Genomic DNA, 57,368 nt, shown 5'->3' with positions numbered 1-57,368 from the left:
ATCAAGCTCCTCAGGAATCGAAATGCCGTTCTTTGCCATGGAAAAATGTTCTATGTCCACAGAACTGGGAAAGCAATGGATATTACTGTGCAATGAAAATTTTGATTCAAAAAGTGATTTTCCTCCAGTAAATACAATCTTGGCTTCATTCAGCAAAATCCGCTCTTGGCTTATTAAATCGCTGGAAGCCCCTTTAAAAAGTGACAATTCATCCATACAGTCGTAAACAATGGTTGAAAAAGATATTTTTTCCAACACCCCATGGAATGAAGGAGAATAGAACCAACCAATAGGATTGGCATTGATATTTATGAAACCGAAGAGAACCTGAGGTAGGTCTTGGATGTCAGCAATATTCGGCTGCAATACATGGAGGTTGCTGCTAATAATTCGTATTGAACTATCCGGTTCTGATCTAGGCAGTGGTTCTTCGACAAATAAAATTTTTAAATAACCGGCAAATCTGCTGATGAGGTGCTGTGGTCGCTGGTATACAAAATCCCACCGCAAATGACAAAAAACTATCATATCATAGTCATGCCTGATGTCATCTGACGTTGTTTGGGAATCCAAAGTCCCAACTTTTGAATTGACAATGATATCCAAATTATTTAATGGTTTTGTTTCTGTCGGTTGCATCTTGATTTTTAAGGGTTGTCAGTTGTAAGTGCTGTTGTTTTAAATGAATAAACCCTAAAGGAATACCTGCCACCTGATGCAAATTAAATGATGGGAATTCAAATAAAGTTATATAAAGTAATGTTAATTTTATACAAATCAATTACTTTTTTTCACTAATAGGTATGATAATATTTACAAATAAAATAATTACCTGATCAAATTTTCATTTATTGAGTTTGATATAATATCAACATGAGACAAATTGTTACCATTGGGCGCATGATAATCTTTCCAAAAGGATTTTAGCCAGCGGATAAGCCATTGAGCCTAATTATGGCAATCACTTTGTCCCTTTTGACGAATCTCTTTCATCACTGGGCTGGTTTTTGGCTTTTTTACTGATGCCCATTTTATCCATATTATCGATTCCTGTGTCCTTATCAGGTACTGAATTGGGATCTGGGGAAATAAATTCTTCGCTGGGTTTATCGTTGCTTTTCTGTCTCTCCTTTTTTTTGCGATCACCCTTAAGGCTCTTTGAATCCTGGGAATTGTATTTTGATTTCATGATTTTCTGAATTGATTAGACTTCATTTTAAACTACCCGCTTATGGATCTTAACTGTGACGTAACATCAGTTAAAAGCTCACTCCTTTTTGTAGGGAAAAATGGAAAATCTATTTAAGGGATTTTTTAAAAAATAGGATGGACCTTGACTACCTGAAAATACATACAGCCAAGGGTATGACTCTGCTCATTCATTTACTAAATGTCGCTCGGATCAGGTACCTCGGCTGTACAATTAAGGAATAGATATAATCAAAGATTATTCCGAGCCTTGTGTTTTTACAATCTTGTTGTAAACTCCCATCAACAGAAAGGGTGCTGCCCACTGACCTACAAACAAGGCAGTGCTGTTACTCTTAAACAATTTTAATGTCAAGGATACCCCCATGGAGGCAATTGCCGTCCATAAATAAACGTCTGAGGGTATTGCTGCAGTTTGACTCTCAATGGTCTTTGCTACTTTGCCTTCTTTTTTGTGGTCATTCATAATAATGTTGGTTTAAAATATTAAATAGTTAATTTTCATCAGGTACCTAAATTTGTTAAATTAGGTTTAAACAAATATCCTTAATAACTTTGACAATAACTATTATTAGCATAATTATTATACAGTATTTTATCTTCTAATTGACTAATATTAATTTTGAATGTTGTTATACTAATGAAAATTGGGTTTATGAAACCAAGCCAATGTCAAGGTATAAAGTGCTATATCCATCACAATACTCTCGAAACTACCACATTAGCGCCTATAATTACCCCGATTTTAATTTGGATACCAAATACTTTCCTTGACCAAAAAAATAACTACCCCCGATTAAAAAATCTACCCTAGTGGGATTGAGCCATTTTCAGATATGGAGACATGGATCGAGAATAATTTTTTAGAATGATAAGTTACAAAATGGAGATCCTGTAAAGTCAAAATCCGGTTTTAAACTGATCACCAACGATTTGTAAAAATTGGGTGTATGCTAAGCCTTTTTTATGTCCTCCCATTGCCATAAGTCTTTTTTGATAAACCCAAAAAGCAAACACCTTCTTTCCTTCAAATCCTCCAGTTTTTCATTAATCGTTTTGTCAGAAAAATCCGATTGATCCCAATATTCCCTTATTTTTTCATATTCAAAAGGTGGTGGATCATTTGACGGAACGATATAACCCCTTTCCAGTTTTAGCAAATAATTGTCCATTGCCTTTCTCAATCCCTGCCAATAGAAACTATCATCGTTTGGCTCAATTTCATAAATCTCCCATATAGTCAATGCCTCATCCAACTTGGCTATATTCAATGGAGTTGAATATTCCCGCTTTACCGCATGAAAATATTGGAGTATAGGGTAAGCCAAAAGTAGTTCACTTGATTTCAAAATCATTGTCTCTAAAGTACTGAACCTCTGATGTAAGGAGTTGAAATTTTTACCATTCCAACCATTCAGAATTATTTCTTCCGGTGTGTTTCCTAATTGATAGATGTAAGTCGAAAGTGTCCTTTCAGAAACAGCTGCCTGTAAAACAGGTAAAAGATAGGATATAGCAAGTCCAACAAAAAACATACTCCCCATTCCCATGATGTTGGTTACAATTTTCCAAGCATCTGTGGCGGCTTTCAAATCCCCGTTCCCAAGAGAAGTCAGGGTATATCCCACGAAATAAATTTTTCCAACCTCATTAGAACTCACTTCCGTTATGGTATCAATCACGGAGTCTGGATCACCTAGAAAAACAAGACTAAACCCCAGCCAAATAATGAACAGCCAAAAGAAGAAAAGCATCACCAATATGACGCCTCCTGCATACCTAAGTAGAGGGGATGTAGGATTGTGACCTGAAAACAAACTAAAAATCCACCAGATGAAGTGGGTAAATGGCTTGGATATGATACCTCCTCCACCGATATGGATGACAGTCAAAAAAACATCAATGGCTAAAATCAACAAAATTAAAGTTCCGGCCAAGATCAAGATCAATCCAATAGTTTCCATTTTGGGTCCTAGTTTAAGTGAAAGCAAGCAGAAAGTAAAGATCATTCATCACTTGGAAAACATAGAAGGCAATCCAAATTATTGTTTCAAATCTGCCTCATCTTTTATATCAATCACCCCTATCCTTTTATTCCCTCAGTTTGATTGGTCTTGCCTTTTAAGCATCTATAAAGTTCGTCCATTTTGCTTTCAGATGCTAAAGACTTTTACTGAATGCATCACTTAGTTCGGTAAACTATATTTCTAACCAAACATAAACCAGATCCAACCCTCCTATTTATCTTATACCTTTGCTATTTACATGGGAATAATATCAGAGTTGGCTTGCTTTTTTTCAAAAACTTCTCACTCTGTTTATTTCAAATCGATTACTCCAAAAGTCTTTTTCAAATTTGGACTTTGCTCCATCAGACCATTAATTTTGATAAAAAGTATACTGACTTATGCTAGCAGATAACCCCATCTACCAACAAAGCCTTATTAAATCCATTAACTATATTGAAAGCAACCTGGATAAAAAAATTCTACTTAAGGAAATCGCCAAGGAGGCCCATATATCCGAATTTCATTTTCACCGTATTTTTAAAGCGCTGACAGGTGAAACGGTCAAGGAACATGTCTCAAGGCTCAAACTGGAAAGAGCTGCTCTACATCTCAAGCACAACAAGGAGGACATCGGGCAGATCGCCTTTCAGCATGGGTATGAAAACCATGAAAGCTTTACCAGGGCATTTAAAAAACATTTCCGTTTGACACCGCAGGAATACAAATCCTCTATCCATCAAATCACCCTGAAAAAACAAACTATTCACCAAAACGCTAAAAACAGCTTATCCAAACTTCATCTGGAAGAACCAAAAATTAAGCTGATTCCTGATTTGCACCTAGCATATTTAAGACATACTGGAAGTTATGAAAAGGTGGGCAAAACTTTCCAGCGTCTGATGCTTTGGGCTGCCACTCATCTGGTTTTAAAATTCAAACCCAGTACCTTAGGCATTGTACATGACAATCCAGATTTGACAGAGGAGGATAAAATCCGTTTTGATGCCTGTGTGCAACTGACCAAAGCGATTAAACCCAAAGGAGAAATAAGCTTCAAGACAATAAAGGGCGGTAAATATGCGGTTTTCCGCTATCAGGGACCCTATGACAACTTTTATAAGGTCTACGATTACATCTACAATGTTTGTCTTTTTGAAAAAAAATGGGAACTGAGCGATCAGCCGGCTTTGGAATGGTATGTGAAATCCCCTCCTTTTTATAAGCCCGATCAATATGTGACGGATTTTTGTGTGCCGATCAAATAGCAAGAAAGGTCAAACAAGATTCAGAAATGGTTTGGATCTTTGCTTCAACATAAGAATTGAATAAAATGAAGCAAAAAATGATCATCCCCTTAGTAGGTATTTTAGCCGGTGCAACCCTTGTTTTTATCATCGGTTTGTTCCTTCCAAAAGAAATGGTCTTTGAAAAAGAAGCCGTATTGCATCAGCCCATTGAAAAAGTCTTTCAGGTGGTAACGGATTACGAGGATCAGACTATTTGGCGAACTGATGTAAAAGCAATCAAAATAATTGATGGAAAGACTTGGACTGAAATACCTCAAAAAGGAAGGCCTATTACCTTTAGGACCAAACGGAAAATTGAAAACAAGTTATTTGAAATTGAGATCATCGATCCCAAGTCTTTCAATGGGTATTGGATCGGAACCTTTGACCCACGGCCTGATCAAAGTACGCTAGTTAACTTTAAAGAGGTCATTCGCATCGACAATCCTTTTTTTAGGACACTAAGCTTTATCTTTGTAGACCTGGATAAAACCATGGAAACTTACCTGACCAACCTAAAAACCCACTTGGGCGAATGATATGGCAAAAAAGAAAAACTGGATAGAAAAACTGGAGGAGGACAAAGCCCCACAGGTAAAACGACTGGACAAAGATTTTGCAGATATGCCAGCAGGATGCATGATGTTGATCGCCACTCCCCAAATTATAGATGACTACGTCAAAACCATTGGTTTTGGAAAGAGAATTCCTCTCAAAACCATGAGAGAGGACTTGGCTTTGGAGCATAGGGCAGAATTTACCTGCCCTGTGACCACCGGGATTTTTTTGCGGATCGTGGCTGAGGCCAGTTACGAAAAATGGCAACAAGGCAGCCCACTTGAATCCATCACACCCTTTTGGCGGGTGATCGATCCGAATAGCTCCCTGGCTGAAAAGCTGAGTTTTGGAAAGGAATTTCTACAGGAGCAACTTCAAAAAGAGATGACCTGAGATCGTTATTTTTTGGAACCAAATAAGACATTTAAGGGCATAAAAGGCAACATATTTGCTTATATCCCTTATATGGTTCAACCTATTTTTCCTTTTTTCTTTAAACCATATAAGAAATTTAAGGCCATCAAAGTCAAACTTATATGTTCTTATATTCCTTATATGGTTCAACCCATTTTTCGTTTTATTTTAAAACCATATAAGATATTTAAGGCCATAGAAATCAACCTTATATTTGCTTATATCCCTTGAATGGTTCAACCCATTTTTCTTTTTTTTTAAAACCACATAAGACAATTAAGGGCATAGAACTCAACCTTATATTTGCTTGTATCCCTTATATGGTTCAATTATAAACTTTTTCATTTTCCCCAAAAATTATACTACCTACCCGATTTTGTATACTTCTTTGATTTTTGAAATGGAGACTTTTGTAGAGTTCAAAATCAGAAAATATGAAAACAGTATTGATCACCGGTGCTTCATCGGGAATCGGAAAAGAGACGGCCAAATTGATGATTGAAAAAGGATTTACCGTGTATGGTGCATCGAGAAGGTTGGAAAAAATGCAAGATTTAAAAGTCCTAGGGGTGAAATTATTACAGATGGATGTCACAGATGAGCAATCAATGGTATCTGGTATCAATGAAATTTTACAAAATGAGGGGAGAATCGATGTTTTGGTAAACAATGCCGGTTATGGATCCTATGGCGCATTGGAAGATGTGCCCATGGAAGAAGCAAAATATCAATTTGAAGTAAATATTTTTGGCCTGGCCAGGTTGACACAATTGGTACTGCCACATATGCGAAAACAAAAGAGCGGTCGGATTATCAATATTTCCTCCATTGGAGGCAGCATAGGCGAACCACATGGTGCCTGGTATCATGCCACAAAATATGCGCTGGAAGGATTAAGCGATAGCTTGAGGTTGGAATTGAAACAGTTTGACATTGATGTGGTCCTCATCAAACCTGGCGCCATTTTAACCGAGTGGAATAGCATAGCACGAGAGAAATTACTGAAAGTCTCAGGAAATACCGCCTACAAAGCATTAGCCCACAAACATTTTAACATGCTGGAAAGAGCAGATGCACAAGGTTCACAACCAATTGTAGTGGCCAAAACAATTTTGGAGGCGACTTTAGCCACCAAACCAAAAACCAGATATGCGACTGGAAAAGGAGCAAAAATGATATTGCTTTTACGTAGATTACTTTCAGATCGTATGTTTGATAAGTTAACTTTAAATTTGATAAATTAGATGGACCTTACAGAAACATTGATCTGGTACTACAAAGGCGAGCGCAATGAAGCATTGTGGCTGGCAGGTTTTGGAATGTTTTTAATGATAATGAACGCATTGGTATGGAAAAACATGCACGCGAATGATTTGTTACGTGGAATGTTATATCCACTACTATTTTTAGGTTTGCTTGGAATCTTTGCCGGAGGGTTCAATGCATGGAACAACCAAAAAAGACTGGCGGAATTGCCTAGGATATATGCCCAAGACACTCAATCATTTAAATTAATGGAAACGGAGTGCTTTGAGGGAGCTGGAGGAGTCAACAGTTGGTGGTTGCCCCTGAAAATCACCTGGTCAGTCTTGTTGCTAATCGGAATAGGCTTTGGTTTTTTGAGTAAAAGTGATTGGTGGCACGGCTTTGCAATCGGGCTGCTCTTGTGGGGCACTTTTGGCTGGGTAGTGGACGGTTTTGCCCATCAACGTGCCAAAATATACACAACTGAATTATTGCAACCATGAATCAGATCGTCAATATCCATTCCGTGAGCCAATTGCATCAGATGTTGGGTTTTGAGAAACCCGCACATCCGTTGATCACAGTTATCGATTATTCAAAGTGTACGATAAAGCCGGAATATTATAACGTCCGCTTGGTTAATGATTTCTATCTGGTGAGTCTGAAAACCCCTGCTCCTCCATCTTTGCAATATGGGAGGCAGTATTATGATTTTGAAGAAGGAACTTTGATGTTCATGGCTCCTGGGCAGGCTTTTTCAATAGGTGAGCCAGATGAAAAAACGAATTTTCAGGGATGGGTCTTGTTTTTCCATCCCGATTTGATTCTCCCATTTGGCTTAAGCAAGAAAATCAAAAACTTTGGGTTTTTTAGCTACAGTGTGAGCGAGGCACTGCATGTTTCGGATGAAGAAAAGAAAATGCTGGATACCCTGATCCAAAGCATCCAAATGGAATACCAAAGCAAACTCGACCAACACAGCCATGCAGTAATCTGCACAGCCATTGAGCAGCTGTTGAATTATTCTAAGCGCTTTTATAGCAGGCAGTTTATCACACGCCAAAAACAACACTTGGATTTGATTGCCCACTTTGAAAAGCTGATACAAGATTACCTCGATTCTGATTTGTTGGCTGAAAGGGGTATGCCACAGGTGGACTATTTTTCCGGCCAACTCCATTTGTCTTCCGGCTATTTGAGTGATTTGCTTAAAAAGGAAACGGGCAAGACCGTGAAGGAATATTTGCACCTGGAAATCATCGAAAGGGCCAAATACCGACTCCTGAATAGCAATGCTTCAGTCAATGAAATTGCCTATGGACTGGGTTTTGAGTATCCCCAGTATTTCAATCGCCTATTCAAATCCAAGGTGGGGATGACGCCTTTGGCTTTTAGAAATTTAAATTAACTGCTCTGAGGGCTGTTTGAAGCTTTTTTACAAAAACTGGAATTTAGCCTTACCTTTACCATTGTTTATAGCAGAAATTAACCTTTATGAAAAGAACCTCGGAAAGAAAAGAAAGAGAAAAGGAAAATAGGAAGAATGATATTCTGAAGGCTGCTGAAAATATCATGAAAAAAAATGGTCTGCACGGATTAAATGTGGATCAAATTGCTGAGGACACTTCCTTGGCAAAAGGCACCATCTATCTCTACTTTAAAAGCAAAGAGGAAATTTTAGGGAACCTTACCGTAAAAGCCAGAAAATTATTGCTTAAAGAGTTTGTCAAAATTGATAAAATGGACTTAAATCCGATAGATAAACTCAGGGAAATCATCATAGCCAACTATAAATTTTATCGCAAAAATACCCTTTATTATGATTTAGTTTCCCTCTATGAAGCCAATCACACTTTGGAAGAAACGGACGAAATGTATGCCTCCAGCAATGCCATTACTGAACTTGTTTCCAAGATCGCCTTTGAAGCCAAAGAAAAAGGTGAATTAAATGAAAATCTTGATCCCTTACATTTCACCATGATACTTTGGGGCACAACAGTAGGGATTTTACAGATGCTAAAAGTTCGCGGGGCACTCATTGAAAGCAAATTAAATATCACTGAAAATCAGATACTTGATTCATTTTTGGAATTATTTTTTCAAGGAGTCAAAAATAAATAGCAAAAACCCAAACTTTTTAATTCTACATTTGTTCTGATTGAACTATTATTCATAATATGACTAAAAGTCATTATTTTACGACTTTTAACCAACCAAAAACTGAGAGTAAGATAAAATTACTGAGAAAATACCTTGGCTATCTTTCTCTTTTTTTTTGAATCAAATATGACTAATAGTCATTTTATGACCTTAATTTATAAAAACAAATGAAAGCTAAAAGTAACATTTCGTTCAACATTGATCGATTGACAATTGGGTTTGGAAAAATACTTGTCCAGAGGAAATGGTGGTTTATTCTAATCTCCTTTACGATAGTCGGGATAGCAGCCACTGGATTTGGGAAATTACGGTTTAACGCAGATTCAAAGGTATTTTTTAGTGAAGACAACCCCCAACTTGTCGCTTATGAAAAAATAGAACAAATCTATTCGGATGATGACAATATTTTAATAGCCATTAGAGAAAAGAACAATGAATTGTTTACAACAAAATCCCTTGAGGCAATCAAGCAATTGGTAGAAAATGCCTGGCAAACTCCATTTTCATTCCGGGTAGATGCCATTACCAATTTTCAATACACAAGGGCTGATGGCGATGACCTTTTGGTTACAGATCTTGTTGAAGAAACAAGGATTTTGTCCAAAGATGACTTGATACAACTGAAGGAAGTGGCCCTAAAGGAACCATTGCTTTTGAATCGTCTGATTAACGAAGACGGTTCCGTTACAGGTATCAATATTTCATGTAAACTGCCAAATGACAGTGATGCAACGCCTGAAGTAGTAGATTTTGTAAGAAATATGACTTCCGTTTGGTTAGCACAATACCCAAACATGGAGGTGTATTTGTCAGGAAATATCATGTTGGAAAATGCTTTTTCAGAAACCGCCCAAAAGGATGGTCAACTGCTGGTTCCTTTGGTTTTTGTGATTTTTCTAATCATGATCTTTATTTCTACAAGGTCAATAGGAAGCACGATCAGCTCTTTTGTTGTCATCATTTTTTCCATCGCATCAGCCTTGGGGACTGCGGCGCTGTTAGGCATTGACCTTACTTCGGCATCTTCCAATGCCCCTATCGTCATCAGTACCTTAGCCATTGCCGATTGTATCCACATCACGATTTCATTTCTCAAATTACTGAAGGAAGGTTGGGAAAAAGAAGATGCGATTGTAGAGAGTCTTAGAATCAATTTTGTTCCGGTAAGTATCACTACCCTGACCACAATCATTGGTTTTCTTTCTTTGAACACAGGAGATGTCCCTCCCTATGCGGACTTTGGAAACATTTCAGCGATAGGTATGGCTTTCGCGTACTTTTTTTCACTCATCACCCTTCCCGCTCTACTGGCTGTATTTCCCATAAAAGTCCAATCAAAATCTACCAAGGATTCCAAACTGGGCTTTGCTTCTTCGCGGTATGTTGATTTTTTATTTAAATACAAAAATCCAGTTCTGTACAGTTCAATAATTTTGACCCTTTTGGGTGGGTATTTCACTACAAAAAATCAGCTCAATGATGAGTTCATAAAATACTTTAATGAAACAATTGATTTTAGGAAAGACACGGATTACATCAATGCCCATCTCACCGGGATTTACAATTTGGAATTTTCAATCCCTTCCGAGAGAGATGGAGGCATCAATGATCCATCCTACCTGCAAAAATTAGAGGAATTTACAAATTATGTGGCTTCCCAACCTGAGGTAATCCATGTGAATTCTTTTACCGATGTAGCAAAGCGGGTCAATAAAGCCATGCATGATGATGATCCTGATTACTACCGCATTCCGGAAAGTCAGGAAGAAGCTGCCCAATATTTATTGCTCTACGAACTTTCTCTTCCTTATGGCTTGGACTTGAACAATCAGGTGAATAATGCCAAATCTGAAACAAGATTTACAGTCACTTTAAAGGAAATTCCTTCCCGGCAAATGATTGATTTTTCGGATCGGCTGAAGGGTTGGCTTGAAAAAAATGGACCTGAGCACATGGTTGCTGATGGAGCATCGCTGACCTTGATGTTCGCTCACATAGGCGAACGCCAAGTAAATGGCTTGATCAAAGGAGCCATTATCTCTGCACTTTTGATCACACTGATTCTGATCATCACCTTTAAAAGCTTTACATACGGCACATTGAGCATAGTATCAAATGTCGTTCCAGCGCTTTTGGGTTTTGGAATCTGGTATTTTGTATTGGGATATGTGAATTTGGGAATGACCGCAGTATTTGGGATGACCCTCGGCATTATTGTGGACAATACCATTCATTTCATTTCAAAATATTTAAGGGCTCGTCAAGAAAAGTTGCTATCAGGAAAAGAAGCCATCAATTTCGCTTTTGAAAAAGTCGGTTCAGCCATTATTGCTACCACAGTCATTCTTTGTGTTGGCTTTTTTGTCCTTACCCAATCAGCCTTTTTAATCAATTCTTCACTCGCATTAATCACAATATTCATTCTCATCGCATCAGTAGTGGTTTGTTTGACCCTACTCCCAATCCTTCTGATAGGCATTGAAAACATAAACTTTAAAAAGAACAAAAGAACAATTATGAAAACACAAACCGTCATTAAAACCTTGGTCCTGTTCCCAATCTTGTTTGGTTCATTGAGCGCAAATGCACAAAACAAAGGCTTAGAAATAGCACAGAAAGCCAAAAATGCCGATATGGGATTTACAAGTTATGAAGTGGAAACCAAAATGGAACTGACCAACAGAAACGGTCAAACCACCACCAATTTGCTCACCAACAAAACCTTGGAAGTAGAAGGGGATGGTGAAAAATCATTGATCAGTTTCAATAGCCCAAAAGACGTAAACGGAACAAAAACATTGACCTATACCCACAGAACCACGGATGATGATCAGTGGATTTATTTGCCTGCGGTAGCCCGTGTCAAAAGACTGGCATCTTCCAACAAATCAGGGCCATTTATGGGAAGTGAGTTTGCTTTTGAGGACCTCACTTCTTTTGAAGTAGAGAAATTCGATTTCAAATTTATTAAAGAAGACATGCTCAATGGAAGTAAGGTCGCATTGGTCGAGCTGAATCCAAAGGATCTAAAAAGTGGGTACTCCAAGAAAATAGCTTACTATAATCTTGAGAAGAATTACCGCATTGAAAAGGTAGAATACTTTGATAGGAAAGGCGCACCCTTGAAGACGTTGGTTTTTGAAGGCTACAGGCTTTATCTTGACAAATATTGGAAAGCGGACAAGTTGAGTATGGTCAACATCCAAAATGGCAAAAAAACTGACTTGATTTTCAGCAATTATCGGTTTAAAACCGGTTTGAGTGCCTCGGATCTTACCGAAGAAAGTCTCAAAAATTAAACATGAGATCAATTGTTCTTTGTATAGGTCTGCTGTGGTCAACTTCGGCCTTTTCTCAAAATGATTCGGTCAAATGGGAATCGGAATTTCTTTTGGAAATTGAAGTTGAACACCAATACTTCCCAAATGAAGGGGCTTTTCCGCACCAATTGAACAACTTCACTTCCGGAGCTATCAAGCCAAAGTTCAGCACCATCAGTAAAACCAAAAAACATCAATTCGTTTTTGAAGCATTTCTGAGAGGCAGTTTGAATGATACCAAAAGATCCCATTTTGATATCAGAGAGGCTTATTATCGATACAACCGGGATAAATGGGCCGTTTCTATTGGTGCCAAGAAAATTTTTTGGGGAGTAACGGAATCTGTACACTTAGTGGATATAATTAATCAAGCCGATCAATTAGAAGCCTTTGACGGTTCAGAGAAATTGGGACAACCTATGGTACAGTTCACCCTAAGTTCCCTTATCGGATCCTTTGAATTTTATTATCTGCCCATCGCAAGGAGAAGACAATTTCCGGGGCAAAATGGGCGATATAGGTTTCCGGAAGTACTCCAAAGAGAAGATATTCCATTCACGACTTCTTTGGAAGAATGGCATCCTTCATTAGCGAGCAGATGGTATGATACCTTCAATAAGTTGGATTTAGGGCTTTCTTATTTCTATGGGGTAGCGAGAGAACCGATGTACCTCGGTTTTGATCTATCGTTAGGTTTGGATTTATCTTATCCTATTGTTCATCAAATAGGTCTTGATGCCCAATATACTGTCGGGGCATTGATGCTTAAATTAGAAGCCATAAACAGAAAAACTGAAAGACAAGAATTCTTTGCACTCGCTACTGGCTTTGAATATACTTTGGGTAATGTTGCCAATTCAGGTGTGGATATCGGTATTGTCAGTGAGTATCTATACGATAGTCGAGGAGTGCTTACTTTTTCAGGCCTTGACAATGATCTTTTTATTGGCAGTAGAATAAGCCTGAATGATATCAGAGGTACTACATTTCTTTTCGGTTCAATTGTCGACCTAAATAGAACCACAACGCTTTTCAGGTTTGAAGGGTCAAGGAGATTTAAAGGTAACTGGAAAGCGGACCTACTGATCTCAGCACTGAATAATGTATCCAATGAGGAAATCCTGTACAATTTCCGGCAAGATGACTTGCTTCAAATGCGTATTTCAAAATTTCTTTAACGATAAAACTAAATTAAAATTCAAAAATTTAATAAATCAATCCTTCAATTTCTTTGAACAACAATGACAAAAAAATGAACGACAAAACAATCATTTACGGCATGCCAAGTTGCGATACTACTGCAAAAGGCATAAAATTCCTGGAAGATAACGGCATTGAGTTTGAATTTCACAACTATAAAAAAAAGGGTATAACAAGAGAAATTATAGAGACTTTCTTTTCTATTTTAGATAAGAAAGAGGTTGTAACACCTCAAGGACTTATCTTTAAAAAATTAGATAAAGATGTTCAAGAAAAAATTATGAGCGACAATGATTTTGCTATTGAAAAACTCTTAGAAAACCCATTTATGATAAAAAGACCAATCGTTGTTAAAGGGGCAATTGCTATATCAGGGTTTAAAGAGGAAAATTGGAATTTGTTATTGTAAATGAGCAGTTACCAAAGCAAAATGGTTATCATACAATTGGAAAAAGAAAATGATGATTTTTCACATTACAATTTCGGCAGATATTGTAATGTGAAAATATACGTCTTACTCGTTTTCTAAGCAACGATGACGTTGGCCAGATAAAGATTTTTAGATTTAAAGGCATAAAACTGTTGTATATTGAAAATCCTCCAAAAAACTCGTCAACCCTTTTTAAATTTCTTTCTACTTGAAATAATGGCTGGTAGCTGAGTATTAGCCCAGTCAGCCAATTGCAGAGCTTGTTGCATTAAGCCTTGTCCCATGTCAGTTAATTGATACTCTACCCTTGGTGGAACCTCTGCATAAATTTTTCTACTAACAAAACCATCCTCCTCCAAATTCCTGAGAGTAACAGTAAGCATGCGTTGAGATACATCACCTATTTCTTTCTTTAGCGCATTAAATCGCAAAGTGCCATGTGTCCCTAAAGCAAGTATGGAAAGTAGGCTCCACTTATCACTGATTCTATGGATGACATCCCGGACAGGGCAGAGTTTACTTTGGTCTTTCGCCCTATCTAAAATTAATTTAAGGTTTTTTTCTTCCTCAACAGATTCATTCTCAGCAATAGTTACAACGGTGTTACTTGGTTTACTCATTGTACCCTCTTTTTATCTAAATAGTTACTTAATAGATTTAGGTTACTAAAAGTAACTATAAATCTTAACTACTTAAAAAAATGAAAGAAAAAATTTTGATTACTGGAGCCACAGGTACCATTGGAAAATCCTTGGTAAAGCAATTACAAGCCTTAAATGCAAATTTTGTCGCAGGCAGCAGAGACATTAATAAGGCGAAATCGATCTTAAACATCTCAAAAGATGCGTGGGTGAAATTTGATTTTACGGATAAACACACGTTCGAAAGAGCCACTGAAAATGTAGATAGGGTTTTTGTATTAGGCCCTCCTTTAACGCTGAATTTGGAGCAAGTTTTAATACCATTTATTGATTTTTTAAAGCATAAAGGCATAAACAGAATTGTTTATCTTTCTGCTTTTGGAAATGAAAATTTGGGTGGTAATATGGCTTTTCACAATATTGTGGAAAGCTACCTAAAAGAAAGTCAGTTGGATTTCACCATTTTGCAACCATCTTTTTTTGCACAGAATTTCAAAAATTATGAATATGAAAATCTGATGGAAAGAGGTATAACTTTTAATGTAGCGGGAAATGGAAAAGTAGGGTTTGTGGATTCAGAAGATATAGCCAAGGTGGCAGCTAAGGTATTGACTGAAGAAGGGCATTCTGGTAAAACTTACCAGCTTACCGGGCCGGAATTGTTAAGCTACCATGATGCTGCCAACCTACTTTCGGAAGTCCTGAATAAGGAAATTGTATATCCTAATCCTACAGAAGAAGCGTATAGAGGTGCCTTAAGAGCTGGTGGGGCACCGGATTTTATCGCTGATTATATGATCCCGGTTTACGGAATGATAAAAAATGGAACTGTGGGTCGCTTAACCAATCATGTTGAGGAAGTGTTAGGCGAAAAGCCAACAGATTTAAAAACTGTTTTAAACAGAGATTTTGTATAACCGATCTTGAATTAAGGCTTTATTTGGTAAATAAAAAGCCTTTATCAAAATACTTTTGACTACTCATTTAAAGAAAAAAATAGATCAAAATCTGTAAATAAAAATTTCATTTTACATTCAAACACCACTCCCCTTTAAAGTGTTTATGGATCATGTGAAGTGTGAAAATAGAAACCTTTTCTCAGATGATCAAAACAGAGAAATTTGAAAAAGTAAAAGTAAAATCCAGTCAGGAATTAAAGGCCTGGCTGGATCAACACCATGCCCAAAAAGAAAGCGTATGGCTGGTCACCTTCAAGAAAACGGTTCCGGATAAATACCTTTCCACTTCTGAGGTTCTCGACGAGCTGTTATGTTTTGGATGGATAGATGGGATCAGGAGAAAACTGGATGAACATAGAACCATGCAATTGATATCCCCAAGGAAAGTCGAATATTGGGCAAAGACCTATAAAGACCGGGCAGCCAAATTGATTGAAGAAGGCAAAATGCAAGAAGCCGGCTACCAATCCATTGCGCTTTCCAAGCAGAATGGCTTATGGGATTTTATGGACGATGTAGACAATCTGGTTGTACCCGAAGACCTGCGAACAGCACTGAAGAAATATGATGGCGCCACTGAATTTTTCTATGCCATCAATGACTCCAGCAAAAGGTTTGTATTGCGGTATATCAAACTCGCCAAGACAGATAAAACCAGGATCAAAAGGGTAGAACAAATTGCAGCACTATCTTCAAAAAGGGAGAAATTGAAGGGGAGTTGAGTGATTCTTTTACCATGCACAAAAACTATGGACACAAAAATCCAAATCTCGAATTTAGTCATCTACAAATCTGGCAGTGGTATGCACAGGGTAGATTTGGATGTCCCGCAAACTGCTGAATTATTGGCTTGGGATACAAAAAGGTTCTTGGCTTCCATAGGTGATAGGCTGGAATTCCATTGTGGGCTTATGGTGAAAAAGGATGGTTCTTCATTCATAAACTTGGGAAGCAGTATTTTAAAGAAGTTAAAATTAAAGGAAGGAGACAACATTACGTTGTCTTTTCAGCCTGATCATTCAGATTATCAATTTGAAATGCCTGAGGAATTTGCAGCGGTTTTGCAAAGCGACCCGGAAGCCTCTCTATGCTTTCATGAATTGAGTCCAGGAAACCAAAGGGGGATTTTGTATTTGATCAACAAACTTAAATCGGAGGACAAAAGAATAGCGCTTTCTTTAAGGATTGCAACCAAAATTAAATCGGGAATTACCAAACCTTCACTATTGATCAAAAAATGAACCTTGACATTCCAAAATTAAAAAGTATCGGAAAAAGGGTTTCCTACCCAAAAAACTTTCAATTGGTTCAAAAAGGGGAGCGGTGTCAAAAATGCTGGATCATTGAAAAAGGTATAGCAAGGTATATGTATCTGCAAGAAGAACAAGAACTCACCGGCTGGTTTGATCTGGAAGGAGATATCGTAGGCTCAGTATATAGCCTGCTGGGTTTAGGTGGTGCACGAGAGAAAATACAATTGGTTGAAGACGCTGAATTAATCGAGATTCAACTTGTGGATATCCAAAAGGATGATGCCTATTTCCAAAACTTTAAAATGAATGTCATGTCCCATTATTTTATCGAAATGGAAAATAGACTAAAGCTTTTTCAGTCACTTGATGGAAAAGGGCGCTATTTGTATTTATTGGAAAACAAGCCGCAACTCCTTCAAAGAGTGCCCTTGCATATGATTGCCAGTTTTCTTGGGTTAACCCCCGAGTCGCTAAGCAGGATTCGAAGTGCGATTTCTTAACAAATATCAAGTGCCTTCTTACCAAATGATAAGGGAAGCATTCAGTATTTCAATGGAATTTTGTTCCAAACAAATTTCCATCTTATGTACTCAACATTTAGCATATTTCGGTTGATGTGTTTTTTCTTCCTCCTATTGACATTTCCATCATCACTTTTTGCGCAGGAAAAAGGAAAAACCATTGTCTTGATCCACGGATTGTTTCAAAACAGCCACAGTTGGCAAAATTGGAAGCTTTTTTTTGAAGCAAAAGGCTATACCGTTTATGCACCGTCCTTTCCTTACCATCAGGGCGAACCTCAGGTTTTGCAAAAGGAAATTGATCCGGAATTGGTGAACCTTGACTTCCCACAGGTTTTGGACTATATGCTTGCCTATGTGGACAGTCTTCCCGAGAAGCCCATTGTCATCGGGCATTCCATTGGAGGCTTACTCACGCAAAAATTGGTCGAAATGGAAAAGGCGAGCATGGGCATCACCTTGGCCAGTGCCAATCCAAGAGGTATCTCTGTGTTGAATTGGAAATACATTCGCTCCAATTTTCGGATGGTAAACCCTCTTCGCTCCAGGAATAAGGTTTGCCAACCTCCAATGCGATGGTTTAAATATACCTTTTTCAATACGCTAAGTGACTCGGCTGCAATTTCAGCCCATCAAACTTATTTTATACCCGAAAGCAGAATCATCGCCAAAACCAGTACACAGAAAGGCATGGAAATCGATTTTGAAAAAGCACATGTGCCTATGCTTTTCATTGCGGGGGAAAAGGACAATGACCTGCCCCCACCATTGATTCGCAAAAATTTCGAAGCCTATCAACATGAAGGATCGAACAGAGAATATTACACATTTCCAAAAAGATCGCACTATATCGCCAGTGAACCCGGGTGGGAGGAAGTAGCTATTTTTGTGGAAGAATGGATCAAAGAAAGAATTAATTAAGGGAAAATCTATGCTAGAAAACCTGATGACCTCCTAATTAAGACCAAAATCATGGGAAAAAGACGGTGTGGTAATGCTTTTTTCATTGCGATGAATAAATAGATTTTCAAGATTTACCCTTAATAGCCTAAAAATGGGAAAGACAATTTGTTTAATTCTGTGTGTTTTGGATTATAAAACTTTTTAAATCAGCAGGTGACCAAATGTATGATTTGTCTTTATTCTGGAATTTCCTGTCCAAGGTGATGATTTTATCTACTTTTTGGCTTTTTGCCGAGGCCATTTGCATGGCGTCTTCAAAGTCAGACCAATTGAGTGCCAATGCCTCCCTTACTTCATTTTGGCCTTGAGGACTAATTTCCACGAAGGAATAAATCTGTCGAACTCTCTTATTGGCTTCTTGCCACCCTTTCTCTGCATGAATAAGGTAATAAACATCCATCAAGGTTTTAGGTGAGGTATAACCTACGATTTTTCTTCTTTTCATTTGCTCAAAAATAAAAACAACTTAAGAAGCAGCAATTCCATCAAAAAACAATTCATCAAAAATATTGGTATCTATAAAAATACGTTCAACGATCATAATCTCGGATCTTTGCTATAGCCCTTTGTTTCACACGTTCTTTACTGTTAAGTCCATCTCCTTTCAATAAACCCTTTAATTCCAAAATATCCTCTGAAATTTCATGTTCATCTTGATTCATAATTACCTCGCGCTCAATAAGATCCCTTACATACTGCGAAAGGTTCTTTTTTGCCTTTCTGGCCATTTTTTCCAATTGGACTCTATCCAATGATAAGGTAACTTTTTTTATTGAAGTGGACATAAAGTAATAAAAGTGGTATATTATATTTTAAATATACCACTTATTGCTACAATAGACAAATTTTAATCTTGCCATGAGTCATCAAATTCAGGATTTATTTGTTAATTAAATGATGATCAATTGACAAAGATGTTTTTAACCCATAACAGTTTCCATGGAACAATTGAAAAACTATTTCAATAAGCTCGTTAAGTTAACGGATCAGGAATGGGCTGATTTTCAAGCATGCTTAATTAAAGAAACGCATGCCAAAAAAGCCTATCTTTTGGAAGAAGGTCAGAAATGTGATTTTATAGCCTTTATCGAAGCGGGTACTTTTAGGTTTTACCACATTTTGGATGGGGAAGAAATAGTCACTGCCTTCTTTTTTCCAGGTGATTTTGTGACCAATTACCGGAGTTTTTTAACTGATAATCCATCTGATCATCATATTCAGGCGCTTCAGGATGCCATCATTTACAAAATCCATAAAAAAGACCTTCATGCCCTCTATGATAGATATCAATCCATAGAGCGACTGGGCAGGTTGATTGCGGAGAACCTTTATTTAACAATAACCAAGCGGCTGGATTCATTTCAACATACCAGTCCTGAGGAACGCTACCAAGAGCTAATCAATCGGAATTCAAAACTGCTCCAGGAAGTTCCCCAATACATGGTAGCCTCTTACATCGGTGTGAAACCGGAAACACTCAGCCGCATCAGAGCAAGGAAATGATTTATTGACTTTGGTCAATGAAAAAGAGTCGGGCTCAGAACCAACTTTGTATCAATCTTTAAATCTTAAATGTTGAACGTATGAAAAAGCTGGTTCTTTCTTTTATTCTTCTCGCAATAGTTGTGACAGGATATGCTCAAAATGAAATTCCTCAACCTAAAAAATGGGGTGCTGAAGTCAATATTTTATGGCCCATATTTCCGGGAAATATCTACAAAGGTCAAGTCACCTATGAAACCTGGCGAAACAATGAACTGGCTGGTGATGTGTTTCTGGGTTATCATCTTCGGCCTTTTGAATTTCGCGAGGAAGAAGGCGATTTTTCTAATTTGGCATTGACCTTTGGATATCGACAGTATTTTTGGAAAGGACTGCATTTGGAGCTCTACAATGCTATTGGTCCCGGATTCAATAGAAACAATGCCGTCGATGGGCTGGATAACGACAGTTGGGATTATGAAATCGGGCTCTTGGTCGGATATCGTTGGGAATTGTTGAAACAGGAAAAACGCGATAAAATGAAGATCAGTCCTTACCTTAGTGTACAGCATGGCTTTTACTACGTGGCTGCTCAAAGCAATCCACATCCTATTCTGAATTCCGAAGGCGAACGGGCCGTTTATGTGGGGACTTTGAATTTGGGGATTCGGTTTTGACAAAAAGTATGAAACTCCTATTTCAATTTGATTTTCAGCTTCTTTTCTAGAAAATATTACAATGCCCTATAACTGATAATCTTTATTTGCCATCGGTTTTTCTTAAAAAAATGTATAGGGTGATCAGGGCTAAAAGGCTTCCCTGTTCACCCTATACTTTCTGAAACATTTTCGGCTGGGCACCGGACCTTTCTGGGGTGTGCAGACATGTGTCTATAGGTCAGCTAACCTAGATATTACCAAAGTTTTGCTATTTTAATTCCCCAATAAAAATTCCAAAGCGTCTTGGTCTGTCAGAATATCAGGTGGAATACCCAAATCTGCATTCTTTTCATTTATTCCCGCATATTCATAGTAAACAGTGCTCGTTCCACACACCAGTTTTGAATGGGGCAATTGAAAGGTCATCATATCAATAAAACCCGAATAAGGCTGCCCGATGGGCTGACCTACTATTTTCCCCAAGCCATTGTATTTGACGGCTGCAACTATGGTAGCAGCAGAGGAATAGGTGTAGGCACTCGTCAGAAAAAACAGATCTCCTGAAAACCTGTTTTTCTGAGACTTTGGTCTGATTGGATTGACCATTTTTGGGTTTACCTTCTTCCCCAACATGTCATATTGGTATTTTTGGTGGATGGTATAAGGCATGTCGGTCAGATAATCAAGCAGCATTTCCCCAAACATAAAATTCCCTCCCCCATTATCCCTCAAGTCAATGATCAAGGTTTTTATTTTTTTGTCTGCAAGCGTTTTAAAAGTGTCCTTGAGGAACTTAGCAAATTGACTTTTGTTGATGTCATTCATATCTGAAAATATGATCAAGCCTTTTTCTGCATCTATCAACTGAAACGCATATTTGGGCTTGGCATCCAATTCATCAAAGCTTAGCCATTGCGCTCTTGTGATAGAAGTCGGGGAAAAAGTCCGGCTTTCATTTTCGTCAATCACCTCAATCACGCTGATCTCCCCCTCCAATCTATAGAGGTAATCGGCAAAACTCCCTTCAATTCTTTCCATACGATGCGCTTTTGTTTCACCCCCCGCCATTTCTAACGATTTGGTCAAGATTGCTGAAAAATCAACCTGATTGAGCCTTTTGATTTCTGCCCCTATCAAATTGGGATTTGTATCAGGAAGCAAGGATTTTGAAAGGAATCCCTTTGATTCCTTGATTTTTATTTGGTAAGGAAAAACCTTAGCATCGGAAGGGATTTCGCTGTTTTGGATGAATGTATGGCCGTCCCCAAACTCATTGGCATACTTGGCCATCATCTGGGCAAATTCATTCATCGGGACCTTATCCTCTAAAACCCCAATCAGGGAATCACTGTATGCCTCATAGTTTGGGAAATGACGCTCAGGATCAGGATACTTGGATTGTATGGTTTGGTTAAAAAAGCGGATGTCTTCGGATGCCTGAGCTTTGGATATGCTTTGAGCCATACAAATACCTTGAAAAATTAAAGTAAGCGTGAGGATGGTACAGACTACTTTCATTTTGTAAAACATGTGCTTCTCTTCTTAATATCTTATTGGAACTTGGTATTTGTAACCTAACACATAATAGAAATCTTTCTGGTAAAGATTGGGATTTAGTAGAGGTGAAAACCCAATATCTACTTCAAATCAATCGATAAAAACTCAATGCAGAATCAATTGATATTGTGCCTAAAATTCCATAGCATCAGACAATGAAAGGCTTTAATCCGATTCCAATACCTCCACGGGATTGACCATAGAAGCCTGATAGGAGCGCCAACTGACCGTAAGGGCCATGATCAATCCAGAAATCAGAAAGGTCAATAAAAACAAGGAAGGTCCAATGGCTATCTTCTCAGGGAATTGCTTGAGCCACCAAGTCACCAGGTAATATCCCAAAGGCATGGAAATCGCGGCTCCCAACCAGACAGGTTTGAGAAACTCGTTGAAGAGCATTTTTTGAACCGAAAGGATCCCCGCACCCAAAACTTTTCTTATCCCGATTTCCTTGCGCTTGGAATCTGCGACAAAAAGAGCCAGTCCATAAATCCCTAAACCGGAGACGATCATCGAAATCAAAGAAAAAAGCCCGATAAGAAAAGAAGCTTTTTCCTGTTCACTGTACTGAGTTTTGATCCTGTCCTGTAAAACAGAATACTCAAAAGGCCTGAAGGGCTCGATTGCCTTCCAGGTCGCTTCCAAGCTGCTGATAAATTCGGGGGAGTCTATATTTTCAGTACGGACAAGCACATATTCAGGTGTAAAATTATTGATGGGAAGGAAGACTGTTGGAGTAATGGGGTACCTTAGATCCTGGGTATGGTAATCTTTGACCACACCAATGATTTTTCCTTTGTAATTACTGAATAATTGCCCGTTCTCCTCTGTAAACACGCGCACCGAAGAACCCAAAGCTTCCTCTTTGTTCTTTTGGAGGATCTTAAGTGCGGACTCATTGACCAAGGCTGATTGTCCTTCGATTTGTGGAAATTGATCCCGCATCAGACTAAACTCACCAAGATCGGATGGTTCATCGAGAATCTCCCTTCCTGATACCAATTCCACATCCAGAAACTTAAAGAATTCCGGGCCAACAAACTGCACATTCATAAATCGGATATCCTCAGGCCTGTCTCCTTCAAATTCAACTGAAGGGGCCCAACCCGATTGTATACCAGGAATAAATCGGCTCATATTGACCGCATCTACACCCGAGAGTTGGGCTATTTCATTCATCAGTGCATCCGTCTTGTCAAGATCTCTGGTATTGAGAATCATCAGATTAGTTTCATCAAAACCCATTTCCAAACCGGAAAGATGTCTGTACTGATAATAAACAGCCAGAGAACAAAAGATCAATACTCCCGATAGAAAAAACTGGAACCCAACCAGGTATTTTCTGACTTGGCCTCCTCCTGAAGACAGATTGAAATTTTTTAGGATCAATTGTGGCCTTAGTCTTGCAAGGTATAAGGATGGTAAAAATCCTGATAAAAAGGAAACTCCCAGCCAGAATGCCACAATCAACCACAGGTATTTAAAAAACATAACCGAAACATGAATTTTTGAAAACCCCAAATAAGACGAAAGATAAGGTTGAATGGCCTGAAGCATAATCAGCCCAAACAACAGAGAAATGGCATTCAGGATCAATGCCTCACCCAAAAACTGCATAGAAAGTTGGTTTTTTTGTGCCCCACAGACCTTTCTCACCCCGATTTCCTTTGACCGCCTCAAGGCTTGAGCTGTGGTGATGTTGATATAATTGATGCAGGCCAGTATCAGAATAAAAGCCCCAATGGCTACAAAAATCCATAAACTTGTTTTAGACACAGCCGGAGTCCAATCGTATTCGATTTCGGTATCCCAGTGGATTTGATCAATGGGTTTAAGGTAATGGGCGTATTTTGCTGCCTCTTCTTCTTCCCTATACTTAGGCATATTCTGCGCTAAATTGGTTTCAAAAGATTTCGGATCAGTGCTTTCATTTAACTTGACATAAGTATATACCTGAGGCCACCAAAAACTGCCGAATTCCGCTGTGGAAGGAAATCCCACCACATTGGTTTTCCATGAGTTCAAGCCAGCCAAAAACTCGAATTTCATGTGCGTATTATCTGGTAAATCTTCAAATACTCCTGCAATTTCCAATTCAAACTTCCCATCAAACAATACGTGGAGACCTACTGGACTTTTATCACCAAAATATTTTTCAGAGGAAGATTTGGAAATAAGCATTTTATCTTGGCTTTCCAGCACTCCATTCGCTGTTCCCTGAAGCATTGGAAATGGAAAAATCTCCAAAAAGCCCTCTTCAGCAAATAAAAAAGCTGAGGTTCTGAATGTTTCTTGTTCTTCACTTTCCCTTGGAATAGTAAGCAATGCGCTGACTTCCAACGCCCTACTCATTGCGGTCATGTCTTCGGTCAGTTCATTTTTCAACAGATTCCCTAAGGCTCCTCCGGTCCAGGCCATCCGCTTGCCATCGGTGGGATTTTGTTCTATCCTGAATATTTTGTCTTTTTCGGGGAAAAAAGCATCGTAACTCAATTGATGGAGTACGTATGTGCCAATAAGGAGACAGCAGGCAAAGCCAACTGATAAACCTATGGCATTGACTGCTGAAAAAACTTTGTTTCTCCTAAGACTCCTGATGGCGGTAAGCAGGTAATTTTTAAACATGATGGATTTAAGTTTATTCGGTTTTTAGACTTTGTGCAGGATTTTCAAGAGCAGCCTTATGGGAAACAATTCCAACCAAAACACTAACAAAGGCAAGTGTGACTACTCCCACCACTAAAAATATCCACTGTTGAATCGGAATACGGTAAGCAAAATTTGAAAGCCATGTATCTGCTATCCAATAAGCAGCCGGCCAGGCAATTACCAAAGCAATACCAACCATCAAAACATACTCTGTTGTAGATGTACTAACAATCGAAAGTGCTGAAGCACCGAGAACTTTTCGAATTCCAAATTCTTTTCTCCTTGCCAAAGTGAGGAATAGCGAAACTCCGATGATGCCAATTGCCGACAAAAAAACTGCAATTACATTAAAATAGTGGATTAAATTGGCTGTTCGCTTATCTTGTTTATATAGGTTGTTAAGGTTCTCCGAAAGAAACTCAAGCTCAAGTGGGAATACCTCCTTGAGCTCAGCATAAACAGATTCAACATCCGAAATCACTTTCTTTTCATGTGTAGGATCATAAGAAATTATACTTCTTCCATCCATTAAGAGGTTTTCTTGAATTGTCAAAAAATAAGGATCCATGCGTTCATGGAGGGAAAACAAATGGATGTCTTCAAAAATCCCTGAAACAGTAAATGGAATGCCAGATTGACCGGTTTCAGGATCTGTATATTCAGGTTCAGTGACGACTTCTGCTCCGATAAGGTCTTCAGGTTGAATACCTTTCATCCTTGAGATTTTCTCTGCGGCGGTTTGGTTAATCAAGGTAAATCGACCTGCTGGTATTTCAGTAAGGGTGGACTTTATATCATAGGCCTTATACCCCTCTTGATCAAGGTAAAGCTGATTGGCATCATCAAATACCGTTTCCAATCCTTCTATCTGATAAGTTCCTTGATTGAAGACCTGCGTACCAAAAGAACTCCCGTTTCCAACTGCAATTACTCCAGGGATTTGTCTTAATTTTTGTTGAAAGTATCCGATATTATCTTGGGAGGTATATGCAAAAATTACCCCTTCTTTTTTATATCCAATATCCTTTTGATTCACAAATTCAAGCTGTTTGGAAACCAAAAAGGAAACACTTGACATGCCAATTAGAATTACCAATTGACTGACTATCATATACTTTCTCACAGAAAATGTTTGAAAATTGGTTTGCTTCCAGTCCTCTTTAAATAAACTGACCACTCGCCTCATTCCCAAATAGGAAGCAGGTGTCAAGCTTGCCAAAAAACCTATACCGATAGCCAAAGCAATCAAACCCATTAGTGAATTTGGATCTTCAAATAGATTTGATGGAATATCTGCTTCCATGAGCGCATTAAAGCCAGGGACAAATAAGGAGACCAAAATACCTACGAAAGGAATAGAAAGCAGAGAAAGTAAGATTCCCTCCAAGAAAAACTGAAAAGCAATCATCCCATTGTGCGCACCCATCGCCTTTCTGACTCCAATTGATTTACTGGCTTTAGATTTAATTGCCAATGTAATGTTAGCATAGTTAAACAAGGTGATAAAAAGAATTAGGAGTGCGAAAATCCCAATAAGGGAAATATAAATCCTGTTTCCGGGAGATTTGGCTTCATACAATATATTTGAATCCAGGTGAATGTTAGAAATGGGCTGAAGGTAGTGACCAGCATACAATTCATCTTTATCCAAATTGGGGTTAAATGTTGCAATAGTGGCATTGAGTTGATTTTCAACTTCATCGGGGAAAATTTGGGCATCTACTTGGACATAGGTCCGGCTTCCCCAATAATCAATTCTATCAGTACTTACTGCCACCTCAAAACCAAAATGTGAATTTGCCGGAACATCCTCGATGACTGCGGCTAATTCATAAGGTTCTTCTCCCACAAAAATTAAACTACCAAGCAAAGAATCCTGAAATTTAAATTCAGGGCCAAATAATCTCTTAGCCAATGAAGAAGTTAGCAGGACTTTATTGTTCCCAAAGGTAAAGCTTTCAAGAGAACCCATTATTGGATTCCAAGTAAACATGTTTACAAATCCTGACGGCGTATTTGTACTTAATATACCGTCAGATGTAATTTGTTTTTCATCTGCCTTGATGAATTCCGAATAAGGTGAAATGATGAATTGGGTAATATCCATGACTCCAGGTGAGGATTTTAGAGATTCGACCTGAAGCTGTTGTACTTCCGATGAGGTGCTTGACCAAGATGGAAAACCGATAACGCTGTAATCTTGAGATCGATAGGTTCGAACCAGCCTGTATATATGGTCTGAATTATTGTGGAAACTTTCAAAACTGTTTTCAAAACGGATGTAGGACATTCCTATATAGGCCACAAAAAGTCCGGTAATTAAACTCAGTAAAATCAGAATGGTAAACTTTCTATTTCTCAGGTATCCCCTGAAAGCAAGTTTTACGTAATACTTAATCATATTCTTTTTTAACTTATACTTTACCTTCTCCTCATTTCCATTTCTATGCCATGTTAATGTGTCTAAATTGATCTTAAAAGCAACTATTGTTCTAAAATACCCAACATAGCGAACAAATTTGAACGGATTCGGACAAAAGAAAAAATTTCTATGACTCCTCTTGAAAGCAAAAAAAACTCATTCAATTATTTTAAAGACCAGTAATTTTAATCGAAAATCAAAAAATAAACTCAGTCTACTCCCTGATCCATCATAAGGTTTCCTTGTGTAATAATAAGCCCGCCTTTTGAAGTTAAAAAGCTTTAGGATAGGAAAAATGTTTTTAAAATTAAAGCAATTTTATCTTTAGGAAAGGGGCCTAACCTACTGATCTTCCTTCGTATTGAAGCGCGAAATTTCGCATGGCTTCGATCAAAGGCATGGCTGCTTTTCCTTTCTCAGTCAGAGCATACTCTACACGAGGAGGTACTTCCCCAAAATTCTTTCTGCTTACCAATTCACTGTCTACCAATGTTTTTAACTCTTGAATTAGCATTTTTTCACTGATATCAGGGATTGATTTTTTCAATTCACTCAGCCTGTAAGGTCCGTTGAAAAGCTGAAAAAGAATCAATAATTTCCATTTGCCTCCTATCAGTTCAAGAGTAGTGCGTATAGGGCAACGGGCCGTTATTTTGAGGTGGTTCATACTTACAAAAAGGTTAGTATATGACAATTCATATAGTACCATAAAAATAGTAATTTTATACATAGCAAAAATACAAAGATGAAAAAAATCGCACTATTTGGAGGATCGGGTCAGACGGGTCGCTTGTTTTTGGAACAAGCGCTTGAGAAAGGTTACCTTGTAAAAGCACTTGTCAGAGATCCGGGTAAGGTAGTCATGAAGCACCGGGCGTTGGAGATCATTCAGGGGGATGTGCTGAAGGAAGGCGAAGTAAAGGCTACCGTTGCAGGGTGTGATGTGGTCGTCAGTCTTTTCGGTCATGTGAAAGGTTCGCCGGAGTGGTTACAGACTGAGGGTACAAAAAATATAATCACAGCCATGAAAACATCTGGCCTAGAACGGATCATTTCACTGTCAGGTGGTGGACTCCCCTACCCTGAAAAAGACCAGCCAAAGTTTGCGGACAAACTGATCCGAACGATCATGAAAATAGCGGTACCTAAAATATTGAATGATGCCATCCGACACCACGAAGTCTTAGAGGAAAGTGGTCTCAATTGGGTGATTGTAAGAGGACCCAGATTGACCAATGACCCAAAGAAAGGAAATTACAGGGTAGGTTGGGTTGGTGTCAATGCCAGCACCAAAATTGGCAGAGCGGATCTGGCGGACTTTATCTTCAGGCAGGTCGAAGATGAAACCTTCAACCAACAAATGCCTTTTGTTAGCTATTAAAAGGACGTAAGACAGAGGCAGGGCGACCGCTTCATGGTGAATCCACATTTTTAAAAAAATATAAAATGCGCATATTGATAACAGGTGCCACAGGCAATGTGGGAATAGAGGTAATCAAGTCGATCGACGCATCTGGCCATTCTCATCAAGTATATGCAGGGCTTAGGGATGTGAAAAAAATGGAAATTGCTTTAGACCCATTTCCCAATATTCAGCAAAGGGTATTTGATTTTGATAAAACCGATCATTTTCATACTTACCTCAAGGACATGGATGTGCTTTTCTTGCTAAGACCCCCCCATATCTCCGACGTGGATAAGCATTTTCGGCCCCTGATTGAAACGGCAATAAAGGTTGGGACAAAGCATATCGTTTTTCTTTCGGTTCAAGGGGTGGAAAAGAGCAGTGTCATCCCCCATCACAAAATCGAAAAGCTCATCCAACAATCCGGCTTGCCTTTCACTTTTTTACGTCCCGGATATTTTATGCAAAATTTTTCTACTACCCTGAGAAAAGACATTGTTGAAAAAAACAGGGTATTTCTTCCGGCCGGAAAAGCCAAATTCAATCTGATTGACGTAAAAGATGTGGGAGAAGTGGCTGCAAAAGTATTAATTAACCCTTCGGAACACAGAAATAAGGCTTATGACCTGACCAATGGAGAACAAATGGATTTCGAACGCATGTGTGCTGTTTTAAGTAAGGGCATCGGTAGAAAAATTGATTTTGTATCACCCAACTTGCTTTCCTTTTTCTTCCAAAAAAGAAAGGAAGGCATGGCCACTCCATTTATCCTGGTCATGATCATGCTGCATTATTTGCCCCGTTTTCAAAAATCCCCTCCCACCTCGGATTGGGCAGAAAAGCTGTTTGGAAGGAAACCGACTAGTTTTGCGGAGTATGTGGAAAGGGAAAGAAGGGGTTTTCTTGATTAGTAAGGATAAATTCCAAAAATTGGTCAATTCCTCGATTGAAAAACTTGTAAAGTGTTCAATAGGATCTTTGGATATCATTGGCTTGGGGTGTACTTTTTGATTGGTTTAAAATATGGAATAAGCATTAAATGAAATCAAAACATTTTATTCGTGATAGTTTCGTGATTTTTTCATTTTATTTTTATAAAGCAAACTAGGTAATGAAAAAATGAAAAATGTTTTAGTGGTAGAGGATGACCCTGATATTAGTCAATTGATACAGATTCATTTAAGAGACCTGGATTATAATGTAGAGGTAACAGACAATGGAAAGCGAGGTTATGAACTTGCTGGAAAGTGTTCTTTTGACTTGATGATTTTGGATCTCATGTTACCCGAAATGGACGGTCTAAGCATTTGTCTAAAATTGCGTGCTTTGGAAAATTTTACACCAATCCTAATGATCACCGCCAAGTCAGAAGAAATTGATAAGGTATTGGGTCTTGAATCCGGAGCGGATGATTACATCACCAAGCCTTTTAAAATCAGGGAATTCATCGCAAGGGTCAAAGCAATCATGCGTAGGCAGGATCAATTTATGCAGTTAATACAAAAAGATGAGCCCAAGGTGAAATTTGCCGATTTGGAAATTGATGAAAAAAGAAGAAAGGTTACTTTAAATCAAATGAGGGTGGATCTTACCCCTAAGGAGTTTGATCTGCTTACACTATTGGCCAGAAATCCAGGGAGAAGTTACAGCCGTTCAGAATTGTTGGAACTCATATGGGGCTATGATTTCAATGGTTACGAACATACTGTAAATGCACATATCAATCGTCTCAGATCTAAGATTGAAACGGATGCCAACAATCCTTCTTATATCCTTACGACATGGGGAATTGGATACAGGTTTAATGATGAATGGTAATTCCAATTAAAATTTAATTCCATGAAAAGTTTATACTGGAGAATATCACTTGCCTTCACATTGGTTTTATTGCTTGTGGGCTTTGCCTACATCCTGATCACCACACATGCTTCCAAAAATTATTTCTTGGAGACCACCCAAAAACTCAATGCCTCCGTAGCTGAATACCTGGTCAAAGAAACACCGCCTTTTTTGGATGGAGAGGTTTGTCAAGAATCTATGGGAACCATTATGCACTCCATGATGGCGGTCAATCCTGGAATAGAAGTATATCTGCTTGATCCCAACGGTGAAATTCTTTCCTATGTTGTACTTGATTCAAAAGTAAAATTAAAGCGTGTAAATGTGGATCCCATACGTGATTTCATCGCTTCTCAGGGAAATGATTTCGTGCTAGGGGATGATCCAAGAACCATTGACAGACAAACCATCTTTTCGGCTACGGAAGTTCGGGAGGGAACTGAACTCTTAGGTTATGTTTACATCACCTTGCTCAGTGAAAAATACGAGAAAATATCCGCAGGACTTTTGGGAGATTATTGGCTTAAGCTTACACTGGAATCTTTTCTGATCACATTGGTCATTTCTTTTATGATAGGATTGGTCCTGACTGCCCTGCTGACCAAAAACCTACGGGAAATTGTAAAAACAGTCGGCAAGTTTAAGGAAGGTGATCTTTTGGCTAGGGTACCTGAACTGAACACCAAATCTGAATTGGCAGTATTGGCAAACACATTTAATCAGATGGCCGACAATATTATCAGCAATATGGAAGAACTTAAAAAGGTGGATGCACTCAGGAGAGAACTCATCGCCAACGTATCCCATGACCTTAGAAATCCTCTGGCTGTTATCAATGGTTATGTGGAAACTTTGATGATCAAGGGGGATAAAGTGACCAATGCTGAGAAAAACCAATACCTTAACATCATCAATGATTCTACAGATAAATTGACCAAACTGGTTGCTGATCTTTTTGATCTTTCTAAGTTAGAATCAGGTCAAATGACATTTAAAGCTGAACCTTTGAAAATACAAGAGCTACTTTTTGATGCTTGTATGAAGTATGGCCTTTTAGCAAAGACAAAAAACATCGATTTAATTGCTGAAATCTCACCCTCCTTGCCTGTGGTATTGGCTGATTTGTATTTATTGGACAGGGTCATTCAAAATCTTGTAGACAATGCCGTCAAATATGCACCCGAGAATGGAACCATTGCCCTTAAAGCTTATTTCTGCCAAAGGACCCATAAAGTCTGTGTAAGCATAAAAAATTCCGGAAATGGAATACCGCAAAAAGATCTTGGGTCCCTTTTCGACAGATATTTCATGGTAGATAAAGATCAAAAAAGAATTGAAGGTTCCGGACTTGGACTGGCAATTGTCAAAAAAATCCTTGAAATCCATAATTCTGAAATTCAAGTCATTTCGGATTCTGCTTCATTCACTGAATTTGTTTTTGATCTGGATCCGAAAGAGATTGCAGTTTGAGTTTGGAAGATTAAAGGATGGTATGGTTGGAAGGATATTTACTTTCTATAATAAGAAAAATGTTTGTCACCCTTTTTTTCCAACCATACTGATCACCCAAATTGTTCAGACTACTCTATCAATGCATTTCCGAATGGGATTCTAGCTGCACCACACCAGATAATCCCATGGGTAAACTTAGTATCGGGAAGGTCATTGAGTTCGTAAAAATGCTGACCTGGCTTATTGACAATTCCGATCAATTGAAAACTTTCGTTTTCCTCCAACCTCAAGCTTGAGGATGTGGAAAGATATACCGTCACTGTTCCAGTAGAAAACTTGGTATCGAAGTTTTCGCTCAATCTAATGAAAAATTTTCCTGAACTGTCCTCCACTACTTGTACCATTCCCATAGTATTCGTACCGCTTTGTCTGATTAAAGTACCCGACTTGAGCACTTCAAAGTCTCCTGTAATTTCGACACTGTTGTCAGCAGGCATTTCAATAAGGTCGTTGTCACATGAGGTAACCATTAAGAGCAACATCAAAATAAAGAAGATTCTATTTACAGTTTTCATAATTGTGCTAATTTAGTTGTGAATTTGATCGAGATTCCTAAAAAGAATTCTGTCCCGTGTGTAATAAATTTTTCCGTTGTTTTTTAGATCATTCATGACAGTTGTTACAGTTTGTCGGCTTGTATCCGCCAATTGAGCGATTTCTTCATGTGAAATCCCAATTTTAAGTAAGGTTTCCTCCCCAAATCTATGTCCTCCTCTACTTGCAAGATCAATAAGTGTATCCCTGATTCTGAAAGCCGCATCGCTTTTGAGCAGCCTCTCATGCCGCTTTTCCAATTTTTCTTTTTGTTTCATTATAATAGGTACCATGACCGAAATAGCCATACTTTTGACTTGAGGATTGAGGTCTTTGGTTTTAAGGATATGAATGCAGGTTTTTTCGGTTAAGGCTACAGCTGAATGATTTAAAATTACATCGGAATGGATCAAAGTGCCCCAATCACCAAAAATTTCTCCTTCTGTAACAACGTCTTGGATATATTCATCACCTGATTCATTAGACTTGAAAATTTTGACTGCTCCATTTTTAACTATAAACAATTGGGAGGACAAATCTCCTTGATTATAAATTTTTTCTGATTTTTTGAATTGTTTAAAAGGAACAAACATCAACCCCTGTCTGACCACCTCTTCAGAAAATCCTAACATGCTATCTGTATTCATTTGTTTTTAGGCTTGAGGTTGTAGAAAACACCAATACTTAATACTCCAGCTGAATAAATATTTTTTCTGGAGAATATCCAGTCATTGAAATTCCGGTAGTTGAGGCTAAGGTTCCATTCATCTATAATAGGAATTCCCGCACCAAAGCTATAGCTGGTAAATTCAGAACCATCCCCTCTTACAAAGTCAGTAACCACTGTTACTTCATCTACAGAAGTCAGAGCATTTAAACGGGCATTGATCCAAAACTTCCCAGCTATTTGGTAACCCAGTTCGGCCCCTATTAAGATTTGGTCGCTGAAGGACAGACCCTTATACTGGGTCCTATAGTTATAAGATGTGAAAACCGATCCATAAAAAGGAATTTCACCTAGAGCGAAAGAAGTTGCAATGGTCGACCAAACATTGAATTCTCCGTCTCCGCTCGGTAGGTTGATCTGTTCAAAGTCATTCTCCTTGCTTTTGGCAAAGTTATTTGCTCTTCCAATCGGCAACTCGGGAGCTACGCTGATAGCTAAAGGAAAAATTTTTTTCAAGATAGAATGTTTTAATTCTATTCTTAAGTCTCCAAGTCCCGATACGGTTTCCGTACTTGAAAATCCATTAAACGTCTGCATCGGAAGATTGGTGATCAACGTAAACCTATCTGTAATCCCATATTCCCCATAAAAAACCACGCTTTGCTGACTGAACTTGTTGGTACTAAGCTGAACTCCATCAAGCGTGAAAAATTGATCTGAGCTGAAGGTCTGAAAACTGGTTTGAAAGAAACCCTCTCCTTTTTGTTTGGTCCAACCACTTTGGGCATTGCCAAAATGGCAAATCCCCAAAGCTATTGAAACCATCAAAAATCTTATAATTTTCATAAATGACATTGTTGTTGATGAATATGATCCTGAAACTTAATCCGAAACTACTGAATCCTTGCATAGCCAAAAGGAACACCTACAGAACCACACCACAAAATGACATGACTAAACGGTGAAGTATCAGAATTCTGAGGGATCCTGAAGAAATTTTCACCCGGATTTCTAACAGGCCCAAGGAGCAATAAATTTGGATTTCCATTTGCAGGGTCCGGTGTGAAGGTTTCTGATGTAGAAAGGAATACGGTAACAGTACCCGTTGCCAAGGCTGTTCTGAAACTTTGGTCAAAAACCAAAAAAGCAGTATTTTGAGTATCTGTGCCCAGTGAGGCAGTACCCATGCTTCCTGCACCATTTTGATCAATAAAGGAGCCGCTCCGGGTAACAGAAAACGTTCCGTTTGGCCTTGAAGCATCCAATACTGTAGGACTTTCGTCATTACTGCAAGAAACTGCAATAATGAGCAGTGTGTAAAGAAATATTTTTTTCATAATTACTAAAGATTTGTTTTACCAAAATTGAAGCATGGGTATCACAGAAAGGTCACGAAATGTTAAAAAAAATTATTGGGCTGACGATCAATGGCTTTTGAAGAAGGATCAGAACGGTTGAAAAAAGTGTGGAAAAACATTTTTTAATTTTTACTGTCACACCCACTCCTTTTGAGTATCTAACTGTAGAAGATCCAAAGTAAGACAGAATGAAAAGACAAACATTTATCCTAATTGCAACGGCTGTAATGGCTGCTTGCGATCCCTCCACTCCACATCAACAAGAAATGGAAACACAAAAGAATAAAGCAGAAATTATTGAAATTACCACTTTTTACCTCAATCAAGGTGTAACACCTAAAGACTTTGAAGAATCTGCCCGTGCTATGCAAAGAGGTTTTTTAGAAAAGCAATATGGTTTTATCAAGCGAACTTTAACAGTTTCGCAAGACAGCATATGGACAGATATAGTGTTTTGGAAAGATCAGCAAAGTGCTGAAAAAACAATGCAATTATCTGAAACATCTGAAATTGTAACCCCCTTTATGGAAAAGATTGATTTTAATTCTGTGAAAATGACCCTTACAAGACCAGTTATACTAGAATAATGAATTCAATGCAAGTAGAAGAGTGGAATTTAAATTGGTATCAGGATGTAAATTTGACAGAAGTTTACCGTGAGAAGCATTTCCTTCACTACCCCAAATAATGCTTATCCAAAGGCATTTGTATTACCACCAAAAAAGAAAAAATCAGACCCAAATAAAAAGGTTTATAAATCCCTATTCAAATGACTGATCATCTTTTCTTCTACTTAGGCCTTGCCTTTTTGACATTGCATGAAATGGATGCCATACGGTGTAGAGAATAGCGAATATTTCCAGGTCTTTCAATGCTCAAAGATATATTAGGACAAACCATATCTTTATTCCTGCCTTTACCGCTATTCTATTTAGTCTTTTTGGCAGTTATCGTATAACCCAAACCTAGAATCATTTATTAAGGGATTTAATGTGTTTTTCATCATTCCTAATAGATTTGTTGGTTTAAAGTTCTTTGCAATTGCTGATTGTTTAAACATTTGAACACTTAATTTTGGAAAAAATGAATAACCCATTTCAATCCATTTATATCGACAAAGAGGACAATGAACTCATTGCACAAGCAAGAGATGGTTCAAATATTGCCTTAGAAACACTTATAAAAAAGCATCAGCACTATATTTACAATGTGGCTTTGAAAATGACACTAAGCCCTATTGATGCCGAAGATATTACCCAAGAAGTATTGATTAAGGTCATAACTAATCTTGCCCAATTCAAAGGAGAAAGCCATTTCCGTACATGGTTGTATCGCATCACCTTCAACCACTTTTTGAAAATGAAGAAAGTAAGGCTGGAGGACTTCATCACCTCTTTTGATCAATATGGTCAGGAACTTGATCAGATGGAAAACGTAGAACTTTCAGCTATGGAAAAAGCTGAAATGAAAGAATGGATAGAAGAGGCCAACATAAGCTGCATGAGTGGGATGTTGTTGTGCCTGGATAGGGAACAACGGCTGGTTTACATACTCGGCGATATTTTTGGCGTTGATCATAAGTTAGGTTCTCAAATGCTTGAGATATCAAAAGATAATTTCCGGCAACGACTCTCACGAGCGAGAAGAGACCTTTATCAGTTTATGAATAACAAATGCGGATTGGTCAACAAAACCAACCCTTGCCGGTGTGATCGAAAAACAAAATCATTTATAAAAGCAGGATGGGTAGATCCAGATCAAATGAAGTACAATACATCTTATTTGAAAAAGATCGCTGAGGAAGTATCTGGAAAAGCCGAAGAGTTATGTGATTTAACGGAAAGTGAATATGTTGACTTGTTCAGAAAGCACCCCTTTCAGGAAAAAGAGCATCAATCTAGGCTGTTTGCTATTTTAATGAAAAACGACAAAATAACTAAGTTATTTAACTTGAAGTGACAAAAAAGATAGCATAATTTATGGGCTTAATAACAAGGGATGCTAAAACAATACTTAAAATCATTATATGAATTCCCTGAAAAAGACCTTGATATGGGGCTTATTTTTTTCTATCAGGAAAAATTCAAAAAGGGTAATTTCTTTCTGAAAGAAGGGCAATTTTCTAATAAAATTTCCTTCATTGAATCCGGATTGTTTAGGCTATTCTACCAGGTGGATGGAATTGAAAAAATCATGCTTTTTTTCTCCGAAAACCAATTCATGACTGATTATTTTGGCTATCTCACACAAAGTCCTTCCATAAGACCTATCCAAGCCTTGGAAGATTCTATAGTTTACAGCATAGATAGAGACAAGCTCAACCAACTTTTTGAACGCTCCAAAAACTGGGAACATGTGGGTAGAAAACTAGCCGAATCAGCTTATGTGACATCGGTACTACGTTCAAACAGGCTATTGCATGATGACTATGATACAAGATTGCATACATTTATAGAAGAAAGCCCAACCCTGATACAGCGGGTCCCTCAATACATGATCGCCTCTTATCTGAATATGACTCCAGAAACTTACAGTAGGGTAAAGAAACGTTTGATGCAAAACAAACAGATCAAAAATACCATTCACAAAGGCCATTGATTTCCATTTTTTTTTCTCATTTCTTGATTTGAATCAATGGACTTTTACAAAGTTGTTTAGATTTTGTCATCAATTCCATGATTGAGCGTAAAATTATCCACCATGAACAAGATGATGACCATCCTATTCCTCTCATTAGGCATAAGTAGCCAAGCGCAAAAAACCAAACCAATAGCTTTGGTTGAGCCCGTTTCTATTGAGTATAAGGGTAAAATTGTAAGGGCAAAAAAGCTGAGAGTAAGCTCTGAAATACCAATGCATATTGCCAGTGCTTGGAATAATGTTAAGACACCTGCTCTTTTGGAGTTTGTAGCCAAAGGAATGATTCGATTCAAACCTGTCGGCGAGGGGTTTCCCAACAAATGGGAGATAGGAAAAACTTATGGAGCAAAAATGCGCATTTTCGGATTTATTCCTTTTGGAGGAATACATTATTTGCGAATAGAAAAAATCGATGACCAAAACCATACCATAGAAACTAAAGAATGGGATAGCGGTGCCAAGGTTTGGAATCATCATGTGATAATGAAAGACCTTGGCGAAGGAAAAATACATTATGAGGACTCAATTACTATTTATGGTGGAATGATGACCGGTTTTATCACTTCTTTTGCAAAGCGGTTTTACCAGCACCGTCAAAAAAGATGGCAAATTGTTGCAAAGGAGAAGTTAAAATTTGGATGAAAAGCATATAAAAAAATTGATTAGACTAACTTAGTAAATGGAATCAATCAAAAGTCAATTAGCCAAATGGAAAAATACCTCAAATCCTTTAACCTCCTTACAGATAAAGAAATTGAGGATTTTGTTCAATCTTCGTCCCAAAGGGTGCTTAACAAAGGGGAATACTTTATTCGAGAGGGAGAAGTTTGTAACGAAGTGGCATTTGTTAAAAGCGGCACTTTACGTTCTTACTACATCTCGGAAAAAGGCGAAGAAATTACCTATTGTATCATTTTTCCGAACAATTTAATGGCGGCTTATTCTTCATTTATTTCCGGCAAAATCACAGAAGAAAACATGCAGGCGCTTACCTACACAGAACTATCTGTGATTCCCAAAAAAACCATCCACGAATTTGCCAAGCATAGTCCCAATTGGGTTGAATTTTTAAAAGTAATGGCCGAACAACAGTATCTTGAGCTCGAAAAACGCATCTTTCAGATGCAGAAAAACCACGCACTTAATCGCTATGCCAACATGATCAAAAATCAGCCGGAATATGTGCAAAAAATCCCCCTTCAGTACCTTGCTTCCTATTTAGGCATTACGCAAAGGCATTTAAGCAGAATTAGAAGAGAAATTGCTTTTTAGACAAATGTCCTACAGAAACAAAAGCAATATGCCCACTTTTGTTTAAGTACATGGTCTATTATAAAAATGAGCAAGAAAGTAGTCATAATCAACGGACACCCCAACAAAGATGCCTTCAATTTTGGACTGGCAGAGGCATACAAAAAGGGGAGCAAAAACTCAGGTGCCGAAATCAAAGAGATTACGGTGGCAGATTTAAATTTTAATCCCAATCTTCAATTTGGCTATCAGAAGCGAACCGAATTGGAACCGGATTTACTGGATGCCTGGGAAAAAATCAAATGGGCAAACCATTTGGTTTGGGTTCACCCCGTATGGTGGGGAGGTCTTCCTGCCATCACCAAAGGCTTTATCGACCGTTTATTTTTACCCGGTTTTGCATTTCAATACCGGGAGAATTCGATATGGTGGGATAAACTTTTGAGGGGTAAAACGGCACATATTATCACAACGCTGGACCAATCCAGCTGGACCTATTGGTTGTTATTTGGGAGAGGCAGTGTGAACCAGTTAAAAAAATCCACTTTAGAGTTTTGCGGCGTGAAACCAGTAAAAGTAACCTACTTCGGACCTATAAGAAAGGCCGACCCATCGAGGAAGGAAAAGTGGTTGAAAAAAACAGAAGATCTAGGCCGGAAACTGCGATAGAATTTGAAAACGACTTGACACATTTTCAACCAAAGGTCTTCGCAGAATTCTATTAGCTTTTTCTTAACAACATCTCATAGGCCTGATCCAAATGTTCACTGATGCGATCAAAAGATGCGGGATTCAAAATGCATACCCATCCCATCCAGGCATACACAGGATGTGGAACCAAAGTATTGGTTTGATGAAAATCATGGGGCATGTCCACTATGCCTCCTTTGGGAGGCCGGGCAGGTTTTGGACCAAAAAGTGCAATAAATCCTTCCTTTCCTAGTCCAAAAGACAGGCGGTATACCCCATCTCGATCTAAATCTGAAGCCTTGTCATTGGGACCATCAGACATTTTGATGGTGGCAAAATAGCGTCCTTTTGGCTTGCTACCATCTGGATTGTAGAAAAAGCTCCGCTCCCGATAAGCATCACTTACCATCAGTCCTGGGTAGCGTTTAAGTAGCCAATCTTCAAGTTGTTCTGGTGTAATCATCTTTTATCCCTGAATTTAAAAACCATAAAGTTCAAAAAATTATCTTTAGGAAATTAAATTTATGCAGCTTGCTCTCGATTTATTTTTAAGTAAAGGCTTCACCGCAGCCCAGTCAGAAATGCTTTCAGATCATTTCTGCCTTTCCAAGAATATTGCTGAAGGGGAGTATTTCCTCCAACAGGGTCATGTTTGTCAACATATTGCCCTTATCGCAAAAGGTCAGTTTCGCTATTATTACAATACAGAAGCTGGTGACGTCACGCGCTGGATTTCTCTTCAGGGGGATTTTATGACCTCTCTGGCCAGTTTTATTCAGGAAAAGCCTGCGGTGGAAAACATTCAGGCCATCAAGGACAGTGAGCTTTGGATGATCCCCAAAAGTGCATGGAAAGCACTTTATGCCAATCATGAATTTATCCGGCAGTTTTGGTTGAGAACAATGGAATACAACTACATAGGCATGGAAGAAAGGGTATTTAACCAAATCGCTTTGAGCGCTGAGGAACGGTATCGCTGGATGTTGGATCATTACCCCCGCTTCAATCAAGAAGTGCCTGATAAATACATAGCTTCCATGCTCGGCATCACCCCACGTCACCTGAGTAGGATCCGGGCGCAGAAGAATTAATTTTTGGAACCATATAAGGGATTTAAGGAATTATAAGAAAATTGAATATATACCAATGCTTGTAATAGATTATATGTGGAAAAAGGAAAAAATAAAAACTTACATGTTCTTATATACCTTATATGGTTCAATCCAAAATCCTCCTAGGTGTTTGGTTTGGGAGCAGAAGAATTAAATTTGGAACCATATAAGGGATTTAAGGAATTATAAGAGATTAATTTATTTCTATTAGCTAGGCATTAAATTTATTCTTCAAGCATCCGATAAAATTCATTGACAAAGGTTTTTTGGCCTTCTTTATAAATGTGGTTGGTGTTGAAATTAATTAGTAATCCTTCAGGTGAGCCAAGCAGTTTCATGTAAGTGATAATCTGGGCTTCATGGACTGGAAGGGTTAATTCAACTGCCTTCAACTCTACTACCAAAACTTTCTCAACCAAGAAATCACAGCGCAAATCAGTATTAACTTCGATTCCTTTGTAAAGCACTTGAATGGGCATCTCAGAACGAAAATTTAATCTTCTGATGCTTAATTCATGTTGCATGCATTTATGGTAAACACTTTCCAACAATCCCGGACCCAAGGCTTTATGCACCTCAATAGCAGCTCCATTTACCTGATAAACAAGGTCCTTCAAATAGCTTTTGGTAACATTCATAACGAATAAATATATAGGTGGAAAAAGAAAAAAACAAAAACTTAAATGCTCTTATATACCTTATATGGTTCAAGCAAATATTTCTTGGTATTTGAGTCACAACGGGCGCAGAAGATTTATGGAACCATATAAGGGATTTAAGGAATTATAAGAAAATTGAATCTATATCAGTTATTTATCTGGTAAAAAAGGGCTTTCAAAAAACTATTGGTAACATTCATCAAGTATAAATATATAGGTGGATAAAAGAAAAACAAAAACTTAAATGCTCTTATATACCTTATATGGTTCAATCCAAAATACTCCTTGATGATTGGTTTGGAAGCAGAAGAATTAAATTTGGAACCATTTAAGGGATTTAAGGAATTATAAGAAAATTGAATATATACCAATGCTGGTAATGGATTATATGTGGAAAAAGAAAAAAACAAAAACTTAAATGCTCATATATACCTTATATGGTTCAATACAAAATACTCTTTTGAGATGGATAATTTCAATTTGGAATTAAAGCAAGAATCGAACTTCACTCAATTCTCTACCTATCTGCTGGACACCTTGCAGGATCCGCTTTGTCTGGGCAGCCGAGGGCTTTTTTATTCCTTTGATATATTGAGCAAGTAAACTTTGATTCATTCCTATCCGCTCTGAGAGGGCTTTTGCATTGATAACTTTGTAGAAATCAAAGAAACTTCCTAAATCATACTCAAACTTAACTTCATCTACTGAATACTTATGCCCTTTGTCTTCAAAAGCAAGATTAACAGCCTCCAAAATGTTTTCCTGAAGTTCATCAAAGGATTCTCCTTCGGTTGCGATAAACTTATTTTGAATGAAAACGTTGGCACTGTATCCTTTGTCTTCTTTAGTGATAAGCATTTTTATTTTCGGCTTTCTCATCTCTTTGTTGTTTTAATACCCGCCTGCTTCAAAATTGCTGTTAACAGGCCTTTTTTCACTTCTTTTGACGTATGATTGGGGACGGTCAATTGCTCTGGTTTTGATGGGTGTTGCATAATTACATGACTCCCTTTTTGCCTAGTTTCATACCAACCATCCTTTTTAAGTATTTTAAAAAGTTCGTTGTACTTCATAAGTTCAAAAGTAATATATTTATTACTTTTTTCAAAAAAAAAGCCTACAGAATATAAAATTTCATAAGGCCTGTTTAATTCCTTCCTTCTTCAGATGGAGGAGCAGAAGAATTAATTTTTGGAACCATATAAGGGATTTAAGGAATTATAAGAAAATTGATTTATACCCGTATCCATTTACCTAAAAATAAGGTCTTTCAAAACTTTGACAACCTTCCTAACAACTAGAAATGAATATAGGTGGATAAAACAAAAAACTTACATGTTCTTATATACCTTATATGGTTCAATAAAAAATAATCCTAAGGTTTACTGGCAAAGAGGCGGATAACCATTAAATACAAGGTGGATAAAAGAAAAACAAAAACTTACATGTTCTTATATACCTTATATGGTTCAATCTCATAAACCAAAAACACATTTTTTATATTCCTTAATAGGTTCAACCCGAAATAGACAAATGTCATTTCTGCCCTCTCCCCCATTCATTTCCTTTGTAGTGTACTATCAAACATTACAAAGCAATGAAAAAGTTACTCTTCACAATTACAACTCTTTTAATCGTGCAAACCGGTTTTGCACAGGAAACGACAGGAATATTCCAACGGTACACCTACGGGGAATTTAGGATAGGTTATGGCCAAACCATTTTTGGCAATGGGCTTGTTGAAAAATTTGATGAACTACAAATGGGGCCCTCCGGAGGGATTTTGGCTTCTATCGGTGCTTATCGTGCATTGAACCCCACCCTACACCTAGGATTACGGTTTAAGGCACTGGCAGCCTCTCCATCCACCAATAATGCTGGTGATGAAATGTTTTTTAACTACTGGGCAACTTCCATTGCTTCTAAAATCTTTCCTTTCCCAAAAGGGAAGCTGAATGGATTTTTTATTCAACCTGAATTGGCTTTTTCTACCCAGTTCACACAGAAGTACAGAAACATCTCCAATTCCACCTATGACCATCAATTTGCCATAGGCACTGGGTTTACCCTGGCTGCAGGCTATGAAATTCCCCTTAAAAACGGCTGGAATTCTATCATGCTGACGACCGAATTGGACTGGGCCTCCCGAAATGGAGAAACCACAGGTATCGGGGAGGTAAATTTCACCAATGCCAATCTGGGTTTTATGGTGGGAATCAAATTTTAATCAATCAATCATTTATCATAAAAAAACAACAAAATGAAAAAGTTACTCTTTACAATCGCATCCCTTACTTTAGTACAGATCAGCATGGCACAGGCCATAAAAAATTCAGCTCCGGAAGTGAGCTTGGTGTTCGGATTGACCCAGCCCCTCTTTACCAACGGATTCAACTTTGAGGTGGATGTGTGGTGGGACAAGTGGATGGTGGACTACTCCCATGGATTTGGACTGGAATTTACCGGTTCCAATGTCCCTCAGGAAGCTGCTGATCAGCGTTTGGCTTTCAACATCACCCATTCAACCGGTATTGGCATCGGCTACCGGGTAACCAAAGGGCTCAATATAAGGGTAGAACCTAAATGGCACATCTGGGAGATGTACTATGAGGATGCCTTCAAAACAGAAGCAGTGAAAATAACCCAATACAACACTTACACTTTGGGACTGGGTGCCTACTACAGGTGGACACCCTTTGAAAAAAAGGACAGTGCACTTAAAGGCCTCACCATTGCTCCAAGTGCCAGGTGGTGGCCCAATGTGGGCAGCAGTTTGGAAAACAATGAATTCACCTACACCAACAGCCGTACAGAAAGAGTAGAAGTCCACAGGGCCAATAACATCGGCATGGGCAATACACCTTTCTTCGTGAATGTGAGTGTTGGTTATACGTTTGGTCTCAAATAATTTTAAACCATATAAGAGATACAAGATTTCAGTTTAAAAGTCTTATATGGCTTATATGGTTTGATTATTAGAAGAGGTAAAATTCCAATTGAAGTTTGCCACCAATGCACGAATTAACACGGATATGTTTGTGTACATCCGTGTATTCGTGGCAATTCAATAAATCAACCGTCTATATTCCAGCTTTCCCCTTCCAAAATTGACCAACAAACCCAATATATTGCCAGATATTTTAAGGTAATTGATGGTTTGGGCAATATGTTCATCAGCAAGTACTGAAACGCACTTTATTTCAAGGATTATTTTATCCTCCACAACAATCAGCGAAAAATTTATGTGGCAGCAGTACCCCTCGAAACCAAACTGCATATGGTTTTTCCCTTTCAAATGGAATCCCATCTTGTAAAAAAACAAGCTCCAAAGCATCCTTATACACGATTTCCAAAAAACCATGGCCTAGCTCGTTGTGAACTTCCATGCACTTGCCAATTAATTGATAAGACTCTTCTTTGTATATTAAATTTGATTCCATATGCTAAAATACTGAAAACTGAAGAATTAAACTAATATTTTAGTGACCATCTGTGTATCCGTGGCTATCTTTTGTTTGCCACCAATGCACGAATTAACATGGATATGTTTGTGTCCATCCGTATCCGTGGCTAAACCAAAAAAACGGCATTTATCCTGTAAGTAATGCGATGCTCTTGAAATCTTGCTTAATTTGATTAAAAAGCAATATTTTGTATCATGAAATGACCAAAAATATCTGGAAAATCAAAAAGATCAATTCTTAGTTGTTAGGAAGGGTTTGGGAATTAGTGAATCAAAATGAATAATTTTCAACCTTTCAATCAACCAGAATCATATTCAAAACCTAATTATTGAGGCATGAAAAAATACTCCACCCTCCTATCTTTTGTGCTAATAATAAGCTGTCAATCAAACCAAGAAAATCGGACCTGCACCTGTGAAGATGACCTGACCTTTTCCATTTCTTTTATGTCAGAAAACTATGCAGGATTTTCAGATAAAGTGCATAATGAAAATAAAAGATCTTACGAATTCCACAATTCAGAAGCATTAAAAAAAGCCAAAAAGGCCCGAAATACATCAGAATGCATGTTGGTTATGAGACAATGGATTGACTTTTTTAAAGACGGCCATGTGCAAATTCACGCCATTATCGACCCTCCTGCACAGGAGGATTCTTTGTCAAAAAAGCAATTAAAAGTAGGCAGGGAACGTATCGATTTGCCATCTAAACTTGATTTTGATACTAACAGCATCGAAGGCCTTTATTTTACTGCTGACTCTTCCTACCAAGTAGCCATAGTGGCCAACAAAAATGAATTTCGGGATTTTGTAGCAGTAGTCAGGGATGCAAAAAGTGATTGGTGGGACCCTGGGATGGTAAAGGCAGAATTCAAACGTAAAAACGAGGATGAATTCTATGCGATCAACTACAACCTGTACCATCGCCCCCAAATCGGTACAGTTAAGTTTACAGCAAAAGGCAGTAGTGACCGTCTATGGTGGAAAGCAGGATCTGATCGGTCTGCTATCGATAGCCATCAGAACGAAAGTGCCATGGTAAAAAAATTGGAAGATGATATCCTTTATTTGAAAGTAACTTCTTTCGAAGATTGGAATTTCCCAGCTATAGACTCCATTTTCAATTTTCACAAAAATCTGTTCGAAAAATCAGAAAAACTCATCATCGATATTCGGGGCAATGGAGGGGGATCGGACTATGTGTACGGTCCAATTCTGGATTATCTGTATACAGACACCATCAAATCTATTGGTGTGGATATATTGGCATCGGAAGCCAATATTGCTGCATGGGAAGCACTCTTTACGGAGTATCCTGATCTACCTGAGGAGCAAACTCTGCAGATACAAGCACTCATTGATAGCATGGGGGCGCATCAAGGGGAATTTGCCAGTTTGATCCCTGATGGCGATACAGTGAAAGAGATTAAACCTTATCCTAAAAAAGTGGTGGTGCTAATCGATGGTGATGTTGCTAGTAGTGGAGAGCAATTCGTTTTGGATGCTCAGCAAAGCAGTAAAGTTACCCTGATGGGTACCAATACTGCTGGAGTACTTGATTATGCCAATGTGCGAAGAAAGGACCTCAATTGCCTTCCACTCGGACTGTTTTATGCAACTACCCGTAGCCGTCGGATAGACATGGGACAGGGAGTGGATCCGCAGGGAATTGCTCCTGACATAATATTGGCTATAGAGTCAGATTGGATGGAAGAAGCCGTCAAATTTCTAAATACGCCATGAAGCACCGGATTCAGTTTTTCTTTTTTCTGGGGTGTTTTGGTATGTATTTTCCCTTATTTGCTCAGGAAAATGTAAGAGATGCTTGGCTTGGGGTAAGGATGGGATTGAGCTACAGCCCTTTGAAGGACTTTCAAACGTGGGGAGAAGGGGAAGGTTTGGACAACTTGCCGGCCGCAACAAGGCATCAACAGATTGCTTTTGATGTGTTTATTCAAAAACGAAAAATCCCGTTCCTTCTTAGCACTGCTATTAACCTACCACGATTGACCCAAACGCATCCCTATCTTACGAGTATCTCATTGGAATCAGGTTATACCCTCTATGAAAAACGCACCACGCTAAGGATTATGGCTGGACCAAGTTTGGGAATAATGACCGTACGGTTTAGGGGTGGTGTACCCCAATCCTTTCAAAATTTACCCTTCAACCACAGCGAGGCATTTGCCCGATCCTATAACCTAGCCCTTAGAGGAAGTTTGCTGGCCACCTATCCTATTTTTCCAAAAAACAAACGTTTTGGAAGGCCTTCTGTTTTGGCCAATGTAGGTATACAGGAAAGATTGCTTCATGGTGGTTTTAGGTATGGAGAAATGGTCATCGTACCCGATGACCGCTTTGATTCCGTGCCTGTGGAAATGCCCAAACTCTTCAGGCGCAATATGTGGGCAACCGTTGGAATTGGATTTCATTTTAACTAATCTTTCTGAATCCAATAGAAAGTAAATTAGCCCTTAGTTCTTCCAGATCCATTTTGTAAGAGAACCGTCCTGCTTTGATTTATAAAAGTGAATTCTAAATTATAGCACATAATTCCTACTTTTATGTAGAAACAAACGCTTATCTATTTCATGTCACAAGACAAATTTCAGGAAACCATTGCCGAAATCGACCGACTCAATGCATTAGATCCAAATATGGAATCCAAGGATGGGAAACCAGTCCCAAAAGAACTCCTTTACGGCCAAAGGATGTCCACCATGTTGCTGGACTTTGAGCAAAATGCATCAGAAACCTTAAAGATCGCTGTCAGAGGTCAGCATATCCAAAGATGGACCATTCCAAGGGAATCGTATCCCATGGACAGAAAAGGTTACCTGATGTGGCGGACGGAACTCAAAAAATTCCATGGAGCACTGGTCTCCTCCATCATGCAAAAGTACAGGTATGCACCGGAAGAAATACAGCATGTGGAAGACCTGATCAACAAAAGGCGACTGAAAACCGATCCTGAGGCGCAATGCTTGGAAGATGTCGTCTGCCTGGTTTTCCTTCAATATTACTTTGATGAGTTTATCGGAAAACATGCCCATGAAGAGGATAAAATCATCGATATCATCCGAAAGACCTGGAAAAAAATGTCTGAGAAAGGGCATGCAGCCGCTTTGAAGTTGAGGCATTCAGAGAAGGCATTGGAATTGGTTCAGCGGGCATTGAGTTAAAATATTTTTGATTTATGATGAATTTACCAACCTACCCCCATGATCGAAGGAATTACATAAATGACCATGTGACTCTTCGAAAAAATTAAATTCTTTTTACGATAGCAATTCTACTACTTGGCAAAAACTAAACTTTTGAGTCATTTATATAATACAATGTCAAAAAAAATTCAGTACACTGATTTGGGGGAAAAAATTAATTTTAACCTTTTTCAAAAAAAGTGCTGTAATCTTCTTAAATTTCTTGAAAAGCATTGATTACGACATCCATATGCAGAGGATGGTCTGGAAAGTTTTGCATTTATTGGATCTTAGAAAACCTTGGATTGAAAATATAAAATGATTGACAGCAGCTACCACTTTTAGTCCTACTTCAAAACACTAAAAAGGGTAGTATACTATTTTCAAATTTAAACAATTCTCACTATGAAAATTTGTCTTGATTTCAAGCATTTCGCCTCACTGATGGCGCTTATTATAGTATTAAGTTGTTCAACTACGTCCACAATAATCGGATCTTGGAAGAGTCCGGAAGCAAACCAATCCGGGTATAAAAACCTTTTCGTAAAGGCATTGATCGATGACAATTTTATTGTGAGACAAACCATAGAAGATGACCTTGACCAAATTTTAATCAAAAATGGTATTCAGGCCACGAGTAATCTCAATGAGGTAAAACAAGGACTCGTTTTAACGGAAGACACCAAAGAACAGGTGATTGATGAAATCCAAAAAAGTGGCAAGGATGGTATTTTAACCATTTCTGTCATTGACCAGACTAGTGAAACGAGATATGTACCGGGAACGACCTATTACAACCCCATGATGTATGGCGGGTATGCAAGGTTTGGGGGATATTATTCCATGTATGCGCCGATGAACTATTCGCCGGGATATTACGACACGGATAAAAACTACTATGTGGAAATCAACCTTTATGATTCAGAAACCCGCACCTTAGTATGGTCCGCCCAATCCAAAACGACCAACCCTACCAGCATTGAAAAAGACGCCAGACAATTTTCTGAATCAGTAGTAAATCAAATGGTGAAAGAACAAATAATCTTTCCTGTCAAATAACGTTATTTTTAAGTTTCCTGACCAAAAATTGGATAATTTGGACTGGGTAATATCGTGTGTTATTCCTCTATCCAGAAAACCAACGGATTGACCCAGTCAGGGTAAGGCTTATATAAAAATGCATGGTCAATTCCCATGTCCAATTTTATTTCCTGAAAGCTGCTGTGGCCTTGCAAACCCTCAAAAATCCGTTGGCAGGAACCCTTGGAATCTGAACTTTCGTAAATGGAAAGAAACTTTCCTGAAAAATCCCTTTGAAAAGACTGAAAATATTCCAAGGCATACGCACTGCACAATCCTAACAATACAAATCTGATATTTTCATTGTTGTTCAAGATGCTGGACTCAAGGGCAATATAGGCCCCTAAAGAAGCACCAACCACAATGATGTTTGTATCTGGAACCCCTTGTTGAATTAGGGTGTCGATTTGATTGTTTAATTTTACTGCATAAACTTTCTCGTCCGTGTCTTTGGGTCGAACTTCACTTACCACATGAAATCCACGTCCGACGAGTGTGTCCAAAATGGCTTGATACGCATATTCGCCATAATATGGGCTTACTGCATTGGGGCCCTGTTCCTGCACTATCCCACCATGCAGGTAAAAAAGATAGCGGATATTGGAATCAGGTTGATCTGGGATGGAAGATGAAAAGGATTGAGCTTTTACTTCAAGCAGCCAAAAGGCCCCAAAACAAAAAACCAGAAAAAGGAAATAGATTTTCATACTCATCCAGGTGTCAGAAGAGGAAATTTAAGCCAAATTTTCAAAAAAAAATAAGTGAAACAATTGACAGATCAAATTTATCCATCCTCAATGCTTTCACCTTGCCTGCTCATTGAACTTAAGGTCAATAATTTCCAGTTTCAGCCAGGTCCAATCTCCTTCTTCCAACTTCCAAGTTGCAGTCATTAAAGAAGGAATTCTAATCCCATCAAATGTTTTGTAATTCTCCACCAATAACACCCACTCATTCCGTGTTGCATTGGCTTCGTTGCCCTTGTATCGTAAAGCAGAAAACCTGACAAAATCCCCATCTGCATTAAAATAAAAGGTCCCGCTTCCTTTTGTTCCTTTGTATTCCATGGTGGCTGTTGCGGAGGTTTCAGTCACTTCCTGCCAAGTGATGTATGGACTCAATGCCAAAGAAGGAAACCAAACCATTTCCCCTAAGTACCGTTGCATTGTACTTTCATTCATTTGAAACCCTTTCTCATTCACCACATTGAACAAGGAGTTCAATTTGATCAACATTTCACCTTTGCCATTTTCAAATTTATCCCTACCCTGAAAGCTAAGCAGCCCGTTCATTTTGACGTCAACCGTCCAGATAAATGCTGGCACATCAATGGTGGAATATTGAACCGCTTCAGCCTTAAACCATTTATCCTGTTCAGGTTTGAGTTTCATCTCGGCCTTTTGAATCACTTTGCCCACACTTATGTAAGGTCTTCCGATAACTCCGGACTGTTGCAGCCAATTTCTAACGGGCTGAGGTAATTCCTTGATGTCATCTTCAGAAATGACCCTATCCTCCATAATTTGGTTTTTGCTAAGCAAAACATTGGTTTCAAGTTGGACCAATTGCTTAAAGCCTTGATTTCCGTAAGTCATGAGTGAAACTAAGAGGATCGCTATGTTGGGTAAAGTTCCAAATTTGGCATCTTTCCAAAACATAAAAACAAGAGTCTGGGAAATTGCCACGGCCACGAAACCGATGAGCCAAGCGTACTTTGAGTTGAAGAGCTGTGAAATCCCATAAATCAGAATAAAACCAGCAGCAGTCAGCCACCAAAAACCCATCACTTTGGATATAGGAAGTGTCAATTCTTTTACTTCCTTAAGGCCATATCCTTTGACAAAACCAAGTAAATGGATAAGTGCATGGAAAATTATCAATATAAAAAAAGCGATCCTCATTCAAAATAATTTAATGCTATGCCATGTTTTTGTCCATTGTATCTCATCATTTTCAAATTCTCTCCTAATTTAAAATTAAATGAATAAGATCTCCTTTATTAATTTAAAACATCTTGATTTAGAGTTGATGTCTACACGAGTAAGCAGGGTTGCCTAACATGCAAGCTTAACTTTTAGTCATCCTTTTTTCTATCTCTTCAACTGTTTTTTGTAGGCCGTTTTCATGGTCTATCTGTAATTTCATCTTCCTTGCGTTTTCATATAAACCTTGGTTGGTCAATAACTCACCTACCCTTTCCAAGAATTTATATTCTGTTGTTTTACTCATGGGTAACGGTTTGACTGCGAGTCCTTTGAGGTAGGCTTGTTGTCCCCAAAACTGTTGATCACCAATAGGGTAAAGGATGGGGCAGATCATAAATGGCCTTCCAGCCTGTAAACATGCGGCCGTCGTCCCTATGCCGCCGTGATGAATGATTGCTTTAACCAAGGGAAATAACTTTTCATAAGGTGCTGCATCAATGACTTTTATTTTTGGCCTGGTTTCCAGCAATTTTATTTGGTCAAGTCCCCACCCTTTCACCACGATAATTCTCGTGTTAAATTGTGCTGTCAATTTGATGATTGCCGTTTGTAAATCAAACTTGCTTTTAAAGGGCATGCTGCCAAAAGTCAGGAGTAATGGCGGTTCCCCTTCCTGGATAAAATGAACAAGGTCGTCGGAGAGTGTATCTTCCGCATCTCCAAACCAAAAACCTGTAAACTTTGATTCACTGGGATAGTCCTTAGGAACAGCAAGAAAACTGGGGCTTATTCCATAGATGTTTTTTACTTCAGGAACCTTAAATTTTTTCGGCATGCTGAATTTTTCTCTGAACTGACCTATCGGTTTGGACAAGAGTTTGATGCTGAGGTTAGAAAATGTATAGCTTAACTTGTTAAGGAACTTGGGAATAGGCAAACCACTGAAAGCGGGATTGGCGAATTCAATGGTCGGCTCTACTATGGGCAGGACAGATGCACGAATCATTTTATCCGGAAACTGGTCTGCAAAGCTATCTGCTAAAGTTTTGACATGGTAAAGGACCAAATCACATTCTTTGGCCAACAAGTAAAACTCTGATAAGGAGTTAAAAATAAGGGGGTATATCCATGAATCAAGGTTTCTTTTGATGGCAAATGGGTTCGCTTTCATCATTTTCTTGCCTTCCTCCGAATTCAATACTGCTTGAAAATCTGCCTCCACTGGTTTAAACTCAATTCCGTAAGCAGAGACCATATCTTCAAAATTTTTAGCAGTGGACAGATATACCTGATGTCCCCGGGCCTTGAGGGCCTGTCCTAATACCGCGTAGGGTTGCACATCTCCACGGGTTCCCAAGGTCAGTATGGCTATCTTCATGATAGAAAGGTTAACTTATGGCACATTAAAAAATGAAACAGTTTCATGCTTTTATTCTCTTTTATCCCTTTGTTTCAATCCTCATCCGTTACAACCCCTGTCTGACCGAAAACTAAAATCGATTCAAATAGAAAGGAATTTAAAAATTTGGTCAGTTTCAATTCTGAATGTATTTGGACAATGCAGCAATCAACCCTTGCCTTTATCCCCGTTTCCGATCAGTTCTACCGGCACTGATTTCACCTTCCAGATTTCATCGCAATATTCCCGGATACTTCTGTCACTGGAAAACTTACCCATTCTGGCTGTATTCAGAATGGACATTTTTGCCCAGGTGGCTTTATCCCTAAAGGCTTCATCAATTTTATCCTGAACCGATACATAGGACTGGTAATCAGCCAGTAAAAAGAATTGGTCATCATGGATCAAAGATTCCGTGAGTTCTTTGAACATCATCCTGTCCAAGTGGGAAAAATAACCTGAATTGATCAGGTCAATGACCTTTTTCAGGGACCTGTTTTTTAGGTAATACTCCCTGGGATTGTAGCCATTTCTTCTTTTTTCTTCCACCTCATCAGCGGTAAGACCAAAAAGAAAGAAGTTTTCCTCTCCTACGCATTCCCTGATTTCCACATTGGCTCCATCCAAAGTGCCGACGGTAAGGGCCCCATTCATGGAAAGTTTCATGTTTCCGGTTCCGGATGCCTCTTTGCCTGCAGTGGAAATCTGTTCTGAAAGGTCAGCCGCCGGATAAATCCTTTGCGCATTGGTCACATTGTAGTTGGGATAAAAGACCACTTTGAGCCTGTCCCGCACATCGGGGTCATTGTTGACCACATCTGCCACCGCATTGATCAGTTTGATGATGAGTTTGGCCATTCGGTACCCTGGCGCTGCTTTTCCGGCAAAAATAAATGTCCTCGGCACGATGTCAATGTCGGGATTATGCTTGATTTTATTGTAGAGATAGATGATGTGCAGGACGTTAAGGTGTTGCCTTTTGTATTCATGGATCCGCTTTACCTGAATGTCAAACATGGATTCAGGATTGATGGTAATCCCCAAACGGTTGTAGATTTTCCTGGCCAATATTTTCTTTTGCACCAGTTTGACCTCCATCCATTCCTTTTGGAATTCGGGATCATCAGCCCATTTTTCCAGTCCTTTGAGTTCATCCAGGTGCTTGATCCAATTGTCACCTATTTTGCTGCTGATCAGTTGGGTCAGCTGTGGATTGCTCAACACCATCCACCTCCTCGGCGTCACGCCATTGGTTTTGTTGCTGAATTTTTCCGGCGAAAGTTCGTACCAATCCTTCAGGACAGTCTTCTTCAAAAGCTCCGTATGAAGAGCAGCCACCCCATTGATGGCAAAACTTCCCACACTGGCCAGATGGGCCATTTTGATGTATTTTCTTGGACCTTCTCCGATCAGGGAAAGGCTGACGATTTTATCTGGATCACCAAAAAATTTGAGGACCACCTGATCCAAAAAACGTTGGTTGATTTCATAAATCAAGTCCAGGTGTCTTGGCAAAACAGCTGTAAACAACTCCAAATCCCAGGTTTCAAGTGCTTCGGGCAAGAGGGTATGGTTGGTAAAAGCAAAAGTCTTGGTGGTGACTTTCCAGGCATCGTCCCATTCCATATGGTGCACATCCATCAGCAAACGCATCATTTCTGCTATTCCGATGGATGGATGGGTATCGTTGAGCTGGACCACAAATTTTTCATGGAAATTCTCGATTTTGTCCCCACTTCTCAAGTGTATGGCGATCATGTCCTGCAGAGAACAGGAAACAAAGAAATACTGCTGTTGCAACCTGAGTTTTTTGCCCTCTATCTGCTCGTCATTGGGATACAATACCTTGCTGATATTTTCACAGATGATTTTCTGGTTGACAGCCGTGTTGTAATTCCCGGCATTGAAGGATTGAAAATCAAAGGTCTTGGGGGCTTCCGATTTCCAAAGCCTGAGTGTATTGGCTGTATTGACTTTGTACCCCAAGATCGGCGAATCATAAGCCACCCCCTTTACCACCAAGTCGGGGACCCAGTTGTTGACCAGCTTGCCTTTCTTGTTGATGTACCGCTGAACCTGTCCGCCAATTTTCACGTCATAGCTGATTTCTCTTCTTGCAATCTCCCAAGGATTGCCCCTTCTCAGCCAGTTGTCGGTGTCTTCGACTTGCCATCCATTTCTGATGTCCTGTTCAAATATCCCAAATTGATATCTAATGCCATAGCCTACCGCAGGTACCTCAAGGCTGGCCAAAGAATCCATGTAGCAGGCAGCCAACCTGCCCAGCCCACCATTACCCAGGCCAGGTTCAATTTCTTTTTCCAAGAGCCAATCCAGATTGAGTCCCATTTCTTCCAAAGCTTTCTCCATCTGGGAATAAATATCCAGGTTGATCAGGTTATTGGCTAAATGAGGTCCCAGGAGGTACTCCGCTGAGAGATAGGAAACGATTTTGTTTTTGCCGTCAAGGTATTGCTTCACCGAGGAAGTCCATCTCTGCAGCATTCTATCCCGGACAGCATAAGACACCGCCATGTAATAGTCATTTCGGGTGGCTATTTCAGGATATTTTCCCTGCACATAGAAAAGGTTATTGGATATGGCTTTCTTTAGGGCTTCTACGCTTAGACCGGTCCGTGAATCTTCTACCACAATGGTTTGCTTCTTTTCAGTTTCCTCAGAGGTTTTTTCTCCGGTTGGTTGAGACTTTTTCATTTATTCTTTGTCTTAATGGTTTGAGCGGAGGATATCATGTGAAAAATCACCTCCCATGCATATCCCTCAGTAAGGTAGTCAAAACATCATTTATAAAAAAAGGAGCTGTGTGGATGAGCAAGAAAAATGAGAGCATGGAAAGACAAAGATATCTGCAGGAGATACAGGTGGTTCTGAGAGGGATTACACTAAGAAAAAATATCGAAAAATTTGGGGAAATAGAAAGACGAAAATACTAACTACGGCTAGACGGGGAGAAAGAGATGATCTTTTTTTGCATAGATTATTCTTGTTTAAAAACAATTTTCTAAGATGTTATACTGGGATTAACATTAATATATTCCATCTTAAGGGTAAAAGTCCGACATTTATACAAATAATTAAAAGGACATAATGAGCGAAAACATGATTGAAAAAAGAATAAGAATTGTTGTAATTGTTGACCTGTCTGTTGGCTCAGAACACTTGGTTGACTTTGGTTTTAATCTTTCTGGAATGATTAAAGCCAATATTTTATTTGTGCATCAAGTATTAGGTGTGTTTCCTGCAATGACTGGGAAAGAGCAAAGAGATAAAATCTATCAAAATGAAATACAGGAAGCGAAGGATAAACTTAGAAAATTAGTAAGAGGAAGGGTGATCGGGAATGAATCTTTTATAGTAAGTGAAAAACCAATTCTGACTACCCTTAATGAAATAAAATCAAGCTACTATAAAGATTGGGTAGTTGGGGGACTCAAAGTAAATAATTTATTCAAACGGATATTATTTGGAAGTACATTTATTAAAGTGATCAATTATTCCAGTTTTTTAACAGTGGCTGTACCCATCAGCAATGCTGTTTCGATTCCCAAAAAAATCCTAGTAGCAGTAACCCCTAAATATTCATTAAATGAAGCTGAGTTAGAAAACTTGATATCGGAGTTTCATGAAAACATTAAAGTTGTTGAATTCTTAACAATTATTGAAGATGGTGACGATAAAGAAATAGCCATTAATCACTTAACAAAATTACAAAACAAATACTCAAAGTATAGTCCAAATATTGTTGTTTTAAAGGGAGGTGACAAATACATTCAATTAAAAAAACATCTTGAAAACAATGAACAAGCATTTTTAATACTTCAAGAAGGTAGTCGATCTTTTATTGACCACTTACTCAGGAAGTATATGATAAATGACATTATCCATGCGGGAAATATACCTTTAATTGTATTGCCAAATGAATGAGTTATCAACTATTACTGAGCAGCCTTTTTTTGAGTTTGCTATTATTTTAGCCTTAGCAGCGCTTTTCGGATTAATAGGAAAATCATTAAAGCAACCGCTTATTGTGATGTTTATCGCATTAGGAGTTGTTATGGGCCCTGCCATACTTGACATTGTTAAATCCAAGGATAATATTCATCTTCTTGCAGAAATTGGTATAGCTGTTCTTCTTTTTATTGTTGGGCTCAAACTTGATTTACGAATAATCAAATCAGTTGGAAAAATCGCCCTGTTGACAGGTCTGGGTCAGGTTTTATTTACTTCCTTTTTCGGTTACTTTTTAGGATTAGCATTTGGCTTCACTTCTTTGCATAGTTTTTATATTGCAATAGCCTTAACATTTTCGAGCACTATCATCATTGTTAAACTTCTTTCCGACAAAAAAGAAATCGATTCATTACACGGTCAAATTGCAATTGGCTTTCTTATAGTTCAAGATATAGTTGTAATCATTATGATGATAATTTTGTCAGCCATTCAAAAAGGGGGAGAAACATCTCTTTCCCAAGACATAATTCGTACGCTGGTAGCTGGAAGTGGCTTAATTGTCTTCACATTCATTTCTATGAAATGGATTCTGCCAAGACTAACAAATTATTTAGCCCAATCACAAGAATTACTAACTTTATTTTCAGTAGCATGGGCAGTTTCGCTTGCTGCAATAGGTGAATATATTGGATTTAGTGGTGAAGTGGGTGCCTTTCTTGCAGGAATGAGCTTAGCATCCTCTGAATTTAAAGAAGCTATAAGTAGCCGTTTGATAAGTTTAAGGGATTTCTTACTACTATTTTTCTTTGTAAGTTTAGGAGCAGACCTTGATTTATCGTCAATAAGTGGTCAGATAAAGCCAGCTATATACTTTTCCTTCTTTGTGCTTGTCGGCAATCCAATCATTGTACTAATCATAATGGGCTTAATGGGATATCGAAAAAGAACTTCCTTTTTGGCAGGGCTTACTGTTGCTCAAATCAGTGAGTTCTCATTAATTTTTGCAGGTCTGGGCTTAGCAGTAGGACACATCAATAAAGATATAGTTGGACTTATAACTTTAGTAGGTTTAGTTACAATTGCCCTTTCTACTTATTTAATTATATATTCCCATCAAATATTCAATTTTCTATCCCCATTCCTAAGTATTTTTGAAAGAAAAAATATTTTAGTTGAACAAGAAAACACCAATTTAGATAGCATTGACTATGATGTTATAATTATTGGTTTAGGTAGATTTGGAAACCGACTGGCTGATATGTTGGACAATCATACAAATATTAGGTATTTAGGAATAGACTTTGACCCAAGTATTATAAGAGATTGGCGCGAAAAAAAGAGACCAATCATTTATGGAGACATTTACGACCCGGAGTTGTTGGAAGTTTTACCATACAGTAACTCCGATGTTATAATCTCTACTATTCATGATATTAACTTATCCAAACAATTGGTTAAAGATCTTAAGAGAAGAAAATACAATGGTAAAGTCTTTGTTACAGCGTTGACAGACAAAGAGAATAATGAGCTTACAGCCATAGGAATTGAGCATATTTTAATACCCCACTCTTTGGCTGCTGCTAACTTTTTTAATACATATTTGAAAGACAAAAAGTTTAATTGAGAATGCCAGCCTGTAGTAGAGTAATCAAGTTAAGCATGATTCAAAGACTAAATTCAATCAATTCAATTTTCTCTTAAGATCGGAAAAGCTTTTCCATT

At 38.4% G+C, this 57,368-nt stretch carries 61 protein-coding genes (1 of these 61 running past the window's edge); 36 read left to right on the top strand and 25 right to left on the bottom strand.

Features of this window, described 5'->3' with window-relative positions; genetic code table 11:
* The 4 genes from H1A14_RS21500 to H1A14_RS21485 all read right to left on the bottom strand — a co-directional run.
* Positions 1-639 carry the 5' portion of a glycosyltransferase gene (locus H1A14_RS21500; RefSeq protein ID WP_194778374.1) on the bottom strand. It extends 522 nt beyond the left edge of the window, so 639 of the gene's 1,161 nt are visible here — the first part of the coding sequence; it begins with the start codon at positions 637-639; the stop codon falls past the left edge of the window.
* A gap of 322 nt (positions 640-961) precedes the next feature.
* A complete protein-coding gene (locus H1A14_RS21495; protein ID WP_194778373.1) occupies positions 962-1,189 on the bottom strand; it encodes a hypothetical protein in 228 nt (75 codons plus the stop codon).
* Between the two features lie 258 nt (positions 1,190-1,447).
* On the bottom strand, positions 1,448-1,675 hold the full coding sequence (locus H1A14_RS21490; protein WP_194778372.1) for a hypothetical protein: 228 nt from the start codon (positions 1,673-1,675) through the stop codon (positions 1,448-1,450).
* 487 nt (positions 1,676-2,162) lie between these two features.
* Positions 2,163-3,173 carry a two pore domain potassium channel family protein gene (locus H1A14_RS21485; RefSeq protein ID WP_194778371.1) on the bottom strand — a complete coding sequence of 337 codons (1,011 nt, stop codon included), beginning with the start codon at positions 3,171-3,173 and terminating at the stop codon, positions 2,163-2,165.
* A gap of 443 nt (positions 3,174-3,616) precedes the next feature.
* Here H1A14_RS21485 and H1A14_RS21480 point away from each other — a divergent pair, with 443 nt between their 5' ends.
* From H1A14_RS21480 to H1A14_RS21435, 10 genes are all read left to right on the top strand, one after another.
* Positions 3,617-4,483, top strand: a complete 867-nt coding sequence (locus H1A14_RS21480) for an AraC family transcriptional regulator (RefSeq protein WP_194778370.1) — start codon at positions 3,617-3,619, stop codon at positions 4,481-4,483.
* 77 nt (positions 4,484-4,560) lie between these two features.
* Complete coding sequence (locus H1A14_RS21475) at positions 4,561-5,043, top strand: SRPBCC family protein (RefSeq protein WP_194778369.1); 483 nt, start codon at positions 4,561-4,563, stop codon at positions 5,041-5,043.
* Between the two features lies 1 nt (position 5,044).
* Positions 5,045-5,455 (top strand): hypothetical protein, encoded by a 411-nt coding sequence (locus tag H1A14_RS21470; RefSeq protein ID WP_194778368.1) that lies wholly within the window; start codon positions 5,045-5,047, stop codon positions 5,453-5,455.
* A gap of 455 nt (positions 5,456-5,910) precedes the next feature.
* Entirely contained in the window at positions 5,911-6,720 is an 810-nt protein-coding gene (locus H1A14_RS21465) for an oxidoreductase (protein ID WP_194778367.1), read from the top strand.
* Entirely contained in the window at positions 6,721-7,224 is a 504-nt protein-coding gene (locus H1A14_RS21460; RefSeq protein WP_194778366.1) for a hypothetical protein, read from the top strand. It begins immediately after the preceding gene.
* Positions 7,221-8,129, top strand: coding sequence for a helix-turn-helix domain-containing protein (locus tag H1A14_RS21455; protein WP_194778365.1), 909 nt, complete (start codon positions 7,221-7,223; stop codon positions 8,127-8,129). The genes H1A14_RS21460 and H1A14_RS21455 overlap by 4 nt, the downstream gene beginning before the upstream one ends.
* 86 nt (positions 8,130-8,215) lie before the next feature.
* Positions 8,216-8,842, top strand: coding sequence for a TetR/AcrR family transcriptional regulator (locus H1A14_RS21450; protein ID WP_194778364.1), 627 nt, complete (start codon positions 8,216-8,218; stop codon positions 8,840-8,842).
* Positions 8,843-9,048: 206 nt separating this feature from the next.
* A complete protein-coding gene (locus tag H1A14_RS21445; protein ID WP_194778363.1) occupies positions 9,049-12,180 on the top strand; it encodes an outer membrane lipoprotein-sorting protein in 3,132 nt (1,043 codons plus the stop codon).
* 2 nt (positions 12,181-12,182) lie between these two features.
* On the top strand, positions 12,183-13,379 hold the full coding sequence (locus H1A14_RS21440; RefSeq protein ID WP_194778362.1) for a hypothetical protein: 1,197 nt from the start codon (positions 12,183-12,185) through the stop codon (positions 13,377-13,379).
* A 74-nt stretch (positions 13,380-13,453) separates the two neighbouring features.
* Positions 13,454-13,810 carry an arsenate reductase family protein gene (locus H1A14_RS21435; RefSeq protein ID WP_194778361.1) on the top strand — a complete coding sequence of 119 codons (357 nt, stop codon included), beginning with the start codon at positions 13,454-13,456 and terminating at the stop codon, positions 13,808-13,810.
* A gap of 203 nt (positions 13,811-14,013) precedes the next feature.
* Here the strand turns inward: H1A14_RS21435 and H1A14_RS21430 are convergent, their stop codons facing one another.
* Positions 14,014-14,451 carry a winged helix-turn-helix transcriptional regulator gene (locus H1A14_RS21430; RefSeq protein ID WP_194778360.1) on the bottom strand — a complete coding sequence of 146 codons (438 nt, stop codon included), beginning with the start codon at positions 14,449-14,451 and terminating at the stop codon, positions 14,014-14,016.
* 80 nt (positions 14,452-14,531) lie between these two features.
* Between H1A14_RS21430 and H1A14_RS21425 the strand changes: the two genes are divergently transcribed.
* The 5 genes from H1A14_RS21425 to H1A14_RS21405 all read left to right on the top strand — a co-directional run bounded on the left by H1A14_RS21425 (position 14,532) and on the right by H1A14_RS21405 (position 18,126).
* Complete coding sequence (locus H1A14_RS21425) at positions 14,532-15,389, top strand: SDR family oxidoreductase (RefSeq protein WP_194778359.1); 858 nt, start codon at positions 14,532-14,534, stop codon at positions 15,387-15,389.
* A gap of 185 nt (positions 15,390-15,574) precedes the next feature.
* The gene (locus tag H1A14_RS21420) at positions 15,575-16,153 is read left to right on the top strand and encodes a YdeI/OmpD-associated family protein (RefSeq protein WP_194778358.1); all 579 of its coding nucleotides are present in this window, start codon (positions 15,575-15,577) and stop codon (positions 16,151-16,153) included.
* 27 nt (positions 16,154-16,180) lie between these two features.
* A complete protein-coding gene (locus tag H1A14_RS21415) occupies positions 16,181-16,672 on the top strand; it encodes a YdeI/OmpD-associated family protein (RefSeq protein WP_194778357.1) in 492 nt (163 codons plus the stop codon).
* Positions 16,669-17,184: a Crp/Fnr family transcriptional regulator gene (locus tag H1A14_RS21410; protein WP_194778356.1), complete on the top strand. Its 516-nt coding sequence runs from the start codon at positions 16,669-16,671 to the stop codon at positions 17,182-17,184. The genes H1A14_RS21415 and H1A14_RS21410 overlap by 4 nt, the downstream gene beginning before the upstream one ends.
* An 84-nt stretch (positions 17,185-17,268) precedes the next feature.
* Entirely contained in the window at positions 17,269-18,126 is an 858-nt protein-coding gene (locus tag H1A14_RS21405) for an alpha/beta hydrolase (protein WP_194778355.1), read from the top strand.
* Positions 18,127-18,277: 151 nt separating this feature from the next.
* Here the strand turns inward: H1A14_RS21405 and H1A14_RS21400 are convergent, their stop codons facing one another.
* Both H1A14_RS21400 and H1A14_RS21395 read right to left on the bottom strand, forming a co-directional pair.
* On the bottom strand, positions 18,278-18,625 hold the full coding sequence (locus tag H1A14_RS21400) for a type II toxin-antitoxin system VapC family toxin (protein ID WP_394355341.1): 348 nt from the start codon (positions 18,623-18,625) through the stop codon (positions 18,278-18,280).
* 73 nt (positions 18,626-18,698) lie between these two features.
* The gene (locus H1A14_RS21395; protein WP_194778353.1) at positions 18,699-18,953 is read right to left on the bottom strand and encodes a hypothetical protein; all 255 of its coding nucleotides are present in this window, start codon (positions 18,951-18,953) and stop codon (positions 18,699-18,701) included.
* Positions 18,954-19,107: 154 nt separating this feature from the next.
* Between H1A14_RS21395 and H1A14_RS21390 the strand changes: the two genes are divergently transcribed.
* Positions 19,108-19,671, top strand: coding sequence for a Crp/Fnr family transcriptional regulator (locus H1A14_RS21390; protein ID WP_194778352.1), 564 nt, complete (start codon positions 19,108-19,110; stop codon positions 19,669-19,671).
* An 80-nt stretch (positions 19,672-19,751) separates the two neighbouring features.
* Entirely contained in the window at positions 19,752-20,327 is a 576-nt protein-coding gene (locus H1A14_RS21385; RefSeq protein WP_194778351.1) for a hypothetical protein, read from the top strand.
* 255 nt (positions 20,328-20,582) lie between these two features.
* Here H1A14_RS21385 and H1A14_RS21380 read toward each other — a convergent pair whose 3' ends face one another.
* The 4 genes from H1A14_RS21380 to H1A14_RS21365 form a co-directional block, all read right to left on the bottom strand.
* Positions 20,583-21,827 (bottom strand): S41 family peptidase, encoded by a 1,245-nt coding sequence (locus H1A14_RS21380; protein WP_194778350.1) that lies wholly within the window; start codon positions 21,825-21,827, stop codon positions 20,583-20,585.
* 204 nt (positions 21,828-22,031) lie between these two features.
* Complete coding sequence (locus H1A14_RS21375; protein WP_194778349.1) at positions 22,032-24,491, bottom strand: ABC transporter permease; 2,460 nt, start codon at positions 24,489-24,491, stop codon at positions 22,032-22,034.
* Positions 24,492-24,504: 13 nt separating this feature from the next.
* On the bottom strand, positions 24,505-26,916 hold the full coding sequence (locus H1A14_RS21370) for an ABC transporter permease (protein ID WP_194778348.1): 2,412 nt from the start codon (positions 26,914-26,916) through the stop codon (positions 24,505-24,507).
* 358 nt (positions 26,917-27,274) lie between these two features.
* Positions 27,275-27,604 (bottom strand): winged helix-turn-helix transcriptional regulator, encoded by a 330-nt coding sequence (locus H1A14_RS21365; RefSeq protein WP_194778347.1) that lies wholly within the window; start codon positions 27,602-27,604, stop codon positions 27,275-27,277.
* A 78-nt stretch (positions 27,605-27,682) separates the two neighbouring features.
* Between H1A14_RS21365 and H1A14_RS21360 the strand changes: the two genes are divergently transcribed.
* The 4 genes from H1A14_RS21360 (at position 27,683) to H1A14_RS21345 (ending at position 31,651) form a co-directional block, all read left to right on the top strand.
* The gene (locus H1A14_RS21360; RefSeq protein ID WP_194778346.1) at positions 27,683-28,318 is read left to right on the top strand and encodes an NAD(P)-dependent oxidoreductase; all 636 of its coding nucleotides are present in this window, start codon (positions 27,683-27,685) and stop codon (positions 28,316-28,318) included.
* 65 nt (positions 28,319-28,383) lie between these two features.
* On the top strand, positions 28,384-29,253 hold the full coding sequence (locus H1A14_RS21355) for an NmrA family NAD(P)-binding protein (RefSeq protein WP_194778345.1): 870 nt from the start codon (positions 28,384-28,386) through the stop codon (positions 29,251-29,253).
* Between the two features lie 208 nt (positions 29,254-29,461).
* The gene (locus H1A14_RS21350; protein WP_194778344.1) at positions 29,462-30,160 is read left to right on the top strand and encodes a response regulator transcription factor; all 699 of its coding nucleotides are present in this window, start codon (positions 29,462-29,464) and stop codon (positions 30,158-30,160) included.
* 21 nt (positions 30,161-30,181) lie between these two features.
* Positions 30,182-31,651: a sensor histidine kinase gene (locus tag H1A14_RS21345; RefSeq protein ID WP_194778343.1), complete on the top strand. Its 1,470-nt coding sequence runs from the start codon at positions 30,182-30,184 to the stop codon at positions 31,649-31,651.
* A gap of 110 nt (positions 31,652-31,761) precedes the next feature.
* Here the strand turns inward: H1A14_RS21345 and H1A14_RS21340 are convergent, their stop codons facing one another.
* The 4 genes from H1A14_RS21340 to H1A14_RS21325 are packed head-to-tail and all read right to left on the bottom strand — an operon-like array spanning position 31,762 to position 34,231.
* Positions 31,762-32,208, bottom strand: coding sequence for a DM13 domain-containing protein (locus H1A14_RS21340; protein ID WP_194778342.1), 447 nt, complete (start codon positions 32,206-32,208; stop codon positions 31,762-31,764).
* A 12-nt stretch (positions 32,209-32,220) separates the two neighbouring features.
* Entirely contained in the window at positions 32,221-32,874 is a 654-nt protein-coding gene (locus H1A14_RS21335) for a Crp/Fnr family transcriptional regulator (protein ID WP_194778341.1), read from the bottom strand.
* On the bottom strand, positions 32,871-33,740 hold the full coding sequence (locus H1A14_RS21330; protein WP_194778340.1) for a hypothetical protein: 870 nt from the start codon (positions 33,738-33,740) through the stop codon (positions 32,871-32,873). Before H1A14_RS21330 ends, H1A14_RS21335 begins: the two co-directional genes overlap by 4 nt.
* Positions 33,741-33,787: 47 nt before the next feature.
* Positions 33,788-34,231, bottom strand: coding sequence for a DM13 domain-containing protein (locus H1A14_RS21325; RefSeq protein ID WP_194778339.1), 444 nt, complete (start codon positions 34,229-34,231; stop codon positions 33,788-33,790).
* A gap of 209 nt (positions 34,232-34,440) precedes the next feature.
* Here H1A14_RS21325 and H1A14_RS21320 point away from each other — a divergent pair, with 209 nt between their 5' ends.
* From H1A14_RS21320 to H1A14_RS21295, 6 genes are all read left to right on the top strand, one after another.
* A complete protein-coding gene (locus tag H1A14_RS21320; protein WP_194778338.1) occupies positions 34,441-34,839 on the top strand; it encodes a hypothetical protein in 399 nt (132 codons plus the stop codon).
* 496 nt (positions 34,840-35,335) lie between these two features.
* Positions 35,336-36,211, top strand: a complete 876-nt coding sequence (locus H1A14_RS21315; RefSeq protein WP_194778337.1) for an RNA polymerase sigma factor — start codon at positions 35,336-35,338, stop codon at positions 36,209-36,211.
* A gap of 39 nt (positions 36,212-36,250) precedes the next feature.
* Positions 36,251-36,850 carry a Crp/Fnr family transcriptional regulator gene (locus H1A14_RS21310; protein WP_194778336.1) on the top strand — a complete coding sequence of 200 codons (600 nt, stop codon included), beginning with the start codon at positions 36,251-36,253 and terminating at the stop codon, positions 36,848-36,850.
* Between the two features lie 102 nt (positions 36,851-36,952).
* Positions 36,953-37,534 carry a hypothetical protein gene (locus tag H1A14_RS21305; protein WP_194778335.1) on the top strand — a complete coding sequence of 194 codons (582 nt, stop codon included), beginning with the start codon at positions 36,953-36,955 and terminating at the stop codon, positions 37,532-37,534.
* A gap of 66 nt (positions 37,535-37,600) precedes the next feature.
* Positions 37,601-38,164 carry a Crp/Fnr family transcriptional regulator gene (locus H1A14_RS21300; protein ID WP_194778334.1) on the top strand — a complete coding sequence of 188 codons (564 nt, stop codon included), beginning with the start codon at positions 37,601-37,603 and terminating at the stop codon, positions 38,162-38,164.
* 66 nt (positions 38,165-38,230) lie between these two features.
* Positions 38,231-38,812 carry an NAD(P)H-dependent oxidoreductase gene (locus H1A14_RS21295; RefSeq protein ID WP_194778333.1) on the top strand — a complete coding sequence of 194 codons (582 nt, stop codon included), beginning with the start codon at positions 38,231-38,233 and terminating at the stop codon, positions 38,810-38,812.
* A 52-nt stretch (positions 38,813-38,864) separates the two neighbouring features.
* Here H1A14_RS21295 and H1A14_RS21290 read toward each other — a convergent pair whose 3' ends face one another.
* Positions 38,865-39,296 carry a DUF6194 family protein gene (locus H1A14_RS21290; RefSeq protein WP_194778332.1) on the bottom strand — a complete coding sequence of 144 codons (432 nt, stop codon included), beginning with the start codon at positions 39,294-39,296 and terminating at the stop codon, positions 38,865-38,867.
* Between the two features lie 61 nt (positions 39,297-39,357).
* Here H1A14_RS21290 and H1A14_RS21285 point away from each other — a divergent pair, with 61 nt between their 5' ends.
* Complete coding sequence (locus H1A14_RS21285) at positions 39,358-39,924, top strand: Crp/Fnr family transcriptional regulator (RefSeq protein ID WP_194778331.1); 567 nt, start codon at positions 39,358-39,360, stop codon at positions 39,922-39,924.
* Between the two features lie 245 nt (positions 39,925-40,169).
* Here H1A14_RS21285 and H1A14_RS21280 read toward each other — a convergent pair whose 3' ends face one another.
* From H1A14_RS21280 to H1A14_RS21270, 3 genes are all read right to left on the bottom strand, one after another.
* Positions 40,170-40,583: a GxxExxY protein gene (locus tag H1A14_RS21280; protein WP_194778330.1), complete on the bottom strand. Its 414-nt coding sequence runs from the start codon at positions 40,581-40,583 to the stop codon at positions 40,170-40,172.
* Positions 40,584-41,090: 507 nt separating this feature from the next.
* Positions 41,091-41,483, bottom strand: coding sequence for an XRE family transcriptional regulator (locus H1A14_RS21275; RefSeq protein WP_194778329.1), 393 nt, complete (start codon positions 41,481-41,483; stop codon positions 41,091-41,093).
* Positions 41,480-41,677 (bottom strand): type II toxin-antitoxin system HicA family toxin, encoded by a 198-nt coding sequence (locus H1A14_RS21270; RefSeq protein ID WP_194778328.1) that lies wholly within the window; start codon positions 41,675-41,677, stop codon positions 41,480-41,482. The genes H1A14_RS21275 and H1A14_RS21270 overlap by 4 nt, the downstream gene beginning before the upstream one ends.
* 524 nt (positions 41,678-42,201) lie before the next feature.
* Here H1A14_RS21270 and H1A14_RS21265 point away from each other — a divergent pair.
* Entirely contained in the window at positions 42,202-42,831 is a 630-nt protein-coding gene (locus tag H1A14_RS21265) for a hypothetical protein (RefSeq protein WP_194778327.1), read from the top strand.
* A 33-nt stretch (positions 42,832-42,864) separates the two neighbouring features.
* The gene (locus H1A14_RS21260; protein WP_194778326.1) at positions 42,865-43,512 is read left to right on the top strand and encodes a hypothetical protein; all 648 of its coding nucleotides are present in this window, start codon (positions 42,865-42,867) and stop codon (positions 43,510-43,512) included.
* 156 nt (positions 43,513-43,668) lie between these two features.
* Here the strand turns inward: H1A14_RS21260 and H1A14_RS23455 are convergent, their stop codons facing one another.
* Both H1A14_RS23455 and H1A14_RS23260 read right to left on the bottom strand, forming a co-directional pair.
* Positions 43,669-43,881, bottom strand: a complete 213-nt coding sequence (locus H1A14_RS23455; RefSeq protein ID WP_394355340.1) for a GxxExxY protein — start codon at positions 43,879-43,881, stop codon at positions 43,669-43,671.
* Positions 43,817-43,990 carry a GxxExxY protein gene (locus H1A14_RS23260; RefSeq protein ID WP_262893977.1) on the bottom strand — a complete coding sequence of 58 codons (174 nt, stop codon included), beginning with the start codon at positions 43,988-43,990 and terminating at the stop codon, positions 43,817-43,819. The genes H1A14_RS23455 and H1A14_RS23260 overlap by 65 nt, the downstream gene beginning before the upstream one ends.
* Before the next feature lie 413 nt (positions 43,991-44,403).
* Here H1A14_RS23260 and H1A14_RS21250 point away from each other — a divergent pair, with 413 nt between their 5' ends.
* The 4 genes from H1A14_RS21250 to H1A14_RS21235 all read left to right on the top strand — a co-directional run bounded on the left by H1A14_RS21250 (position 44,404) and on the right by H1A14_RS21235 (position 48,329).
* Positions 44,404-45,810, top strand: a complete 1,407-nt coding sequence (locus H1A14_RS21250; protein WP_194778325.1) for a S41 family peptidase — start codon at positions 44,404-44,406, stop codon at positions 45,808-45,810.
* Complete coding sequence (locus tag H1A14_RS21245) at positions 45,807-46,508, top strand: hypothetical protein (RefSeq protein WP_194778324.1); 702 nt, start codon at positions 45,807-45,809, stop codon at positions 46,506-46,508. The genes H1A14_RS21250 and H1A14_RS21245 overlap by 4 nt, the downstream gene beginning before the upstream one ends.
* Positions 46,509-46,658: 150 nt before the next feature.
* Complete coding sequence (locus H1A14_RS21240; RefSeq protein WP_194778323.1) at positions 46,659-47,249, top strand: DUF4202 domain-containing protein; 591 nt, start codon at positions 46,659-46,661, stop codon at positions 47,247-47,249.
* Positions 47,250-47,675: 426 nt separating this feature from the next.
* Positions 47,676-48,329: a hypothetical protein gene (locus H1A14_RS21235; protein ID WP_194778322.1), complete on the top strand. Its 654-nt coding sequence runs from the start codon at positions 47,676-47,678 to the stop codon at positions 48,327-48,329.
* A gap of 59 nt (positions 48,330-48,388) precedes the next feature.
* Here H1A14_RS21235 and H1A14_RS21230 read toward each other — a convergent pair whose 3' ends face one another.
* The 4 genes from H1A14_RS21230 to H1A14_RS21210 all read right to left on the bottom strand — a co-directional run bounded on the left by H1A14_RS21230 (position 48,389) and on the right by H1A14_RS21210 (position 54,389).
* Positions 48,389-49,057: an alpha/beta hydrolase gene (locus H1A14_RS21230; RefSeq protein WP_228527913.1), complete on the bottom strand. Its 669-nt coding sequence runs from the start codon at positions 49,055-49,057 to the stop codon at positions 48,389-48,391.
* 96 nt (positions 49,058-49,153) lie between these two features.
* The gene (locus H1A14_RS21220; protein ID WP_194778319.1) at positions 49,154-50,251 is read right to left on the bottom strand and encodes a DUF6544 family protein; all 1,098 of its coding nucleotides are present in this window, start codon (positions 50,249-50,251) and stop codon (positions 49,154-49,156) included.
* A 166-nt stretch (positions 50,252-50,417) separates the two neighbouring features.
* On the bottom strand, positions 50,418-51,653 hold the full coding sequence (locus H1A14_RS21215; protein WP_194778318.1) for a glycosyltransferase: 1,236 nt from the start codon (positions 51,651-51,653) through the stop codon (positions 50,418-50,420).
* Positions 51,654-51,842: 189 nt separating this feature from the next.
* Entirely contained in the window at positions 51,843-54,389 is a 2,547-nt protein-coding gene (locus H1A14_RS21210) for a glycogen/starch/alpha-glucan phosphorylase (RefSeq protein WP_194778317.1), read from the bottom strand.
* Positions 54,390-54,794: 405 nt separating this feature from the next.
* On the opposite strand from H1A14_RS21210, the gene H1A14_RS21205 reads away from it, so the two are divergent.
* Positions 54,795-55,619 carry a universal stress protein gene (locus H1A14_RS21205; RefSeq protein ID WP_194778316.1) on the top strand — a complete coding sequence of 275 codons (825 nt, stop codon included), beginning with the start codon at positions 54,795-54,797 and terminating at the stop codon, positions 55,617-55,619.
* The gene (locus tag H1A14_RS21200) at positions 55,612-57,270 is read left to right on the top strand and encodes a cation:proton antiporter (protein ID WP_194778315.1); all 1,659 of its coding nucleotides are present in this window, start codon (positions 55,612-55,614) and stop codon (positions 57,268-57,270) included. Before H1A14_RS21205 ends, H1A14_RS21200 begins: the two co-directional genes overlap by 8 nt.
* The last annotated feature ends 98 nt before the right edge of the window (positions 57,271-57,368 follow it).

This window comes from Pararhodonellum marinum (assembly GCF_015354735.1).
GTDB lineage: Bacteria > Bacteroidota > Bacteroidia > Cytophagales > Cyclobacteriaceae > Pararhodonellum > Pararhodonellum marinum.
This window is presented reverse-complemented; position numbering and strand designations above follow the sequence as displayed.

Coding starts and splice junctions, on each gene's coding strand:
- H1A14_RS21495 (WP_194778373.1), bottom strand. CDS start 1,189: ATGAAATCAAAATACAATTCCCAGGATTCAAAGAGCCTTAAGGGTGAT.
- H1A14_RS21490 (WP_194778372.1), bottom strand. CDS start 1,675: ATGAATGACCACAAAAAAGAAGGCAAAGTAGCAAAGACCATTGAGAGT.
- H1A14_RS21485 (WP_194778371.1), bottom strand. CDS start 3,173: ATGGAAACTATTGGATTGATCTTGATCTTGGCCGGAACTTTAATTTTG.
- H1A14_RS21480 (WP_194778370.1), top strand. CDS start 3,617: ATGCTAGCAGATAACCCCATCTACCAACAAAGCCTTATTAAATCCATT.
- H1A14_RS21475 (WP_194778369.1), top strand. CDS start 4,561: ATGATCATCCCCTTAGTAGGTATTTTAGCCGGTGCAACCCTTGTTTTT.
- H1A14_RS21470 (WP_194778368.1), top strand. CDS start 5,045: ATGGCAAAAAAGAAAAACTGGATAGAAAAACTGGAGGAGGACAAAGCC.
- H1A14_RS21465 (WP_194778367.1), top strand. CDS start 5,911: ATGAAAACAGTATTGATCACCGGTGCTTCATCGGGAATCGGAAAAGAG.
- H1A14_RS21460 (WP_194778366.1), top strand. CDS start 6,721: ATGGACCTTACAGAAACATTGATCTGGTACTACAAAGGCGAGCGCAAT.
- H1A14_RS21455 (WP_194778365.1), top strand. CDS start 7,221: ATGAATCAGATCGTCAATATCCATTCCGTGAGCCAATTGCATCAGATG.
- H1A14_RS21450 (WP_194778364.1), top strand. CDS start 8,216: ATGAAAAGAACCTCGGAAAGAAAAGAAAGAGAAAAGGAAAATAGGAAG.
- H1A14_RS21445 (WP_194778363.1), top strand. CDS start 9,049: ATGAAAGCTAAAAGTAACATTTCGTTCAACATTGATCGATTGACAATT.
- H1A14_RS21440 (WP_194778362.1), top strand. CDS start 12,183: ATGAGATCAATTGTTCTTTGTATAGGTCTGCTGTGGTCAACTTCGGCC.
- H1A14_RS21435 (WP_194778361.1), top strand. CDS start 13,454: ATGAACGACAAAACAATCATTTACGGCATGCCAAGTTGCGATACTACT.
- H1A14_RS21430 (WP_194778360.1), bottom strand. CDS start 14,451: ATGAGTAAACCAAGTAACACCGTTGTAACTATTGCTGAGAATGAATCT.
- H1A14_RS21425 (WP_194778359.1), top strand. CDS start 14,532: ATGAAAGAAAAAATTTTGATTACTGGAGCCACAGGTACCATTGGAAAA.
- H1A14_RS21420 (WP_194778358.1), top strand. CDS start 15,575: ATGATCAAAACAGAGAAATTTGAAAAAGTAAAAGTAAAATCCAGTCAG.
- H1A14_RS21415 (WP_194778357.1), top strand. CDS start 16,181: ATGGACACAAAAATCCAAATCTCGAATTTAGTCATCTACAAATCTGGC.
- H1A14_RS21410 (WP_194778356.1), top strand. CDS start 16,669: ATGAACCTTGACATTCCAAAATTAAAAAGTATCGGAAAAAGGGTTTCC.
- H1A14_RS21405 (WP_194778355.1), top strand. CDS start 17,269: ATGTACTCAACATTTAGCATATTTCGGTTGATGTGTTTTTTCTTCCTC.
- H1A14_RS21395 (WP_194778353.1), bottom strand. CDS start 18,953: ATGTCCACTTCAATAAAAAAAGTTACCTTATCATTGGATAGAGTCCAA.
- H1A14_RS21390 (WP_194778352.1), top strand. CDS start 19,108: ATGGAACAATTGAAAAACTATTTCAATAAGCTCGTTAAGTTAACGGAT.
- H1A14_RS21385 (WP_194778351.1), top strand. CDS start 19,752: ATGAAAAAGCTGGTTCTTTCTTTTATTCTTCTCGCAATAGTTGTGACA.
- H1A14_RS21380 (WP_194778350.1), bottom strand. CDS start 21,827: ATGAAAGTAGTCTGTACCATCCTCACGCTTACTTTAATTTTTCAAGGT.
- H1A14_RS21375 (WP_194778349.1), bottom strand. CDS start 24,491: ATGTTTAAAAATTACCTGCTTACCGCCATCAGGAGTCTTAGGAGAAAC.
- H1A14_RS21370 (WP_194778348.1), bottom strand. CDS start 26,916: ATGATTAAGTATTACGTAAAACTTGCTTTCAGGGGATACCTGAGAAAT.
- H1A14_RS21365 (WP_194778347.1), bottom strand. CDS start 27,604: ATGAACCACCTCAAAATAACGGCCCGTTGCCCTATACGCACTACTCTT.
- H1A14_RS21360 (WP_194778346.1), top strand. CDS start 27,683: ATGAAAAAAATCGCACTATTTGGAGGATCGGGTCAGACGGGTCGCTTG.
- H1A14_RS21355 (WP_194778345.1), top strand. CDS start 28,384: ATGCGCATATTGATAACAGGTGCCACAGGCAATGTGGGAATAGAGGTA.
- H1A14_RS21350 (WP_194778344.1), top strand. CDS start 29,462: ATGAAAAATGTTTTAGTGGTAGAGGATGACCCTGATATTAGTCAATTG.
- H1A14_RS21345 (WP_194778343.1), top strand. CDS start 30,182: ATGAAAAGTTTATACTGGAGAATATCACTTGCCTTCACATTGGTTTTA.
- H1A14_RS21340 (WP_194778342.1), bottom strand. CDS start 32,208: ATGAAAACTGTAAATAGAATCTTCTTTATTTTGATGTTGCTCTTAATG.
- H1A14_RS21335 (WP_194778341.1), bottom strand. CDS start 32,874: ATGAATACAGATAGCATGTTAGGATTTTCTGAAGAGGTGGTCAGACAG.
- H1A14_RS21330 (WP_194778340.1), bottom strand. CDS start 33,740: ATGAAAATTATAAGATTTTTGATGGTTTCAATAGCTTTGGGGATTTGC.
- H1A14_RS21325 (WP_194778339.1), bottom strand. CDS start 34,231: ATGAAAAAAATATTTCTTTACACACTGCTCATTATTGCAGTTTCTTGC.
- H1A14_RS21320 (WP_194778338.1), top strand. CDS start 34,441: ATGAAAAGACAAACATTTATCCTAATTGCAACGGCTGTAATGGCTGCT.
- H1A14_RS21315 (WP_194778337.1), top strand. CDS start 35,336: ATGAATAACCCATTTCAATCCATTTATATCGACAAAGAGGACAATGAA.
- H1A14_RS21310 (WP_194778336.1), top strand. CDS start 36,251: ATGCTAAAACAATACTTAAAATCATTATATGAATTCCCTGAAAAAGAC.
- H1A14_RS21305 (WP_194778335.1), top strand. CDS start 36,953: ATGAACAAGATGATGACCATCCTATTCCTCTCATTAGGCATAAGTAGC.
- H1A14_RS21300 (WP_194778334.1), top strand. CDS start 37,601: ATGGAAAAATACCTCAAATCCTTTAACCTCCTTACAGATAAAGAAATT.
- H1A14_RS21295 (WP_194778333.1), top strand. CDS start 38,231: ATGAGCAAGAAAGTAGTCATAATCAACGGACACCCCAACAAAGATGCC.
- H1A14_RS21290 (WP_194778332.1), bottom strand. CDS start 39,296: ATGATTACACCAGAACAACTTGAAGATTGGCTACTTAAACGCTACCCA.
- H1A14_RS21285 (WP_194778331.1), top strand. CDS start 39,358: ATGCAGCTTGCTCTCGATTTATTTTTAAGTAAAGGCTTCACCGCAGCC.
- H1A14_RS21280 (WP_194778330.1), bottom strand. CDS start 40,583: ATGAATGTTACCAAAAGCTATTTGAAGGACCTTGTTTATCAGGTAAAT.
- H1A14_RS21275 (WP_194778329.1), bottom strand. CDS start 41,483: ATGAGAAAGCCGAAAATAAAAATGCTTATCACTAAAGAAGACAAAGGA.
- H1A14_RS21270 (WP_194778328.1), bottom strand. CDS start 41,677: ATGAAGTACAACGAACTTTTTAAAATACTTAAAAAGGATGGTTGGTAT.
- H1A14_RS21265 (WP_194778327.1), top strand. CDS start 42,202: ATGAAAAAGTTACTCTTCACAATTACAACTCTTTTAATCGTGCAAACC.
- H1A14_RS21260 (WP_194778326.1), top strand. CDS start 42,865: ATGAAAAAGTTACTCTTTACAATCGCATCCCTTACTTTAGTACAGATC.
- H1A14_RS23455 (WP_394355340.1), bottom strand. CDS start 43,881: ATGCAGTTTGGTTTCGAGGGGTACTGCTGCCACATAAATTTTTCGCTG.
- H1A14_RS23260 (WP_262893977.1), bottom strand. CDS start 43,990: ATGGAAGTTCACAACGAGCTAGGCCATGGTTTTTTGGAAATCGTGTAT.
- H1A14_RS21250 (WP_194778325.1), top strand. CDS start 44,404: ATGAAAAAATACTCCACCCTCCTATCTTTTGTGCTAATAATAAGCTGT.
- H1A14_RS21245 (WP_194778324.1), top strand. CDS start 45,807: ATGAAGCACCGGATTCAGTTTTTCTTTTTTCTGGGGTGTTTTGGTATG.
- H1A14_RS21240 (WP_194778323.1), top strand. CDS start 46,659: ATGTCACAAGACAAATTTCAGGAAACCATTGCCGAAATCGACCGACTC.
- H1A14_RS21235 (WP_194778322.1), top strand. CDS start 47,676: ATGAAAATTTGTCTTGATTTCAAGCATTTCGCCTCACTGATGGCGCTT.
- H1A14_RS21230 (WP_228527913.1), bottom strand. CDS start 49,057: ATGAAAATCTATTTCCTTTTTCTGGTTTTTTGTTTTGGGGCCTTTTGG.
- H1A14_RS21220 (WP_194778319.1), bottom strand. CDS start 50,251: ATGAGGATCGCTTTTTTTATATTGATAATTTTCCATGCACTTATCCAT.
- H1A14_RS21215 (WP_194778318.1), bottom strand. CDS start 51,653: ATGAAGATAGCCATACTGACCTTGGGAACCCGTGGAGATGTGCAACCC.
- H1A14_RS21210 (WP_194778317.1), bottom strand. CDS start 54,389: ATGAAAAAGTCTCAACCAACCGGAGAAAAAACCTCTGAGGAAACTGAA.
- H1A14_RS21205 (WP_194778316.1), top strand. CDS start 54,795: ATGATTGAAAAAAGAATAAGAATTGTTGTAATTGTTGACCTGTCTGTT.
- H1A14_RS21200 (WP_194778315.1), top strand. CDS start 55,612: ATGAATGAGTTATCAACTATTACTGAGCAGCCTTTTTTTGAGTTTGCT.